This is a genomic window from Streptomyces sp. NPDC020490, from assembly GCF_044335305.1.
Taxonomy (GTDB): domain Bacteria; phylum Actinomycetota; class Actinomycetes; order Streptomycetales; family Streptomycetaceae; genus Streptomyces.
In genome coordinates, this window is sequence record NZ_JBIRUY010000024.1 from 1 (window position 1) to 55007 (window position 55007).

At 71.7% G+C, this 55007-nt stretch carries 56 protein-coding genes and 1 rRNA gene; 34 read left to right on the top strand and 23 right to left on the bottom strand.

Annotated elements, in window-relative coordinates; translation table 11 throughout:
* Together rrf and ACH4ZX_RS23880 are read left to right on the top strand one after the other, a co-directional pair.
* Positions 1-88: ribosomal RNA gene (gene rrf / locus ACH4ZX_RS23875) — 5S ribosomal RNA — on the top strand; the annotation flags it as partial.
* Between the two features lie 68 nt (positions 89-156).
* A complete protein-coding gene (locus ACH4ZX_RS23880; RefSeq protein WP_398276166.1) occupies positions 157-699 on the top strand; it encodes a GNAT family N-acetyltransferase in 543 nt (180 codons plus the stop codon).
* Between the two features lie 7 nt (positions 700-706).
* Here the strand turns inward: ACH4ZX_RS23880 and ACH4ZX_RS23885 are convergent, their stop codons facing one another.
* The 7 genes from ACH4ZX_RS23885 to ACH4ZX_RS23915 all read right to left on the bottom strand — a co-directional run bounded on the left by ACH4ZX_RS23885 (position 707) and on the right by ACH4ZX_RS23915 (position 9537).
* On the bottom strand, positions 707-2233 hold the full coding sequence (locus ACH4ZX_RS23885) for a TraM recognition domain-containing protein (protein WP_398276506.1): 1527 nt from the start codon (positions 2231-2233) through the stop codon (positions 707-709).
* Between the two features lie 12 nt (positions 2234-2245).
* On the bottom strand, positions 2246-3661 hold the full coding sequence (locus ACH4ZX_RS23890; protein WP_398276169.1) for an ATP-binding protein: 1416 nt from the start codon (positions 3659-3661) through the stop codon (positions 2246-2248).
* A gap of 12 nt (positions 3662-3673) precedes the next feature.
* The gene (locus ACH4ZX_RS23895) at positions 3674-5233 is read right to left on the bottom strand and encodes an SCO6880 family protein (RefSeq protein WP_398276172.1); all 1560 of its coding nucleotides are present in this window, start codon (positions 5231-5233) and stop codon (positions 3674-3676) included.
* A complete protein-coding gene (locus ACH4ZX_RS23900) occupies positions 5230-6567 on the bottom strand; it encodes a hypothetical protein (protein WP_398276175.1) in 1338 nt (445 codons plus the stop codon). The genes ACH4ZX_RS23895 and ACH4ZX_RS23900 overlap by 4 nt, the downstream gene beginning before the upstream one ends.
* Positions 6557-7384: a hypothetical protein gene (locus ACH4ZX_RS23905; protein ID WP_398276178.1), complete on the bottom strand. Its 828-nt coding sequence runs from the start codon at positions 7382-7384 to the stop codon at positions 6557-6559. Before ACH4ZX_RS23905 ends, ACH4ZX_RS23900 begins: the two co-directional genes overlap by 11 nt.
* Before the next feature lie 203 nt (positions 7385-7587).
* Complete coding sequence (locus tag ACH4ZX_RS23910) at positions 7588-7896, bottom strand: hypothetical protein (RefSeq protein WP_014673544.1); 309 nt, start codon at positions 7894-7896, stop codon at positions 7588-7590.
* A gap of 330 nt (positions 7897-8226) precedes the next feature.
* A complete protein-coding gene (locus tag ACH4ZX_RS23915) occupies positions 8227-9537 on the bottom strand; it encodes a peptidase S8 (RefSeq protein ID WP_398276181.1) in 1311 nt (436 codons plus the stop codon).
* A 551-nt stretch (positions 9538-10088) separates the two neighbouring features.
* Here ACH4ZX_RS23915 and ACH4ZX_RS23920 point away from each other — a divergent pair.
* From ACH4ZX_RS23920 to ACH4ZX_RS23930, 3 genes are all read left to right on the top strand, one after another.
* Complete coding sequence (locus ACH4ZX_RS23920) at positions 10089-10847, top strand: trypsin-like serine peptidase (RefSeq protein WP_398276184.1); 759 nt, start codon at positions 10089-10091, stop codon at positions 10845-10847.
* A 270-nt stretch (positions 10848-11117) separates the two neighbouring features.
* A complete protein-coding gene (locus tag ACH4ZX_RS23925) occupies positions 11118-12062 on the top strand; it encodes an NlpC/P60 family protein (protein ID WP_398276509.1) in 945 nt (314 codons plus the stop codon).
* Between the two features lie 192 nt (positions 12063-12254).
* The gene (locus tag ACH4ZX_RS23930) at positions 12255-12962 is read left to right on the top strand and encodes a phosphatase PAP2 family protein (RefSeq protein ID WP_398276187.1); all 708 of its coding nucleotides are present in this window, start codon (positions 12255-12257) and stop codon (positions 12960-12962) included.
* A gap of 241 nt (positions 12963-13203) precedes the next feature.
* Here the strand turns inward: ACH4ZX_RS23930 and ACH4ZX_RS23935 are convergent, their stop codons facing one another.
* A complete protein-coding gene (locus ACH4ZX_RS23935) occupies positions 13204-14766 on the bottom strand; it encodes an FAD-binding oxidoreductase (protein WP_398276190.1) in 1563 nt (520 codons plus the stop codon).
* Positions 14767-15191: 425 nt separating this feature from the next.
* Between ACH4ZX_RS23935 and pstS the strand changes: the two genes are divergently transcribed.
* The 4 genes from pstS (at position 15192) to pstB (ending at position 19338) form a co-directional block, all read left to right on the top strand.
* Positions 15192-16322 (top strand): phosphate ABC transporter substrate-binding protein PstS, encoded by a 1131-nt coding sequence (pstS, locus tag ACH4ZX_RS23940; RefSeq protein WP_360753776.1) that lies wholly within the window; start codon positions 15192-15194, stop codon positions 16320-16322.
* Positions 16323-16452: 130 nt separating this feature from the next.
* Entirely contained in the window at positions 16453-17460 is a 1008-nt protein-coding gene (gene pstC, locus ACH4ZX_RS23945) for a phosphate ABC transporter permease subunit PstC (RefSeq protein ID WP_398276193.1), read from the top strand.
* Complete coding sequence (gene pstA, locus ACH4ZX_RS23950; RefSeq protein WP_398276196.1) at positions 17457-18518, top strand: phosphate ABC transporter permease PstA; 1062 nt, start codon at positions 17457-17459, stop codon at positions 18516-18518. The genes pstC and pstA overlap by 4 nt, the downstream gene beginning before the upstream one ends.
* A gap of 43 nt (positions 18519-18561) precedes the next feature.
* Positions 18562-19338 carry a phosphate ABC transporter ATP-binding protein PstB gene (pstB, locus tag ACH4ZX_RS23955; RefSeq protein WP_398276199.1) on the top strand — a complete coding sequence of 259 codons (777 nt, stop codon included), beginning with the start codon at positions 18562-18564 and terminating at the stop codon, positions 19336-19338.
* A 153-nt stretch (positions 19339-19491) separates the two neighbouring features.
* On the opposite strand, the gene ACH4ZX_RS23960 is transcribed toward pstB, so the two are convergent.
* Positions 19492-20490, bottom strand: a complete 999-nt coding sequence (locus tag ACH4ZX_RS23960; protein ID WP_398276202.1) for an anion permease — start codon at positions 20488-20490, stop codon at positions 19492-19494.
* A 7-nt stretch (positions 20491-20497) separates the two neighbouring features.
* Positions 20498-21118, bottom strand: a complete 621-nt coding sequence (locus ACH4ZX_RS23965) for a DUF47 family protein (RefSeq protein ID WP_324784452.1) — start codon at positions 21116-21118, stop codon at positions 20498-20500.
* A gap of 191 nt (positions 21119-21309) precedes the next feature.
* Between ACH4ZX_RS23965 and ACH4ZX_RS23970 the strand changes: the two genes are divergently transcribed.
* Entirely contained in the window at positions 21310-21648 is a 339-nt protein-coding gene (locus tag ACH4ZX_RS23970) for a metal-sensitive transcriptional regulator (RefSeq protein WP_360753762.1), read from the top strand.
* A 21-nt stretch (positions 21649-21669) separates the two neighbouring features.
* On the opposite strand, the gene ACH4ZX_RS23975 is transcribed toward ACH4ZX_RS23970, so the two are convergent.
* Entirely contained in the window at positions 21670-21852 is a 183-nt protein-coding gene (locus ACH4ZX_RS23975) for a hypothetical protein (protein WP_324784450.1), read from the bottom strand.
* A gap of 94 nt (positions 21853-21946) precedes the next feature.
* The gene (locus ACH4ZX_RS23980) at positions 21947-22789 is read right to left on the bottom strand and encodes a hypothetical protein (RefSeq protein ID WP_398276207.1); all 843 of its coding nucleotides are present in this window, start codon (positions 22787-22789) and stop codon (positions 21947-21949) included.
* A 120-nt stretch (positions 22790-22909) separates the two neighbouring features.
* On the opposite strand from ACH4ZX_RS23980, the gene ACH4ZX_RS23985 reads away from it, so the two are divergent.
* The 7 genes from ACH4ZX_RS23985 (at position 22910) to ACH4ZX_RS24015 (ending at position 28803) form a co-directional block, all read left to right on the top strand.
* On the top strand, positions 22910-23065 hold the full coding sequence (locus ACH4ZX_RS23985) for a hypothetical protein (RefSeq protein ID WP_398276210.1): 156 nt from the start codon (positions 22910-22912) through the stop codon (positions 23063-23065).
* 317 nt (positions 23066-23382) lie between these two features.
* Positions 23383-25005, top strand: coding sequence for an ATP-binding protein (locus ACH4ZX_RS23990; protein WP_398276213.1), 1623 nt, complete (start codon positions 23383-23385; stop codon positions 25003-25005).
* Positions 25002-25409 carry a roadblock/LC7 domain-containing protein gene (locus ACH4ZX_RS23995; RefSeq protein ID WP_324784447.1) on the top strand — a complete coding sequence of 136 codons (408 nt, stop codon included), beginning with the start codon at positions 25002-25004 and terminating at the stop codon, positions 25407-25409. The genes ACH4ZX_RS23990 and ACH4ZX_RS23995 overlap by 4 nt, the downstream gene beginning before the upstream one ends.
* Complete coding sequence (locus ACH4ZX_RS24000; RefSeq protein WP_324784446.1) at positions 25406-25753, top strand: DUF742 domain-containing protein; 348 nt, start codon at positions 25406-25408, stop codon at positions 25751-25753. The genes ACH4ZX_RS23995 and ACH4ZX_RS24000 overlap by 4 nt, the downstream gene beginning before the upstream one ends.
* The gene (locus tag ACH4ZX_RS24005; RefSeq protein ID WP_398276217.1) at positions 25734-26360 is read left to right on the top strand and encodes a GTP-binding protein; all 627 of its coding nucleotides are present in this window, start codon (positions 25734-25736) and stop codon (positions 26358-26360) included. Before ACH4ZX_RS24000 ends, ACH4ZX_RS24005 begins: the two co-directional genes overlap by 20 nt.
* Positions 26357-27574 carry a cytochrome P450 gene (locus tag ACH4ZX_RS24010; protein ID WP_398276220.1) on the top strand — a complete coding sequence of 406 codons (1218 nt, stop codon included), beginning with the start codon at positions 26357-26359 and terminating at the stop codon, positions 27572-27574. The genes ACH4ZX_RS24005 and ACH4ZX_RS24010 overlap by 4 nt, the downstream gene beginning before the upstream one ends.
* Positions 27575-27576: 2 nt before the next feature.
* On the top strand, positions 27577-28803 hold the full coding sequence (locus ACH4ZX_RS24015; protein ID WP_398276223.1) for a cytochrome P450: 1227 nt from the start codon (positions 27577-27579) through the stop codon (positions 28801-28803).
* A 13-nt stretch (positions 28804-28816) separates the two neighbouring features.
* Here ACH4ZX_RS24015 and ACH4ZX_RS24020 read toward each other — a convergent pair whose 3' ends face one another.
* From ACH4ZX_RS24020 to ACH4ZX_RS24030, 3 genes are read right to left on the bottom strand one after another with little or no spacing between them, the layout of a single operon-like run.
* Complete coding sequence (locus tag ACH4ZX_RS24020) at positions 28817-29254, bottom strand: NUDIX hydrolase (protein WP_398276512.1); 438 nt, start codon at positions 29252-29254, stop codon at positions 28817-28819.
* A 38-nt stretch (positions 29255-29292) separates the two neighbouring features.
* Positions 29293-30342 carry a CHAD domain-containing protein gene (locus tag ACH4ZX_RS24025; RefSeq protein WP_398276226.1) on the bottom strand — a complete coding sequence of 350 codons (1050 nt, stop codon included), beginning with the start codon at positions 30340-30342 and terminating at the stop codon, positions 29293-29295.
* Positions 30323-32554 carry an RNA degradosome polyphosphate kinase gene (locus ACH4ZX_RS24030; RefSeq protein WP_398276229.1) on the bottom strand — a complete coding sequence of 744 codons (2232 nt, stop codon included), beginning with the start codon at positions 32552-32554 and terminating at the stop codon, positions 30323-30325. The genes ACH4ZX_RS24025 and ACH4ZX_RS24030 overlap by 20 nt, the downstream gene beginning before the upstream one ends.
* 420 nt (positions 32555-32974) lie before the next feature.
* On the opposite strand from ACH4ZX_RS24030, the gene ACH4ZX_RS24035 reads away from it, so the two are divergent.
* Positions 32975-34174, top strand: a complete 1200-nt coding sequence (locus tag ACH4ZX_RS24035) for an RNA-guided endonuclease InsQ/TnpB family protein (protein ID WP_398276232.1) — start codon at positions 32975-32977, stop codon at positions 34172-34174.
* A 34-nt stretch (positions 34175-34208) separates the two neighbouring features.
* On the opposite strand, the gene mshD is transcribed toward ACH4ZX_RS24035, so the two are convergent.
* Entirely contained in the window at positions 34209-35135 is a 927-nt protein-coding gene (gene mshD / locus ACH4ZX_RS24040; protein ID WP_398276235.1) for a mycothiol synthase, read from the bottom strand.
* Positions 35136-35316: 181 nt separating this feature from the next.
* On the opposite strand from mshD, the gene ACH4ZX_RS24045 reads away from it, so the two are divergent.
* The 5 genes from ACH4ZX_RS24045 (at position 35317) to ACH4ZX_RS24065 (ending at position 40404) form a co-directional block, all read left to right on the top strand.
* Positions 35317-37116, top strand: a complete 1800-nt coding sequence (locus ACH4ZX_RS24045; RefSeq protein WP_398276238.1) for a bifunctional metallophosphatase/5'-nucleotidase — start codon at positions 35317-35319, stop codon at positions 37114-37116.
* Positions 37117-37591: 475 nt separating this feature from the next.
* Positions 37592-37717 (top strand): hypothetical protein, encoded by a 126-nt coding sequence (locus tag ACH4ZX_RS24050; protein WP_398276241.1) that lies wholly within the window; start codon positions 37592-37594, stop codon positions 37715-37717.
* A gap of 107 nt (positions 37718-37824) precedes the next feature.
* The gene (locus ACH4ZX_RS24055) at positions 37825-39618 is read left to right on the top strand and encodes an ABC transporter ATP-binding protein (protein WP_398276244.1); all 1794 of its coding nucleotides are present in this window, start codon (positions 37825-37827) and stop codon (positions 39616-39618) included.
* A gap of 103 nt (positions 39619-39721) precedes the next feature.
* Positions 39722-40009, top strand: a complete 288-nt coding sequence (locus ACH4ZX_RS24060) for a hypothetical protein (protein ID WP_398276247.1) — start codon at positions 39722-39724, stop codon at positions 40007-40009.
* Complete coding sequence (locus ACH4ZX_RS24065) at positions 40006-40404, top strand: hypothetical protein (protein ID WP_398276250.1); 399 nt, start codon at positions 40006-40008, stop codon at positions 40402-40404. The genes ACH4ZX_RS24060 and ACH4ZX_RS24065 overlap by 4 nt, the downstream gene beginning before the upstream one ends.
* A gap of 81 nt (positions 40405-40485) precedes the next feature.
* On the opposite strand, the gene ACH4ZX_RS24070 is transcribed toward ACH4ZX_RS24065, so the two are convergent.
* The 6 genes from ACH4ZX_RS24070 to ACH4ZX_RS24095 form a co-directional block, all read right to left on the bottom strand.
* Positions 40486-41931, bottom strand: coding sequence for an ATP-binding protein (locus tag ACH4ZX_RS24070; protein WP_398276253.1), 1446 nt, complete (start codon positions 41929-41931; stop codon positions 40486-40488).
* Positions 41928-42665 carry a response regulator transcription factor gene (locus tag ACH4ZX_RS24075; protein WP_398276256.1) on the bottom strand — a complete coding sequence of 246 codons (738 nt, stop codon included), beginning with the start codon at positions 42663-42665 and terminating at the stop codon, positions 41928-41930. The genes ACH4ZX_RS24070 and ACH4ZX_RS24075 overlap by 4 nt, the downstream gene beginning before the upstream one ends.
* A 120-nt stretch (positions 42666-42785) precedes the next feature.
* Complete coding sequence (locus tag ACH4ZX_RS24080) at positions 42786-42968, bottom strand: hypothetical protein (protein ID WP_398276259.1); 183 nt, start codon at positions 42966-42968, stop codon at positions 42786-42788.
* A gap of 45 nt (positions 42969-43013) precedes the next feature.
* Entirely contained in the window at positions 43014-44192 is a 1179-nt protein-coding gene (locus ACH4ZX_RS24085) for a S1C family serine protease (protein WP_398276262.1), read from the bottom strand.
* Positions 44193-44321: 129 nt separating this feature from the next.
* Positions 44322-45344, bottom strand: coding sequence for a LacI family DNA-binding transcriptional regulator (locus ACH4ZX_RS24090; RefSeq protein ID WP_398276265.1), 1023 nt, complete (start codon positions 45342-45344; stop codon positions 44322-44324).
* Between the two features lie 116 nt (positions 45345-45460).
* Positions 45461-46240 (bottom strand): winged-helix domain-containing protein, encoded by a 780-nt coding sequence (locus ACH4ZX_RS24095; protein ID WP_398276268.1) that lies wholly within the window; start codon positions 46238-46240, stop codon positions 45461-45463.
* A 179-nt stretch (positions 46241-46419) separates the two neighbouring features.
* Here ACH4ZX_RS24095 and ACH4ZX_RS24100 point away from each other — a divergent pair, with 179 nt between their 5' ends.
* The 8 genes from ACH4ZX_RS24100 to ACH4ZX_RS24135 all read left to right on the top strand — a co-directional run bounded on the left by ACH4ZX_RS24100 (position 46420) and on the right by ACH4ZX_RS24135 (position 51741).
* Complete coding sequence (locus tag ACH4ZX_RS24100) at positions 46420-47256, top strand: alpha/beta hydrolase (protein WP_398276271.1); 837 nt, start codon at positions 46420-46422, stop codon at positions 47254-47256.
* 36 nt (positions 47257-47292) lie between these two features.
* On the top strand, positions 47293-47547 hold the full coding sequence (locus tag ACH4ZX_RS24105; protein WP_324784429.1) for a MoaD/ThiS family protein: 255 nt from the start codon (positions 47293-47295) through the stop codon (positions 47545-47547).
* 2 nt (positions 47548-47549) lie between these two features.
* Positions 47550-48848: a hypothetical protein gene (locus ACH4ZX_RS24110; protein WP_398276274.1), complete on the top strand. Its 1299-nt coding sequence runs from the start codon at positions 47550-47552 to the stop codon at positions 48846-48848.
* A 149-nt stretch (positions 48849-48997) separates the two neighbouring features.
* A complete protein-coding gene (locus ACH4ZX_RS24115; RefSeq protein ID WP_398276277.1) occupies positions 48998-49738 on the top strand; it encodes a DUF2993 domain-containing protein in 741 nt (246 codons plus the stop codon).
* A gap of 223 nt (positions 49739-49961) precedes the next feature.
* Positions 49962-50042 carry a putative leader peptide gene (locus ACH4ZX_RS24120; protein ID WP_350310325.1) on the top strand — a complete coding sequence of 27 codons (81 nt, stop codon included), beginning with the start codon at positions 49962-49964 and terminating at the stop codon, positions 50040-50042.
* A 159-nt stretch (positions 50043-50201) separates the two neighbouring features.
* Complete coding sequence (locus ACH4ZX_RS24125; protein ID WP_398276280.1) at positions 50202-51047, top strand: sulfurtransferase; 846 nt, start codon at positions 50202-50204, stop codon at positions 51045-51047.
* A gap of 48 nt (positions 51048-51095) precedes the next feature.
* Complete coding sequence (locus ACH4ZX_RS24130; RefSeq protein WP_004986406.1) at positions 51096-51383, top strand: DUF1416 domain-containing protein; 288 nt, start codon at positions 51096-51098, stop codon at positions 51381-51383.
* 97 nt (positions 51384-51480) lie between these two features.
* Positions 51481-51741: a DUF3099 domain-containing protein gene (locus tag ACH4ZX_RS24135; RefSeq protein WP_360753708.1), complete on the top strand. Its 261-nt coding sequence runs from the start codon at positions 51481-51483 to the stop codon at positions 51739-51741.
* A gap of 40 nt (positions 51742-51781) precedes the next feature.
* On the opposite strand, the gene ACH4ZX_RS24140 is transcribed toward ACH4ZX_RS24135, so the two are convergent.
* On the bottom strand, positions 51782-52144 hold the full coding sequence (locus tag ACH4ZX_RS24140; protein WP_351893824.1) for a DsrE family protein: 363 nt from the start codon (positions 52142-52144) through the stop codon (positions 51782-51784).
* A gap of 101 nt (positions 52145-52245) precedes the next feature.
* Here ACH4ZX_RS24140 and ACH4ZX_RS24145 point away from each other — a divergent pair, with 101 nt between their 5' ends.
* Genes ACH4ZX_RS24145 through ACH4ZX_RS24155 form a run of 3 tightly spaced genes read left to right on the top strand, consistent with a single transcriptional unit; the run spans position 52246 to position 54988 of the window.
* Positions 52246-53034: a hypothetical protein gene (locus ACH4ZX_RS24145; RefSeq protein ID WP_398276283.1), complete on the top strand. Its 789-nt coding sequence runs from the start codon at positions 52246-52248 to the stop codon at positions 53032-53034.
* A complete protein-coding gene (locus ACH4ZX_RS24150) occupies positions 53031-54011 on the top strand; it encodes a hypothetical protein (protein WP_398276286.1) in 981 nt (326 codons plus the stop codon). Before ACH4ZX_RS24145 ends, ACH4ZX_RS24150 begins: the two co-directional genes overlap by 4 nt.
* Positions 54008-54988, top strand: coding sequence for a hypothetical protein (locus tag ACH4ZX_RS24155; RefSeq protein WP_398276289.1), 981 nt, complete (start codon positions 54008-54010; stop codon positions 54986-54988). The genes ACH4ZX_RS24150 and ACH4ZX_RS24155 overlap by 4 nt, the downstream gene beginning before the upstream one ends.
* Positions 54989-55007 lie beyond the last annotated feature (19 nt).

The following is a 55007-nucleotide window of genomic DNA, read 5'->3' on the forward strand; positions in this document are numbered from 1 at the left end:
CGGTTACATTCCGAACCCGGAAGCTAAGCCTTACAGCGCCGATGGTACTGCAGGGGGGACCCTGTGGGAGAGTAGGACGCCGCCGAACAATTCTTGAAAAAGGCCCACGCCAAATATGGCGTGGGCCTTTTTGCGTTCCTGGTTACAGTGATCCGTATGAACTGTCTGATCCGCTCCATACGGTCCGACGAGTGGCCGGAGGCCAAGGCGCTGCGGCTGACCGCGCTCCAGGACCCGGTCGCGCACCTGGCCTTCCTGGAGACGTACGAGGAAGCTCTGGCCAGGCCGGACTCCTACTGGCAGGAGCGGGCCGCCGGCGCCGCACACGACGCGACCGGGGCGCAGCAGATCATCGCCCAGGGGCCGGACGGCGACTGGGTCGGCACGCTGACGGTGCTGGTCGAGGAGCCGGGCACGACGGACTGGGCCGGGTTCCCCGTGGAGCGGAGGCAGGGACACATCGTCGGGGTGTACGTGCTGCCGGAATACCGGGGGATCGGGCTGACCGAGGTGCTGTTCGAGGACGCGCTGGAGTGGGCGTGGCACGCCGGCGTCGAACGGGTGCGGCTGATCGTGCACGAGGACAACACACGAGCCCAGCGGTTCTACGGCAAGGTCGGGTTCAAGCCGAGCGGGCGGGTCGTGCCGCTGGGGAAGGCGCCCGGCGAGTCGGAGTTCGAGTTCGTCCTGGAGCGCTAGCGAAGGGTCACACCGGGAGTTCGTCGTGCGGCCAGCGGCTGCGGCCCTGTTCGCGGGAGCGGAGCAGGGCCAGGGTGGGCAGGCCGGCGTCGGCTCCGGTGGACAGGAGGTCCGGGAGCTGGGGAAGCGGGGCCACCGCGGCGACGTCGTCGAGGACGAGCGTCAGTGGTGGGTCGAGGCGACCGGAGGATGACCGTTCGGCCATGCGCCGGCCGCCCTCGACCACGCTGGAGACGAGGGCCGTCAGGAGCGGCATCGCGCCTGGGTTGGTCCTGGGGTCCTCGACGGATTCCCCCACGACATAGAGCGTGCCCCCTTCGTGGACGAAGGAATCCAAGGCGAGGGCATCCGCTCGGTTGGGAGTGCACGCCTCGCGGATGTTGACGGTGAAGAGGGACGACAGGGCACGGCTGGTCAGTTCCTGGGCCATGTCGCGTCGTTCGGGGTGCGCGGTGAGCGCCGCCTCGAGTTCGCCGGCGGAGCCGGGGGCCGCCTTCGGGTTCGTGCGGAGGATGCGGACCGCGTCCTGGATCTGGGTGCCCTGGGACCAGCGGTGGACGTGGCGGATGGTGCGGCCGTCGACGGCGGCGGCGTGGACGTAGCTGCGCAGAAGGGTCTCCGCGGTGGCCGCCACGGCCTGGTCGAGCTTGGCCGTGGGACGGACCGGGGCCAGCATCGCCGCCGCCCGTGCCGCGGCCGTCTGCTTGTCCTCGCAGCCCGCCGTGGGGGACCAGTGGAGGCGGGCCGGGGTGTCGCAGCGGTGGGCGGGGTCGTAGAGGTGGACAGGGCCCAGTTTGGCGCGGGCGTCCTTGGTGTCCGACCAGACCGCGGGGTTGGAGGTGACCACGAGGGCGGGGCCCTCCGCGTCGCGTACCGCCTGCGCCGCGGTCGCCCGGCGGGCCTCCCTCGTCGCCACGACGGCCCTGTCCCATCCGCCGGTGCCTTCGCCGCCGAACAGGGGCGTGGCGGGCAGCGGCGTGGCGGGCACGGTCGCGGGGGTCGCCGGGTGGAGGAGTTCAGCGGGGGCCGGGGCCGGGGCCGTACGGGGTGTGGGGACCTCGTGGCGCGGCGGCTGGGTGCCGTCGTACGGCCCCGTGGGCTCCTCCTGGGCCTCCGGGGGCCGCTGGGCGGCCGTCGTGGCCCTCCCGGGCGCCGCCGTGCGCTGTGCGCGCCGCTTCAGGCGGCCGGCCCGCCAGCGGGCCAGCGTGCCCATCGTGAACACGGTCAGCACGAACAGCACCATCAACTGGCCGATGAACAGGCCCCAGAAGAGCCCGTACCCGGAGAGTTGCCCGACCGGGGTGTCCGGCCAGGCGCCGGGCATGTCGTGCGGCGCACCGATGAGGTGACGCATGGCGAGGGGGGTGCGGGTGAAGCGGACGCCGTCCGGCCAGGCGCCGTTCGCCAGCAGACCGGCGAGCCCGGTGGCGGTCCACACCAGCAGGGTCATGCCGAGGAGGAAGGCGAGCAGGCCGATCAGCAGTCCGTCCGGGATGCCTCCCTGACCGTCCCGCCGGCCCTCTTCGGGTCTCACCACTGCCTCTCCTCACGCCACCGTGGACTCGGACGAGCCGTCGAGGTGATGTTCCACGAAGGCCGCCGCCCGCTCCTCCGCCTCCAGTTCGACGGCGTGCAGGGCGTCGTCCGCCAGGTGGTCGCTCGACGACTCGGTCATCGCGCGGTCGGTGAACACCAGCGGGCGTTCGGTCTCGGTGATCAGGTGTTTGACGACCTGGACGTTGCCGTTGACGTCCCACACGGCGATGCCTGGGGTGAGGGTGGGGATGATCTCCACCGCCCAGCGGGGCAGGCCGAGCACCCGGCCGGTCGCCCGTGCCTCGTCCGCCTTCTGCGCGTAGATCGTCCTGGTCGACGCCATCTTCAGGATCGCGGCCGCTTCCTTCGCGGCCGCTCCGTCGACGACGTCGGACAGGTGGTGGACGACCGCCACGAAGGACAGGCCCAGGCGGCGGCCGAACTTCAGCAGCCGCTGGAACAGCTGTGCCACGAAGGGGCTGTTGATGATGTGCCAGGCCTCCTCGACCAGGAAGATGCGCTTCTTCCGGTCGGGGCGGATCCAGGTGTGCTCCAGCCACACGCCGACGATCGCCATGAGGATCGGCATGGCGATGGAGTTGCGGTCGATGTGGGACAGGTCGAAGACGATCAGCGGGGCGTCGAGGTCGATGCCGACCGTCGTCGGCCCGTCGAACATGCCCCGCAGGTCGCCGTCGACGAGGCGGTCGAGGACCAGCGCCACGTCCAGGCCCCATGCCCGTACGTCGTCTATGTCGACGTTCATCGCCTCGGCGGACTCCGGTTCGGGGTGCCGCAGCTGCTCGACGATGTCCGTCAGGACGGGCTGGCGGTCGGTGATCGACTCGTTGACGTAGGCGTGCGCGACCTTCAGCGCGAAGCCGGAGCGCTCGTCGAGGCCGTGGCCCATCGCGACCTCGATGATGGTGCGCAGCAGCGCCAGCTGCCCGGTCGTCGTGATCGCCGGGTCCAGGGGGTTGAGCCGGATGCCCATGTCCAGGGCGGCCGTCGGGTCGAGCCGGATGGGGGTTATCCCCAGCTCCTCGGCGATGAGGTTCCACTCGCCGACCCCGTCCTCGCCCTGGGCGTCGAGGACGACGACCTGGCGGTCGCGGAACCGCAGCTGGCGCAGGACGTAGGTCTTCTCCAGCGCCGACTTGCCGTTGCCGGACTCGCCGAGGACGAGCCAGTGCGGGGCCGGGAGCTGCTGGCCGTACAGCTGGAAGGGGTCGTAGATGTAGCCCTTGCCGGAGTACACCTCGCGGCCGATGATCACGCCGGAGTCGCCGAGGCCGGGCGCGGCGGTCGGCAGGTAGACCGCCTGGGCCTGGCCCGTGGAGGTGCGTACCGGCAGGCGGGTCGTCTCGACCTTCCCGAAGAGGAAGGCCGTGAAGGCGTCGGTGAGGACGGACAGCGGATCCCGCATCTTCAGCAGCCCCTACCTTCGAATGCCGGTGGCGAACGGGAGCGTGTTCACGAAGGCGCGGTGGTGCTCGCGGTCGCACCACTCCAGCTTCAGGTACGACTTTCCGGCCGAGGCCCGGATGGTCCGCTTGTCGCGGGCCAGGGCCTCGGGGGAGCGGGAGGAGACGGTGATGTAGCCGACGAGGTTGACGCCGGCCGCGCCGCTGGCGAGGTCCTCGCCGCGCTGGTCCAGGCGGGTGTGGGCGGCCACGTCGCGCGGGTCCACGGTCCGGTTCATCTTGGCGGCACGGGACGCCTCGGCCTCGTCGTTGGTCTTCTCGGTCAGCATGCGTTCGATGGCCACCTCGGTGGGCTCGAGATCCATCGTGACGGCGACCGTCCGGATGACGTCCGGGGTGTGCACCAGCAGCGGCGCGAGGAAGTTGACGCCGACCGGGGTCATGGGCCACTCCTTCACCCAGGCGGTGGCGTGGCACCAGGGGGCGCGGGTGGAGGACTCGCGGGTCTTGGCCTGGAGGTAGGTGGGCTCCATGGCGTCCAGCTCGGCCGGCCAGGCGTTGCGCTTGGTCATCGCCTGGATGTGGTCGATCGGGTGGTCCGGGTCGTACATGGAGTGGATCAGGGAGGCCAGGCGGCTCTGGCCGAGCGGCTGGCGCACCCGGATGTCGGCCTCCTGCAGGCGCGAGCAGATGTCGGTGAGCTCGCGGGCCATGACGATGGCCAGTCCGGCGTCCCGGTCGAGCTTGCGTCCGCCGTGCGGCCGTGCCGCCCGCGCCATCGCCTGCGCCTCGGCGGCGAGTTCGCGGGTGTAGTGCATGCAGGCGACCAGGTAGGCGCGGTGCTGCTCGCTGCTGGTCGACACCATCGACTGCAGCTGGTCGTACGACTGCTGCAACCAGGCCGGCGCCCTGTCGTCGCCGCGCACGGCGACGTCCTTGGCGTGGGCGTCGGGGTCGGCGGGGAGGGTGCGGGCGAGCATCTGCAGGCGGGTGACGAAGCCGTCGCCGTTGGCGACGTGCTTGAGGAGGGTGCCGAAGCGGTCGACGAGGGCTTCCTGGTCCTCGGAGTCGCGCAGGCCGACGCCCGGGCCCTCGATCTCGATGGCCGCGGTGACCGTGCGGCGGTCGGCGTGCAGGAGCACGGCGATCTCGTCGGGGCCGAAGGGGGCGGCCAGCCAGCTGATGCGGCCGATGCCGGGCGGCGGGCCGATCTCGACCTCGCGGCCGTCGATGCGGGTGCCGGCCTCCACGGCGCCGGAGCGGTAGGTGGTGCCCTGCCGCAGGGTCCGCTTGTAACTGCGGTTGATCTCGAACCACTTGTAGAACGTGCGGTGCTTGTACGGCACGTAGACCGCGGCCAGCGCGAGCAGCGGGAAGCCCGTCAGCAGCACGATGCGCAGGGGCAGGACCGGGACGAGGAGCCCGCACATCATGCCGAGGAAAGCGCCGACGATGATCAGCGCGATCTCGCCCGACTCGCGGTTGCGGCCGACGATCGCGTTCGGCCGGGCGCGGCCGATGAGATACGTACGGCGGGGCGTGACCGGATGGGACAGGTGGGACTCGGTCGTCAACGCCCTTCACCTCCCGTGCGGTTGGTACTGCTGTTGCGGGTGCTGCTGGCGTGCGGGGTGTTCACCGCGCTGCTGCTGGAGCGGGGCGCGGGTGCGGCGGAGGGGACAGATCCGCCGCCACCGGTCGGGGTGCGGGAGCTGTGCGCGGCGACTCCGCCGCTGGCCGGGTTGGCCGGGCGTGCGCCGCCGGAGGCGGACTGGCCGCCGCCTCCGCCGTCGTTGGCGCGGGTGCTGTGCGTCTTGATGCCCTGGGCGACGAGCGTCGCCGGGGAGCTGATGACCGCGGCGGCCTTGCCCTCGGCGCCCTGCATGATGCGGTTGTTGCGGGAGCCGGCGATCTCGTCCCCGAAGCCCGGGACGAAGCGGTAGATCATCGCGCTGGCGAAGATGGCCAGCAGGATGATCGCGAGGCCGGAGACGACGGCGGAGAAGGAGTCGGGGCCGTCGTCGGTGGACAGCGCGCCGGCCAGCCCCAGCACTATCACGATGACCGGCTTGACCAGGATGACGGCGATCATGATGCCCGCCCAGCGGCGGACGTGGCCCCACAGGTTCTTGTCGACCAGGCCGGCGTAGACGACGGTGCCGAGGAGGGCGCCGACGTAGAGGAGGGCGGCCCGGATGACCAGCTCCAGCCACAGGACGCCCGCGGCGAGGATGCTGACCAGTGACACGACGATCAGCATGATCGGGCCGCCGCCGATGTCGTCGCCCTTGTCCAGGGCGCCGGAGAACGTGCCGAAGAACGTGTCGGTCTGATCACCGGTGGTCTTCGCCAGCACGTCGGTGACGCCGTCGGTCGCGGAGACGACGGTGTAGAGGATCAGCGGTGTGAACGCCGACGCCAGCACGGTCAGCCAGAGGAAGCCGATCGCCTCCGAGATGGCGGTGGTGAGCGGCACGCCGCGGACCGCCCGCTTGGCCACGGCCAACAGCCACAGCAGCAGCGTCAGGATCGTCGACGCGGCGAAGACGACGGCGTACTGCTGCAGGAACTTGGCGTTGGTGAAGTCGACGTTCGCGGTGTCCTTCACGGCCCCGCTGAGCTTGTCGATGGTCCAGGAGGCGGCGTCGGCACAGCCCTTGCCGAGGGAGGAGAGGGGGTCGAGGGTGGAGGTGAGGCTGGGGGTGGTGGTGCCGGTGGAGCCTTTGTCGCCGCTGCCTCGTTCGCAGTACTTCTTGGCGGGGCCGATCAGCAGGTCGCAGGGATCGTTGCTCTGGGTCGGCTTAGGAGTGGGCGCAGCGACAGCCCGGGTAGCCAGCAGGACAGCACTGGCCTGTACAACGGCCACCACCCCTGAGATCTTGAGTACGCGACGCGGGTTACCGGGCATATGTGAACCCTCCGTACTCCTCGATGGCCTTGCTGATCTCGTCCGAACTGGCGGCCCTGTCGTCGCCGGGGACCGGTGCTGGGCCGTCTTTCTGCGTGTCCGTGGCGATCTTCCAGTCGCCGTCGACCCATTGCAGGTCGAAGGTCCACGTCTTCCATGTGGAACTCACCGGGTCGGTCGATGATTGGCCCGACATGCCGATGAGGCCCATGTACCAGACCGCGACTTGGGCATCGCTGTCGCTGTAGCGCGTGACCTTGGTTCCCACGGGGATGGTGCGGGAGACGAACGTGCTGCCTTTCGGGGCGTTGCCGTCCGCGTCGAGGCCCAGCTTGCTGAGGAAGTCCGTGGAATATGCCGAGTCCATGGCGGTCAGCAGCTTGGACGCTGCGGCGGAGGTGTAGATGGTGTCCACGATGGTGTGCCGGCTGTCTTTCGTGAACATGCCGGTTGATCCCAGTGCCACCGCGTAGTTCGCCGCCGCGCTCTGGGCGCCCTGTTGGTCGTGGGCGAAGCCTGTGGGGATGTCCGAGGTCTTGGACTGGACCGGCTTCGTGCCGGTGGCTGCCGTTGCCGCCGCCTCCGGCTTGTCCTCGGCTCCGCCGTCCGATGAGGAATCGTCGCCTCCACGGTTCGCGAAGGCGATCGCGGCGATCAGCAGGACCACCACCCCGACCACCGTGACCAGGCTCCGTGACGACCGGCCGCCGCGCCGGGCGCCCCCGTACACGTCGCCGCCGCCTCCGGGCAGCCGGGTACGGGTCTGGCCCGTGCCGCCGTAACCGCCGGAGGCCTCGTGCTCGTCTCCGAGACTCATGCCGCGTACGCCCCCTCGACGTCGTGCGCGAAGTCGTGCAGAAACACGTCGGAGTACGACGGTAGCCGTGCTGGTTGCCGCGCGGGCGCGGTGTGGTGACTCGACATCAGGGAGACGCAACCTCAGCCGGTGGGCACGACGGGTGGGTGGGGGTGCAGGTGGACCGGGCGTGCCCGGACGGGACCGGAGGAACGGGCGGGCCGTCAGACGGCCATGCCGTACACGATGGTGAACAGCGTGCCGAGCGAGCCGATGATGAAGACGCCTGTCAGGCCCGCGATGATGAGGCCCTTGCCCTGTTCCGCGCTGAAGGTGTCGCGCAGGGCGGTGGCGCCGATGCGCTGCTTGGCGGCGCCCCATACGGCGATCCCGAGGCAGAGCAGGATGGCGACCGCCATGACCACCTCGATCATCACCTTGGCCTCGTTGCCCAGGCTGCCGAAGGGGCCCCAGTCCGGAGCGATCCCGCCGATGATGGTGTTGATGTCTCCCTTGTCGGCCGCAAAGAGCATGTAAGTCACCGCCCCTGGTGGGTAGTTCCGCAGTCCCCTGCGGGTGTGCAGAGGTCAGGCCCATTGTCGCTGACAATGTCGCCGCCGCATGTCGACTTGGCGTCATTGCTTTGCGGGTTTCGTACGAAAAGCATGGTCCGGTCACTCTGTGTATCACGACCGGTCACGCCGGGCAATGAGGCCTGGGCGGAACCTTCGTGTGGTTCCGTCGTTGACCTTCCTTATGGCCAGGTGGGGTTTCTGACGGCTGGTCGGGTGAGATGTCCGGAACGATGGTCTCACGCGAAAGGGGCCCCGGCGTTGTGCCGGGGCCCCTTCGTACGGGGGCGGTCAGCCGGTGAAGGCGGACACGCCCTCGGGGGTGCCCCAGCCGGTCGGGCCGTCGTACCCCGACCGGGCCGTGCACAGGTAGGCGGTGGAGCAGCTGCCGTTGTTGCCGCTGGTGACGTCGTTCAGCGCGGAGGTGCCGGCCTTGGCGTAGGGGAAGGAAGCCGGGTAGCTGCTGCTGGACGGCGTTCCGGCCAGGGCGTAGACGCCGGCGATGATGGGCGCCGAGGCGCTCGTGCCGCCGAAGGTGTACCAGCCGGCGGTGATGCCGTAGGAGTCGTAGACCGAGACGCCGGTGGCCGGGTCGGCGACCGCCGCCACGTCCGAGATCGTGCGCCTGGTGCAGCCGGTGTCGGTCTGCCAGCTGGGCTTGGCGTCGTAGGAGGAGCAGCCGGAGCCGGTCCCCTCGGAGCTGGACGTCTTCCAGACCGTCTCCGTCCAGCCGCGGCTGGAGGACGACGTGGACAGGGCGGTGCCGCCGACGGAGGTCACGTACTTCGAGGCGGCCGGGTATTCGGCGCCGTAGCCGCTGTCGCCGGCGCTGACGGTGATGGCGACGCCGGGGTGGTTGAAGTAGGCGGAGTCGTAGGAGCTGTCGGAGGAGGACTCCGAGCCGCCGTAGCTGTTGGAGACGTACTTCGCGCCGAGGGTGACCGCGCGGTTCACGGCGGTGCCCAGGTTGGCCATGGTGGCGGAGGTGGCCTCGACGAGCAGGATGTTGCAGTTCGGGCAGACGGCGGACGCCATGTCGAGGTCGAGGGAGATCTCCTCGGCCCAGCCGGAGTCCGCGGAGGGCAGGGAGGTCGTCGAGCCGGTCTGGCTGACCTTCTTGAAGCAGCCGTTGGCGGTGGTGCAGGCGGACAGGCCGTAGTAGGACCGGTACTTCGCGAGGTCGGCCTCGGCGTTCGGGTCGTCGTAGGCGTCGACGATGGCGATGGTCTCGCCGGAGCCGTTGGAGGCGGCGGCGGAGGTCAGGCCGTAGGCGGACTGCAGGTCGCTCGGGCCGTAGCCGGACGGGGTGGAGGCGTCGGCGGCCTTGGGGGTGAGGCCGGTCCGCTTCGCCTGCTGCTTCTGGTAGGCCGTCAGGCCGCCGGTGACGCGGAAGGAGTCGCAGGCCAGTTCGCCCTGGTGCCGGGGGGTGGAACAGGGCGTCGCGGTCCAGGTCGCCTTCGACGGGGTGGCCGTCGGGGCTGCGTCGGCCTGGGCGGCGGCGCCGAAGCCGGTGAGCAGCAGGGCGGCCGTGGCCACCGCGGCCGTGCTCAGACGGCGCCAACCGCTGTGCGCGGGCCTTCTGTTGGGGGGAGTGGAACGCATCGTGCAGCCTCCTGGTGTTCCGGGTCGGAGTGAACAGGGGCGGTGCGGGTGCGAGGCCGTCGGTACGGGGTCCCCGACGGCGGGCGGCGGCCCGCCGAGAACCCTGACTTGTTGAGTACGCGACAACAAGACCGGTTGTGGAATCCTGACGTCCGCATTACTGAAGGAGTCGCGGGCTTACCCGGCGATGACGGGGTGATGGCGGCTCGATGGCCGCGGCTTGACCGGACGCACAGGTGGCCCACAGGGGGTCCGCGGGGCGGAGGCGGCGTGGATCGTCATGGGGGCGGGGGGAGGAGGCGGGGGTGCGGTCATGTGGAGGAGGGGCTGCCGGGACCGCGGGAGGGCGGCTTCCGTCAGGGGTCGGTGCCCGCGGCCTCCAGGGATGGGAAGCCCCTGTGAGCCGGGTGCCGGCCGGGTGGCCCGGCGTGAGGAGAGGCGGGCGAGGGCGGGCGCCGGTACCGTGGAGGGGGCGCCGGGTGTCCCGGCGACGCCGTTCGTGCAGGTGGTTTCGGACAGCCGGTGAGATGGAGGGACGAGAGGCAGCCGCCATGACCGTGTCGCCGGAGCGTAAGCGCGCCTCCCGTACGGCCGGCCCCGTGTGCCTGGCCGTCATGCTGCTCGTGCCGGCTCTCACCTCCGCCTCCCTCGCCGCCGCCGACGACGGCCCCGGGCCCCTCGGCGTCACCGCGGTGGTGCCCGCCACGGCGAGCAGCGCGCGGGTCGGGGCCCTGTTCGGCGCCGACGGGCACTTCTGCACCGCCTCCGTCGTGCGCAGCCCGCACCGCGACCTCATAGTCACCGCCGCGCACTGTCTGGGCGGGGGCGGCGACCTGACCTTCGTGCCCGGCTACCGGGACGGCGCGGCCCCCTACGGGGTCTGGCGCATACGCGAGCGGTTCGTGCCCGAGGGGTGGAGCGAACGGAGTGACGAGGACAGCGACGTCGGCTTCGCCGTCCTGGAGGACCAGGGGGGCCGGGGCGTCGAGGACGTCGTCGGCGGGAACCGGTTCACCACCGGGACGGCGACCGGGGCCACCCCTGTGACCGTCACCGGTTATCCCAACGCCCGCGAGGTCCCCGTCGGCTGCACCCAGCGGCCTACCCCGTACGGCAGCACCCAGCAGCGCATCGAGTGCCCCGACCTCACCGGCGGCACCAGCGGCAGCCCGTGGGTGGACGGCGACGACCGGGTCGTCGGCGTCCTCGGCGGCCACGAGCGGGGCGGGTCGACCGCCGACGTCTCCTACAGCGCGGTGCTCGGCACGGAGGCCGCCGAGCTGTACCGGGAGGCGTCCGGAGGGCTTTGAGGGTCTTACGGGGGCCTTTCAGAGCCATCCAGAGCCCTCCCGAGCCCCTGCCCCTCCCGAGCCCCTCCATAGGCCCCTCCAGAGTTCTCCCGAGCCCTCAGGGGGCCATCGTCGGCCCGCGGTTTCTCCTTCCCCGTGATCACCCCGGATCGCCGGACCCGCCCCTACACTGACGTGGGCGACGGACTCCCGGACGGTGAGGGGCGGTTGACGGTGCGTAAGGCATGGATCGTGGCGACCGTTGCGGTCGGCTCCGCGCTGTCCTTCGTGATGCTGCTCGTCGTCGGGGTGTACGTCGTCGCCGGCAACCTGACGGGCGGCGTCGGCGGCGGCACCAAGGCCCTCGCCAAGGGGGCCGTGCCCGCGGCCTACCGGGACATCGTGCAGAAGTGGGGCAACCTGTGCCCCGCCATCAACCCCGCCCTGCTCGCCGCCCAGCTCTACCAGGAGAGCGGCTTCAACCCCAACGCCAGGAGCGCCGCCGCGGCGGAGGGGATAGCGCAGTTCATCCCCGGGACCTGGGCCACGCACGGCATCGACGGCAACGGCGACGGCAAGCGGGACGTGTGGGACCCGGAGGACGCGATCCCGTCGGCGGCGTCGTACGACTGCAAACTCGCCTCGTACGTGAAGGACGTACCCGGGAACCTGACCGAAAACATGCTGGCCTCGTACAACGCCGGCGCCTACGCGGTGATCAAGTACGGGGGCGTGCCGCCGTACGCGGAGACCCGGAACTACGTCAAGACCATCACGACGCTCGAGGAGAGCTTCGCCGCGCCCGTCAGCCGGGTCGATCCGTCCGAGCAGGCGGCCGGGGCCATCGCCTTCGCGCAGAAGAAGCTCGGCACGCCCTACCTGTGGGGCGGCGAGGGAACTGCCGCCGACGGCGGGCGTTTTGACTGCTCGGGGCTGACGCAGGCGGCGTACGCGAGCGTCGGCGTCACCCTGCCGCGGGTCGCCAACGACCAGTACAACGCCGGGCCGCACCCCGCGCGTGACGAACTGCTGCCGGGGGACCTGGTGTTCTTCTCGGACGACCTCACCGACTCCCGCGCCATCCGGCACGTGGGAATCTATGTGGGCGGCGGATATATGATCGACGCCCCGCGCACGGGCGCGGTGATCCGGTTCGATCCCATCGACACCCCGGACTACTTCGGGGCCACCCGGGTCACCGAGGATGGCGCGAAAGCGCTGCCCACCACGGTGTGAACCGAGCGTGAACCCACCCCCTGAGCTGCGGCGATGAGTCTCTCTTCGATAACGTCTGCGTGATCATTCGGTGGAGGGTGGAACGTATCGACGGGGGCCGTGCGTTCCTGTTGGCGTAGCCGGACCACGGGGGTGGCAGGAGCGGCGTGCGCAAGGGCGCGCCGGGAGAGACGACGAAGGGGCCGCAGCACCATGGCTGGACTCGCCGAATCCGGGTCGAACCCCGACGTCGAGCTGCTCTACGACATCAACGGGCTGGCCAAGGACGCCCCGCACTGGTTCGACCGCCTCATGGAGTACGTCGGGGAGTACGGGCTGCTGCTCGCCATGGTGCTCCTGGTGCTGTGGTGCTGGTGGTCGGTGCGCCGGCGGGGCGCCGAGGACGCGGCGTCGTCCGTGGCCGCACTGGTGTGGGCGCCGCTGGCGGCCGGGATCGCGGTCCTGGTGAACGTGCCGATAAGGGGCTTCGTCGAGCGGCCCCGGCCCTTCCTGCAGCACCAGGGGCTGGACGTCCTGGTCTCCGGCAAGACCGACTACTCCTTCGTCAGCGACCACGCGACGATCACCATGGCCATGGGCGTCGGACTCTTCGTCGCCAACCGGAAGTTCGGGCTCGTCGGGATAGGGCTGGCGCTGCTGGAAGGGTTCTGCCGGGTCTACATGGGCGTGCACTACCCGACGGACGTCGTGGGCGGGTTCGCGCTCGGCACGGCGGTGGCCCTGCTGCTGCTGCCGCTGGCGATGGCCCTGCTGACGCCGTTGATGAAGGCGGTGGAGCGGTCGCCGCGCGCCGGGCTGCTGATCCGGGCCCGGGGCGGCTCCCGCATGGGCCGGGACGCGGTGCTCGCCGGGACCCGCGAGGGAGCCGTGGGCTCCGAGGAACGGGACCTGGCCGCGTAGCGACCGGTACGGCCTCCGCGATCCTCCACGGCCTCCGCGATCCTCCACGGCCGGCACGACCGCCACGGCCGGCACGACCTCCACGGCCGGCACGACCTCCACGGCCGGCACGACCTCCACGGCCGGCACGACCTCCACGGCCGGCACGACCGCCGCGGCCGGCACGACCGGCACGGCCGTCTGCGGGCGGGCCCGTGTAGCGCTGCCGACAGGCGGGCCCCCGCAGCGCCGGCCCAGTTGACTACAGCGCCTGCGGGTAGGTGAAGAAGCGGTTCGGGTCGTACTGCTTCTTCAGCTGGGTCAGGCGCGTGACCGCGTCCCCGTAGTACGCCTGGCGCCAGTTCGTCAGCGCCGGGTCGGTGTAGTTCTGGTACGCCGCTCCGGACGCGTACGGCTTCATCGCGTCGTGGGCCGACGCCAGCCAGGCACGCGCCGTCGTGCCCGAGCCGCTCGCCGGCCAGGACGCGATGTACTGGGCCAGCATCCGGGAGCGGCGGTGGACGAAGGCGGTCGCCGTGGGCGAGACGCGGTTGACCGCGCCGCCCAGTGCCGTCAGGGCGATGCTGCCGGAACCGCCGCGCACCGAGGTCAGCTGCGCGAGCAGGGTGCGCACGCCCGCGGAGGAGAGCGAGCGGTCGAAGAAGTCGGAACGCGCCGCGTACGTCTCCCTCTTCAGCGCGCCCCGCGGGTCGCGGCCCGGCGTCGGGCCGGGCAGGTGGCACTGGGCCTGGGTGGAGAAGGAGGAGCAGCCGGCGTACAGCTCCATGGACTCCTCGTAGCCCCGGCGGTGCAGGGAGACACCCGACGCCGGGCCGCCCACCCGGTCGGCGAGGCGGTCCACCGCGTTCTGCAGTTCGCCGTAGGTGCCGAGGGAGAAGGCGGCGACGGAGACGGCCGGGGTGCCGCCCGGGGAGTTCGCCAGGTGCAGGGAGGACCAGATCTCGTCCGGTTGGCCCGGGCCCCACTCCTGCCAGGCCGCGACCACCGCGGCCGCCTTCGCCCACGGCCAGGTCAGATAGCCCGTCACGGCCTGCGGGGCCGGGTGGGTGCGGAAGCGCAGCTCCGTCACCACGCCGAAGTTGCCGTTGCCCGCGCCGCGCAGGGCCCAGAAGAGGTCCTTGTTCTCCTGGGCGTCGGCGGTCAGCTGCCTGCCGTCCGCCGTGATCAGCGTGGCCCCGGTGAGGCTGTCGCAGGTCAGTCCGTAGGCGCGGGAGACCACGCCGTGGCCGCCGCCGAGCACCAGGCCGGAGACGCCCACGGTGGGGCACGACCCGGCGGGTATGGTCGCGCCCTTCGCGGCGAGCGCCCGGTAGACGTCGATCAGCTTGGCGCCGGCGCCGACGACCGCCTCGCCGCCGCTCGCCCGTACGCCGCTGAGCTTCGAGACGTCGACGATCAGCCTGCCGTTGCCGGAGGACCAGCCCGCGTAGGAGTGGCCGCCGTTGCGGATCGCGACGCGGACGCCGTGCGAGCGGGCGTACGCCAGTGTCGTGCGGATGTCGTCGGCGTGCGCGACGTAGGCCACCGCGGCGGGCTTCAGGCCGTCGAAGCGGGTGTTGTACAGCTGGTGCGCGGTGGTCCACCGCGCCTCTCCCGGCCGGACCAGCAGGCCGTCCAGGTCACGGGCGAGGGCCGACCAGCTCGCGGCGGTGGCCGGGGCGTGGCCGGCCGGCACCGGCAGGCCGGAGGAGGACGCCGAGACGGTGCGGGTCGAGGCGTCCGAGGGGCCGCCGCCGCTGCACCCGGCCGTCGCGACCGCCGCGAGCGCGGCCGCGCCGCCCGATATGAACGTACGCCGTTCCATGTAGCGCCTCCTGTCGGCTCTCCTGGAACGAGACGGCCCATCGGCTCCCCGGGTTCCAGCGGTCGGCGATCCGTTCGAGACGCGGTCGGCGATCCGTACGGGACGGGTCGGCGAGTCGGGTCGGTGATCCGTACGGGACGGGTCGGCGATCCGTACGAGACAGTCGCACGTGCGTGCGGGCGCGCGGTCCCCGGTCCGCCGTCACCGGAATCTGTGTGTGCCCTCCTCGTAAGCGTTCCGTGACCTAACCACACCGTCTGCAGGGGTTCACCTTGCGTTCATTTACGGCCATAGGCGCCTTCACCTGATCTGCCTAATTTCGGCCTTACGCGATGCGGGGCGTCCGTCGCAGGACGCGTCCGCATCACCCAGTCTTCGCACGCCGCCGGGTTCAGGTCGGCGGCTCCTGGAAGGAACTCCCTCAAGTGAAGCTTCAGCGCATGAACCGGCGGGCCCTCGCTCTCGGTGCTCTCGCCGTCTCCGGCGCCCTGGCCCTCACGGCGTGCGGCTCGGACGACACCGGTGGCGGCAAGGACGGCGGCAAGAGCGCCTCCTCGACCGCGGGCGCCTCCTCGATCAAGTGCGACGACGCCAAGGGGCAGCTGCTGTCCGACGGCTCCTCTGCGCAGAAGAACGCGATCGACGCCTGGGTGAAGAACTTCTCGCAGGCGTGTGGCGTGCAGATCAACTACAAGGCGGGCGGCTCCGGCGCCGGCGTCACCGCCTTCACGCAGGGTCAGATCGCCTGGGCCGGTTCCGACTCCGCGCTGAAGCCCGAAGAGGTCGCCGCCTCCAAGAAGGTCTGCTCCGGCGGCCAGGGCATCGACCTGCCGATGGTCGGCGGCCCGATCGCGGTCGGCTACAACCTGTCCGGCGTGGACAACCTGGTGCTGGACGCCCCGACCCTCGCCAAGATCTTCGACAGCAAGATCACCAAGTGGAACGACGCGGCGATCAAGAAGCTGAACCCCGACGCGAAGCTTCCCGACCTCAAGATCCAGGCGTTCCACCGCTCGGACGAGTCCGGCACCACGGACAACTTCACCAAGTACCTGATCGCCGCCGCTCCGGACAACTGGAAGTACGAGGGCGGCAAGGCCTGGCAGGCCAAGGGCGGCCAGTCCGCCGCGCAGTCCTCCGGCGTGGCCCAGCAGGTCAAGCAGACCAACGGCGCCATCGGCTACTTCGAGCTGTCCTACGTCGGTGACGGCGTCAAGGCCGTCAGCATCGACACCGGCGCCAGCGCCCCGGTCGCGCCCAGCAGCGACAGCGCCACCAAGGCGATCGCGGACGCCAAGGTCGTCGGCACCGGCAAGGACCTCTCGCTGCAGCTGAACTACGCGACCAAGGCCGAGGGCGCCTACCCGATCACCCTGGTCACCTACGAGATCGTCTGCGACAAGGGCACCAAGGCCGACGCTCTGCCGAACGTCAAGTCCTTCCTGCGCTACATCGCCTCCGAGGACGGCCAGGGCATGCTGACCGACCTCAAGTACGCCCCCATCCCCGCCGACATCATCACCAAGGTCCGCACCACCATCGAGGGCCTGAGCTGATCCGAGTGCGGTCCGGCCCGGTCACCCGGGCCGGACCGCACCGTCCGGTGCACCGCCGCCAGGAGCCGCACACCGAGTACGGCTCCGCAGAGCCGCACATCGCGTGCGGGTCCGCAGACCGGAGAACCCGATGGACATAACCACACAGAACACCCAGGCTCCTCCTTCCGTATCCCCGCCGGCCGACGCTGAGCACAAGCGCGCGGCCCGCGGCGCCACCCGGCCCGGCGACCGGATCTTCCTCGGTCTGTCCCGTGGGTCGGGCATCCTGCTGCTGGTGATCATGGCCGCGATCGCGGTCTTCCTCACCTACCGGGCCACCCTCGCGATCAGCAAGGACGAGGGCAACTTCCTCACCACCTTCGAGTGGAACACCAACCTGATCCCGCCGAAGTTCGGCATCGCCGTGCTGGCGTTCGGCACGGTGGTCTCCTCGGTCATCGCGATGGCGCTCGCCGTGCCGATCGCGGTCGCCATCGCGCTGTTCCTCACGCACTACGCCCCGCGCCGGCTGCGCGGCCCGATCGCCTATGTGATCGACCTGCTCGCCGCCGTGCCGTCCATCGTCTACGGCCTGTGGGGCGCGCTGATCCTCGTCCCGCACATGAACGGCCTCTTCGGCTGGCTGAACGACTTCTTCGGCTGGACCGGGATCTTCTCCTGGGACGGCGGTGCCCCCCGCTCGATGCTCACCGTGGGCATCCTGCTCGCGATCATGATCCTGCCGATCATCACCAACGTGAGCCGCGAGGTCTTCCGCCAGGTCCCGCAGATGCACGAGGAGGCGGCCCTCGCCCTCGGCGCCACGCGCTGGGAGGTGGTCCGCATGGCCGTGCTGCCGTTCGGCCGCTCCGGTGTGATCTCCGCCTCGATGCTCGGCCTCGGCCGCGCGCTCGGCGAGACGATGGCCGTCGCCACCGTGCTCTCCCCGGACTTCCTGATCCACGGCAGCCTGCTCAACCCGGGCGGCGGCACCTTCGCCCAGAACATCGCCTCCAAGTTCGGTGAGGCGACGGAGCAGGGCCGGGACGCGCTCATCGCCTCCGGTCTGGTCCTGTTCGTCATCACCCTGCTGGTCAACGGCGCGGCCCGCATGATCATCGCCCGCCGCAAGGAGTACTCGGGGGCCAACGCATGAGCCACGCCGCCATCGCCGACAAGCGCCCCAGCACCCTGCGCGGCGCCCACCTGCCGAAGTGGTTCCCGTGGGCGGTCGCCGCCGGGTCGGCCGCCGTCGGCATCGGCATCAGCGCCGCCGCCGGACTGCACAGCAGCATCCAGTGGGCCCTGATCGCCGCGATCCTCTTCGTCCTCGGCACGTACGGCATCGCCGCCCGCGTCGAGGGCCGCCGCCAGGCCAAGGACCGCATCGCGACCGCCCTGGTCTGGGTGGCCTTCCTGCTCGCCGTGATACCGCTGGTCTCCCTGGTGTGGACGACCCTCTCCCGCGGTGTGAAGGTCCTCGACGTCTACTTCCTGACCCACTCCATGGGCGTCGTCACCGACGCCGAGCCCGGCGGCGGCATCTACCACGCCATCGTCGGCAGCCTGGAGCAGGTCGGCCTCGCCACCCTGATGGCCGCGCCGATCGGCATCCTCACCGCGATCTACCTGGTCGAGTACGGGCGCGGCAACCTCGCCCGCGCCGTCACCTTCTTCGTCGACGTGATGACCGGCATCCCGTCGATCGTCGCCGGTCTGTTCATCCTCAGCCTCATGCTGATCTTCGACATGCAGCCGTTCGGCTTCGCCGGCTCGCTGGCGCTGGCCATCCTGATGATGCCGGTGGTCGTGCGCTCCACCGAGGAGATGCTCAAGCTCGTCCCGAACGAGCTGCGCGAGGCGTCCCTCGCGCTCGGCATCCCGAAGTGGCGCACCATCCTGAAGGTGGTCCTGCCGACCTCGATCGGCGGCATCACGACCGGCGTCATGCTGGCGATCGCCCGTATCGCGGGCGAGACCGCGCCGGTGCTGCTGCTGGTGTGGGGCAACTCGTTCATCAACACGAACCCCTTCGAGGGCGCGCAGCAGGCGCTGCCGCTCTACATCTACCAGCAGTACGCCAACAGCTCGGGTTCGACGGCGGCGTACGACAGGGCGTGGGCGGCCTCGCTCACGCTGATCGCCTTCGTGATGATCCTCAACCTGGTGGCCCGCGGCATCGCCCGCTGGAAGGCCCCGAAGACCGGTCGCTGACGCGGCCAACCGGCGACTGAAGACTGATGGAAGTGAAGTAGTCATGGCCAAACGAATCGACGTGAGCGGGCTCACCGCCTACTACGGCTCCCACAAGGCGATCGAGGACATCTCGATGACGGTCGAACCGCGTTCGGTGACGGCCTTCATCGGCCCCTCCGGCTGCGGCAAGTCGACGTTCCTGCGCACCCTCAACCGGATGCACGAGGTCACCGCCGGCGGCCGCGTCGAGGGCAAGGTGATGCTGGACGACGAGGACCTGTACGGCGCCGGCGTCGACCCGGTGTCGGTGCGCCGCGAGATCGGCATGGTGTTCCAGCGCCCGAACCCGTTCCCCACGATGTCGATCTTCGACAACGTGGCCGCGGGCCTGCGCCTGAACGGCAGCCACAAGAAGAGCGAGCTGAACGACGTCGTCGAGAAGTCGCTCAAGGGCGCCAACCTCTGGAACGAGGTCAAGGACCGCCTCAACAAGCCCGGGTCGGGCCTGTCCGGCGGTCAGCAGCAGCGGCTGTGCATCGCCCGCGCGATCGCGGTCGAGCCGAAGGTGCTGCTGATGGACGAGCCCTGCTCGGCCCTCGACCCGATCTCCACCCTCGCCATCGAGGACCTGATCGGCGAGCTGAAGGAGCGCTTCACGATCGTCATCGTGACGCACAACATGCAGCAGGCGGCGCGGGTCTCGGACCGTACGGCCTTCTTCAACCTCTCGGCCGTCGGCCAGCCCGGCCGGCTCATCGAGATCGACGACACCGAGCGCATCTTCTCCAACCCGTCCGTCCAGGCGACCGAGGACTACATCTCCGGCCGCTTCGGCTAGACCGGCCCGGGAGGCCGCCACCGAGGCCGCCACCGAGACGCCTCGCGGTGCTGCATGGCGGTGCCACCGTGAGGACGATGAAGGGCCCGCCCCCGGCAGGGGGCGGGCCCGCGTCGTAGGTGCGGTGCCGGCCTAAGAGGGCGACGGTGCCGGTCACAGGACGGCGAGGTCGATGAGTGCGAAGGCGCCCGCCGCCACCAGCGCGGCCGCCGGCATGGTGATGAACCAGCCCATGACGATGTTCTTGGCGACGCCCCAGCGCACGGCGTTCACCCGCTTCGTCGCGCCGACGCCCATGATGGCCGAGGTGATCACGTGGGTCGTCGAGATCGGGGCCTTGAACAGGAACGCGGTGGTGAACATGATCGACGCGCCGGTGGTCTCCGCGGCGAAGCCCTGCGGCGGGTCCAGTTCGATGATCTTCCGGCCCAGGGTGCGCATGATGCGCCAGCCGCCCGCGTAGGTGCCCAGGGACAGCATCAGGGCGCAGACGATCTTCACCCACACCGGGATCGGGTCGCCGAACGTCTCGTGGCCGGAAATGACCAGTGCCATCACCACGACGCCCATGGTCTTCTGCGCGTCCTGCAGACCGTGACCGAGCGCCATGCCGGCCGCCGAGACGGTCTGCGCTATGCGGAAGCCGCGCTTGGCCTTGTGCGGGTTGGTCCGGCGGAAGATCCACATGATCGTCGTCATGACCAGGTAGCCGACGACCAGGCCGACCACCGGGGACAGGAACATCGGGATGACGACCTTGTCCAGGACGCCGTTCCAGTGCACGGTCGTGCTGCCCGCGAGCGCCGCGCCCACCATGCCGCCGAACAGCGCGTGGGACGAGGAGGAGGGCAGGCCGAAGTACCAGGTGATCAGGTTCCAGGTGATCGCGCCGACGAGCGCGGCGAACAGGATGCCCATCCCCTTGGAGCCTTCGGGCGTCGCGATCAGCCCCTCGCTGACGGTCTTGGCGACCCCGCTGCCGAGGAAGGCGCCGGCCAGGTTCATCACCGCGGCCATGGCGAGGGCGGCCCGCGGGGTCAGCGCCCGCGTCGACACGGACGTCGCGATCGCGTTCGCCGAGTCGTGGAAGCCGTTGGTGTACGTGAAGAAGAGCGCGACCGCGATGGTCACGACCAGGGCGAGGGTGTCCATGAGGGGCTCAGGACTCCTTGACGGCGATGGTCTCCACCGTGTTCGCCACGTGCTCGAACGCGTCGGCGGCCTCTTCCAGCACGTCGACGATCTGCTTGAGCTTCAGCACCTCGATGGCCTCGTACTTGCCGTTGAAGAGGTGGGCCAGCAGCTTGCGGTGAATCTGGTCGGCCTGGTTCTCGAGGCGGTTGACCTCGATCCAGTACTCGGTCAGGTTGTCCATCGTGCGCAGGTTCGGCATGGCCTCGGCGGTGAGCTCCGCCGCCCGCGCCAGCACCTCGATCTGCTGCTCGACGCCCTTCGGCAGTTCCTCGATGTTGTAGAGGACGACCAGGTCGACGGCCTCCTCCATGAAGTCCATGATGTCGTCGAGGGAGGAGGCGAGGGAGTAGATGTCCTCGCGGTCGAAGGGCGTGATGAAGGAGGAGTTCAACTGGTGGAAGATCGCGTGGGTGGCGTCGTCACCGGCGTGTTCCGCGGCCCGCATACGCTCTGCGATCTCGGCCCGGGCGGAGGTGTCCGCCCCGAGCAGTTCCATCAGGAGCTTCGAGCCCGTGACGATGTTGTCCGCGGAAGCGGCGAACATGTCGTAGAAGCTCGTCTCCCTGGGGGTCAGACGAAAGCGCACAAGGGGTCCTCGGGGTGCATCGGTTTCGGTCAGGCTGATGCTAAGTGCATCATCCGGCCACGACTACGGGCCGTCCCCAGTGTCGCCCATCGGACATAGTGATCAGCAAGGGGGCGGACCAAGACCCGCTTACCCGCGAAATTCGGTATCATATACCCGCCAGGGGTATATCCGTCGAACGGGAGGACGCGATGACGACCACTGAGGCCGGCGCGGCGGCGCCTTCCGGCGACGGCGGGCACCCGGTCACGCACGGTTACCACAAGCAGAAGGACGAGCACCTCAAGCGCCTGCGCCGCATCGAGGGGCAGATCCGCGGCCTGCAGCGGATGGTCGACGAGGACGTCTACTGCATCGACATACTGACCCAGGTCTCCGCCTCCACCAAGGCGTTGCAGTCCTTCGCCCTGCAACTGCTGGAGGAGCACCTGCGCCACTGCGTCGCGGACGCGGCCCTGCGGGGCGGTGACGAGATCGACGCGAAGGTGGAGGAGGCGACGAAGGCGATCACCCGGCTGCTGCGCACCTGAGCGGACCGGCCGGGACGCGCGTCACCCGCCGCAGGCGGCGTCGCGCTCCTCGGTGACCCGCAGCACCTCGTCGATGCTCTCCAGGCTGAGCCGGTCCTCGCCCGTGGCGGAGGCCGCGATGATCAGCTCGCCGCACAGCTCGATCTCGGCGAGGGCCACGTGGTCCTGAACCGCCCCACCGCCGACCGGAGCCACGTGCGTCACCTCTTCTCTGCCGTCACCGGCTTCCTAGAGTAGGGAGCGGCCTACACACCGCGCATGGCACGGACGGGCTAGTTCTCACGTCCCTCGCGCGCCCTCACGCGGGACCCCGCTCCTCGGCGATCTTGCCGGCGTAGATGTCCCGGGACTCCGGCAGACGCACCTCGGCCGGGGCCCCGAAGCCGTACAGCAGCGTCGTCGAGGACACCACGACGGTGCCCCGCCGCTGCGCGTTGACGAAGCTGAACCGGTGCCGGACCTTGCGGACGCGGCCCTCGTCGTCGAGGTAGACGTCGAACGGCACCTCGGCGGTGGCGAACCCCTTCGCGGCCGCCGCGAGCGCGGCGCGCACCCCGCGCGGGGCGCCCTTCGCCGCTGCGGCGAGGTCGGCGGTGCCCCGGTAGTGCCGCACCGCGATCCCGGCGACCTCGGTGCGGCCCAGGTACGCCGCCGTGCGCGTCCCGCGCAGCAGCGCCGCCGCGGCGTACGGGTCGGTGGCGCCGCCGGTCACCAGATTCCCGTCGGAGAGCGTCGCGGTGTCCACCCGTACCCATTTGTCGGCGGGCACGCCGGCGCCCCGGTTCTTCATGAACAGCGCGCCGGGCGCGAGGAGTTCGGTGATCGGCCGGTGCGGGGTGGCGCCGGCCGGGTCCGCCGGCAGCTGCAGCGTCAGCCGGCCGAGCCGCCTGCGGAAGTCGTACACGCCCTCGCCGCGGATGGTGACGCGGGTGCCGCCGGTGGCCATCTCCATCGACGTACGGGCCTTCGAACTGCCCGCGTCCACCAGGGTGTCGGCGGAGCGCCGCACGACTGCGGCCGGGTCGGCCGCGGCCGCGCCGTCCGCGGCGGCGCCGGTGCCCGCGCAGCCGCTCGCCCCCACGCACGCCCAGACCACGAGCCCGGCCGCCGCGACCGTCCGCCTGTGCTGCAGCTCCCCCATCGCCTGCCTACCCCCAGCCGGTGCGTGCGTCTCGGGCCTCCTGTCGTCCGGTTAACGACGAGTAGGGAAGCCCGTCACGCGTGCGGTGGCCGTTCACCTCGGCTGGGTAACGTTGTCGGTGTGGCGCAGCAGGAACATCGCACGACGACCGTCGACCAGGGCCGTTTCTGTGTCGCCCGGTGCAGCTGCGGCTGGCGCGGCCCGGCCCGCAGAGCCCGCAGCCTGGCCCGCACGGACGCCCAAGGGCACGCGGAGACGGCGGGCGACTCGTCCTAGCGAAGGCCGCAGCGGTGTCCAGGGGTTGGCGCCGCGGGGACCGGCGGAATCCGGCGGGCGCCTTTCGTCCGGTCCGCGAGACGTTTGGCCCGGCAGGGCGCCGCCGTTCTGTCTCCGTGCTCCGCGACGGGGCCTTCCGCCGGCCACCTGCCGCCGCCGAATCCCCGGGCGGAATTACTCGGGCATAACCCTCACCTTTTGATCACGGACTCTCGTATAGTGACGCCCGGTTAACCCCTGCCTACAGTTTCTCTCCAATTCCCTTTCATGGACGATACGAGGGCCGCGCCCGCAGCGGCCGCCCGAGGACCTGATTGATGACCGCGCCCGCCGCCCCCAGCGCCCCGTCCCCCCGGCGCACCGTCCTTCCCGTCACCCTGCTCACCGCGGCCGTGGCCGCCGCTGCCGTCGGCTGGGCCGTCTCCGCGGCGCCCTCCTCCGTGCGGGTGCCCCTCGGCTGGTGCTCGGCGGTCGCCGCGGTGGTGCTGTGCGCGGCGGTGGCCGTCGCCGCGCGTGAGCGGCAGGCGGCCCGGGCGGCCCGTGCCCGGCTGCGGGCGATGGACTCCGAACGGGACCGCGCCGCCCAGGAGCAGGAACGTCTCGCCGCCCGGTGGCGCCAGGAACAGCAACGGCTCGTCGACGCGACGGCCGCCGAACGTGCCCGTCTGCGGGAGGAGTTCGCCCGGGAGCGGGCGCACCTGGCGCAGCAGAACGACGCCGAGCGCGCCCGGCTGGCGGAGGAGGCGCGCCGGCTCTCCGCACGGCTGGACCGTGCCGTCGCCGAGCGTGCCGCGGCGATCTCCGCGACCGCCAACACGGCGGCCCGGATGCAGGCGCTGGCCACCGGCATGCTCGCCGACCTGCGCGCCATGGAGGAGCGGCACAGCGACGAGGACGTGCTGACCGACCTGCTGCACCTGGACCACCGCACCGCGCAGGCGGGCCGGCTCGCCGACTCGATCGCCGTGCTCACGGGCGCGCGTACCGGCCGGCGCTGGGCGCGACCCATCCGCATGGAGTCCATCCTGCGCGGCGCGATGGGCCGGATCAGCGGCTACCAGCGCATCCGGCTGCACTCCGCGAGCGACGCGGCGGTCGCCGGTCACGCGGCGGAGGGCGTCATGCACGCCCTGGCCGAACTGCTGGACAACGCCGCCAACTTCTCGCCGCCGAACGCCGAGGTCCACGTCTACGTCGAGGAGGTCCCGGCGGGCGTCATCGTCTCCGTCGAGGACAGCGGGCTCGTCATGAGCGACGTCCAGCTGCGCAGGGCGGAGCACGCCGTGTCCGGCGACTCGGCCGACCTCGGCGGACTCACGGGCACCCGTCTGGGCCTCGCGGTCGTCGGCCGCCTGTCGCGCAAGTACGGCCTCAAGGTGTCCTTCCGGCCGTCCGCCCGTGGCGGCACCGGTGTGCTGATGCTCGTTCCGCAGGAGATCCTCACCAACGCCGCCGTCGAGCCGCGGCCCGCCCCGGCGGAGCGCCCGGCCGCCGTGCCCCCGCGCACCGCGCGGCAGCCGCTCGCCCACTCCGCCGCCGCCGACGCCCCGGCCACGGCCCCGGCCCGCACCCCCGCCGCTTCCGTCTCCGCTCCCGTCTCCGCTCCGGTCCACGAGACCCCGGACCCGACGGGGGACGAGCCCCCCGTGGAGCTGCCCAAGCGGCGCCGCGGGCGCACCCTCGCCGCCGCCGAACGCGCGCGGTCGGCGTCCCGCTCCGTCGAACGGCCCGCGGGCGCCGCCGAGGACATCAGGACCAGGGCCGCCCGGTTCGGCGACTTCCGCCAGGCCGTACGCGCGGCCGGTCCGGAGGCCACCGCCGGCCCGAACGCGGGCCGGCCGCACCCCGACGCCCCGGCCATGCCGTCCGCATCCGCCGAGACGGCGTCCGACAGACCGTTCCACTCGCATGCGCACCCGGAAGGCGACACCACCTCATGACCGGCACGACCACCGCGGACGAGAAGCTCACATGGCTCATCGAGGGGCTCCTGGAACGCACCCCCGGCGCACGGCACGCGCTCGTGCTGTCCCGTGACGGGCTGAAGCTGTGCCGCACCCCGGAGCTGACGGTCGACCAGGCCGACCAGCTCGCCGCCATCGCGGCCGGGATCCAGTCCCTCTCGCACGGCGCCTCGGTCGAGTTCGGCGACGGCAGCGGAGGCGTGCGCACGTCGATGACCGAGTTCTACGGCGGGACGCTCTTCATCGTCGAGGCCGGTGAAGGCGCGCACCTCGCGGTGGTCACCACCGAGGAGGCCGACCCCGGACTGGTCGGGCACAACATGAGCGAGCTGGTGGAACAACTCGGTGAGCACCTGACGGCTCAGCCCCGAAGCTCATGAGCCGGCCCGGCAGGGACGACGCCCCCGACCGGCTGTACACCATCACCCAGGGACGCAGCCGGTCCGGGCCGGACAGTCCGTTCGACCTGGTCACCCTGGTGGTGGCCGAGTGCGATCCCACCCCCGGGATGCAGTCGGAGCACGCGGCGATCCTTCGGATGGCGCAGGCCCCCACCGCCGTGGTGGAGATCTCCGCGGAGCTCAGGCTCCCGGTGAGCATCACCAAGATCCTGTTGTCCGACCTTCTCGCCGCAGGCCGTGTCAGCGCTCGCCATCCCCGCAGGTCGGTCCTGCCCGACCCCGACATTCTGGAACAGGTGCTCGTTGGACTCCGCAATCTCTGACGCGCGCACCCCCTTGGGTGCCACCGCCGACAACGGCCTCAAGATCGTGGTTGTCGGCGGCTTCGGCGTCGGTAAGACGACCATGGTCCGCTCGGTCAGCGAGATCCGTCCCCTCAACACCGAGGAGACGATGACCCGTGCGGGTGAGGCGGTGGACGACACCAGCGGGGTGCACGCGAAGACTTCGACCACCGTCGCCTTCGACTTCGGCCGCATCAGCCTGGACGCGCGCAACGTGCTGTACCTGTTCGGCGCGCCGGGCCAGGAGCGCTTCTGGTTCCTGTGGGACCGGCTGTTCTCCGGCACCCTCGGCGCGGTCGTGCTGGTCGACACCCGCCGGATCGACGACTCCTGGTACGCGATCGACCGCCTCGAGGCGCACGGCACGCCGTTCATCGTGGCCTGCAACGACTTCGGCGGCCCCGCCCACCGGCACGAGGCCGTCCGGGACGCGCTCGACCTCGACCCGCACGTGCCGCTGGTCGACTGCGACGCCCGCTCCCGCGAGTCCAGCAAACAGGTCCTCATCACCCTGGTCCAGCACATCAAGAACCAGTACGCCGGGCAGACGATCCGGCCTGTCGCGTCCCCCCGGGAGTTCGCTTGACCACCGACGCCATACCCCTCACCGGTTCCCGCTTCCTGTCCGAACCCGCGAGGCTCTACCGGGAGATGAGGCGCGATCACGGTTCCGTCACCCGGGTGCTGCTGGACGGCGGGGTGCCGGCGTGGCTGGTGCTCGGCTACCGCGAACTGCACCAGGTGACCGGCGACCCGGTCCTCTTCAGCCGCGACTCCGACCTGTGGAACCAGTGGGACGTCATCCCCGGTGACTGGCCCCTGCTGCCGATGATCGGCCGCAAGCAGCCGTCCATCCTCTACACGGTCGGTGAGCGCCACCGTCAGCGCTCCGGCATGATCAGCGACGCGCTGGAGGCGATCGACCCGTTCGAACTGCGCCGTCACGCCGAGCGGTTCGCCGACGAGCTGATCGACGCCGTGTGCACCCGGGGCGAGGCGGACCTGATCGGCCAGTACGCGATGCTGCTGCCGGTGCGGGTCTTGGCGCGGCTGTACGGCTTCTCCGACGAGGAGGGGCCGGGGCTGGTCACCGCGCTCAACGACATGGTCGACGGCCAGGAGCGCGCCCTGGCCGGCCAGAGCCATCTGGTGACGTCGATGACGAGGCTGGTGGCCGAGCGGAGCGCCGCGCCGGGCGACGACGTCGTCTCGCGGATGCTGGCGGACCGCGGCGGCTTCACCGAGGAGGAGATCATGCAGGACCTCATGGTGATGCTGGCCGCCGGTCACCAGCCGACCGCCGACTGGATCGGCAACTCGCTGCGCCTGATGCTCACCGACGACCGGTTCGCGGCGTCCCTGTTCGGCGGCCGCCACAGTGTCGCCGAGGCGATGAACGAGGTGCTCTGGGAGGACACGCCGACCCAGAACGTGGCCGGCCGGTGGGCGTCCCGCGACACCCATCTCGGCGGGCGCCACATCCGGGCCGGCGACCTGCTGCTGCTCGGTCTGCAGGCCGCCAACTCGGACCCGCAGGTGCGCACCGACGGCGCCTCGCTCACCGGTGGCAACAACGCGCACTTCTCCTTCGGGCACGGCGAGCACCGCTGCCCGTTCCCGGCTCAGGAGATCGCCGAGGTGATCGCGCGGACCAGCATCGAGGTCGTCCTGGACCGCCTGCCCGACATGGATCTGTCGGTGCCGGCCGACGCGCTGACGCGCCGTCCCTCGCCCTGGCTGCGCGGGCTTACGGAACTGCCCGTGCGGTTCACACCCACCCCTGCTCTCGGAGGCAACTGACCGTGACTTCCCTCACCGAAGAAGTACGCATCGCGCTGGATCCTTTAGTCGGCGACCTGGACGGCGAGAGCGCGAGGCTGCGTGCGGCGGGACCGCTGGCGGCGGTCGAGCTGCCCGGCGGTGTCCCCGTGTGGGCGGTCACCCACCACGCCGAGGCCAAGGCGCTGCTGACGGACTCCCGGCTGGTCAAGGACATCAACGTGTGGGGCGCCTGGCAGCGCGGGGAGATCCCGCCGGACTGGCCGCTGATCGGGCTGGCGAACCCGGGCCGCTCGATGCTGACCGTGGACGGCGCCGACCACCGCCGGATGCGGACGCTGGTGGCCCAGGCCCTGAGCGCGCGCCGGGTGGAGGCCATGCGGGCCCGGGTCACGCAGCTCACCGAGGAGCTGCTGGACGGGATCCCCGCGGACGCCGACGTCGTCGATCTGAAGGCGGTGTTCGCCTACCCGCTGCCGATGCTCGTCGTGGCGGACCTCATGGGCATCGACAAGGCCGTGCTTCCCCGGCTCAAGGTGCTGTTCGAGAAGTTCTTCTCCACCCAGACGCCGCCGCAGGAGGTCGTCGCCACCCTCACCGAGCTGGCCGGCATCATGGGCGAGACCGTCGCGGCGAAGCGGGCGCGGCCCGGCGACGACCTGACCAGCGCGCTCGTCCTCGCCTCCGAGGACGGCGACCGGCTCACCGACGAGGAGATCGTCTCCACGCTGCAGCTCATGGTCGCCGCGGGGCACGAGACCACCATCTCCCTCATCGTCAACGCCGTGGTGAACCTCTCCACCCATCCCGAACAGCGGGCCCTGGTCCTCTCCGGCGAGGTGGACTGGTCGGCGGTGGTCGAGGAGACGCTGCGCTGGTCGACCCCGACCTCGCACGTCCTGATCCGTTTCGCGACCGAGGACGTGCCCGTCGGCGACAAGGTGATCCCCGCGGGGGACGCCTTGATCGTGTCCTACGGCGCGCTGGGCCGTGACGAGCGGGCACACGGTCCGACGGCCGGTGAGTTCGACGTCACCCGGGAGACGGGGACCCGGCACATCTCCTTCGGCCACGGTCCGCACGTGTGCCCCGGCGCGGCCCTGTCCCGGCTGGAGGCGGGCGTGGCGCTGCCCGCGCTGTACGCCCGGTTCCCGCGGCTGGACCTCGCGGTGCCCGCGTCGGCGCTGCGCAACAAGCCGGTGGTGACGCAGAACGACCTCTTCGAGCTGCCGGTCAGGCTGCACGGCTGACCACCGCGCCGTATCAGCTCTCCCCGTGCCGCCCGGGGCCGATGGCCGCGAGCGCCGGAGGTATCAGTTCCCTGTCCCGCTGGTACGTCAGGCGCTCGCGTGCCCGGTCCGGTGACAGCCAGGCGAGTTCGCTCACCTCGTCGTTGGGACTGAAGGCTCCGCCGGTCGACTCCGCGGCCCAGTACACGACCTGCTTCTCCCGGCCCGTGTGATCCACGTAGCGGAGGGCCGGCAGGCCGGGGCCGAGCCGGCAGGTGTGGCCGGTCTCCTCCCGGACTTCGCGCAGGGCGGCCGCGTGGGCCGCCTCGCCCTTCTTGAGCTTCCCCTTGGGCCAGGACCAGTCGGACCACTTGGGTCTGAAGACCAGGGCGAGTTCGACGCCGCCCGCGGGGGAGCGGCGCCACAGGACGCAGCCGGCCGCGAGGACCGGGGTGCCGGGGGTGGGGGCCACCGGGGGTTCACCGCCTTCTTCGGCGTGCTGCGACGGGTTCACGGCGTGCTCACCGCCTGCTTCTGCCAGGACTGCTGGAACGCGAACCGGGCCGCCTCCACCTCGTGCCGCTGGTCGGCGTGCAGCACGCCGAGCGCGTACGCCGTCGCCGGGGCGATGCGCGGGGTGCGGGCCGCCGACGCCGCCGCGGCGGCTGCCTCGGAGGCGTCGCGGTGCCGGTTGAGCGCCTGGCCCGCGGCCAGCAGCCGCACGTCCACGGGGGCGTCCTCGCCGCACAGGACCTCGCGGGCGTAGCGGTGCAGGCGCAGCAGCAGGCGGACCTGGTGCCAGGGCCCGTCCTGCGGGTGCGGGGCCGGGTCCGGGGACAGGCCGTGCACCAGGGCCTCCGCGTTGTACGGGCTGCCCGCGGTGACGAGGGGCAGCGCGGTGACGGCGTCGGCGAGGCGTTCCTCGGCGGCGGCGGCCAGCGGGCCCAGGCCGGTGCCGGCCGCGGCGGGCGTCAGCGGGACCTCGCTGGCCAGTACGGCCACCTTGTCGGCGACCGCGTGGAAGCGGGAGGAGCCGAGGGCCTGCAGGGCGGTGGAGTGGGCCCGGGTCCGGGCGAGGGTCAGCTGGCGTTCGAGCAGGGCGCCCGCCTTGGCGGCGCCCACGGTCAGGTTGCCGCGGCCGGTGTCGGCGCGGGCGGCCCCGGGACCCGCCTGCTGGGCCGGGAACACCGCCGCGCCGGACAGCCTGTGCAGCGCGAGCAGCAGCCGCTCCAGCCGGGCCGCGTAGGCGTGCTCCATCGACAACGTGCCTGACAGCCAGGCGAGTTCGGGACGCAGTCCCTCGGACCAGTCGGCCTCCAGCAGGGGGCGGAAGGTGTGCAGGCTGCCGCTGATGCGGCGGACCGAGCGGCGCAGGGCGCGCGCCGCGTCGGCGGACTCCGCGGTGCCGTTCCCTCCGCCGCCCCCGGCGCCGGTCTCCCGGTGCAGCCTGAGGGCGCGGAGGAACTCGGTGGCCTGGGCCCGCAGATAACCCGCGAGGGTCTCTCCGGTGGCGGAGGGCCCGGCCACGGGGTCCGTCGGGTCAAGGTGTTGCTGTGCCACGCCGGCGCCTCCGGGCGTCTATGAGCATCTCCTGGACGTTGCGCAGGGGTTGGCCTTCCGCGTCGGTGGCGTGCCGGGTCCATTCGCCGTCCGGGCCGAGGTGCCAGGAGGCGGTGGTGTCGGACATGCCGGTCTCCAACAGCCGGTTCAGGGCTGCGCGGTGGGCCGGGTCGGTGACCCTGACCAGGGCCTCGATACGGCGGTCGAGGTTGCGGTGCATCATGTCGGCGCTGCCGATCCACACCTCGGGCTCGCCGCCGTTGCCGAAGGCGAACACGCGGGAGTGCTCGAGGAAGCGGCCGAGCACCGAGCGGACCCGGACGTTCTCCGACAGGCCGGTGACCCCGGGGCGGATGGCGCAGATGCCGCGCACCCAGATGTCGACCGGCACGCCCGCCTGGGACGCGCGGTAGCAGGCGTCGATGAGCGCCTCGTCGACGAGCGAGTTGACCTTGATGCGGACGAAGGCGGGGCGTCCGGCACGGTGGTGCTGGATCTCCTTGTTGACCCGCGATATCAGGCCGTCGCGCAGGGACTTGGGGGCCACCAGCAGCCGCCGGTAGGTCTCGCGGCGCGAGTAGCCGGAGAGCCGGTTGAACAGGTCCGACAGGTCGGCGCCGACCTGCGGGTCGGCCGTCAGCAGGCCGAGGTCCTCGTACAGGCGGGCCGTCTTCGGGTGGTAGTTGCCGGTGCCGACGTGGCTGTAGCGGCGCAGCGTCTCGCCTTCCTGGCGGACCACCAGCGACAGCTTGCAGTGCGTCTTCAGGCCGACGAGGCCGTACACGACGTGGCAGCCGGCCTCCTCCAGCTTGCGCGCCCACTTGATGTTGGCGTGCTCGTCGAAGCGGGCCTTGATCTCGACCAGGACGAGGACCTGCTTGCCGGACTCGGCGGCGTCGATGAGCGCGTCGACGATCGGGGAGTCGCCCGAGGTCCGGTACAGGGTCTGCTTGATGGCGAGGACGTCCGGGTCGTTGGCCGCCTGCTCCAGGAACGCCTGCACCGACGTGGAGAAGGAGTCGTACGGGTGGTGCAGCAGTACGTCCCGGCTGCGCAGGGCGGCGAAGATGTCGGGCGCGGACGCCGACTCGACCTCGGCGAGGTCGCGGTGGACGCCGGCGACGAACTTCGGGTACTTCAGCTCGGGCCGGTCCAGGCCGTGTATGCGGAAGAGGCCGGTGAGGTCCAGGGGGCCGGGCAGCGGGTAGACCTCGGCCTCGGAGATCTTCAGCTCGCGCACCAGCAGGTCGAGCACCTCGCGGTCGATGGACTCCTCGACCTCCAGCCGCACCGGAGGCCCGAAGCGGCGCCGCATGAGCTCCTTCTCCAGGGCCTGGAGCAGGTTCTCGGCGTCGTCCTCCTCGACTTCGAGGTCCTCGTTGCGGGTGAGCCGGAAGGCGTGGTGCTCCAGCACCTCCATGCCCGGGAACAGCTCCTCCAGGTGGGCGGCGATGACGTCCTCGAGGGGGACGTAGCGGCCGGGGGAGCTCTCCAGGAAGCGGGACAGCAGCGGCGGCACCTTGACGCGGGCGAAGTGCCGGTGGCCGGTGACCGGGTTGCGCACCACGACGGCCAGGTTCAGGGACAGGCCGGAGATGTACGGGAAGGGGTGCGCCGGGTCGACCGCGAGCGGGGTGAGGACCGGGAAGATCTGGTGCCGGAACAGCGTGAACAGCCGCGCCTGCTCCTTCTCGGTCAGCTCGCTCCAGCGGACCAGGTGGATGCCCTCCTCCGCGAGGGCGGGGGCGACGTCCTCGTGGTAGCAGGCGGCGTGCCGGGCCATGAGCTCGCGGGAGCGGGCCCAGATCATCTCCAGCACTCCGCGGGGCTGCAGGCCGGAGGCGGAGCGGGTGGCGACGCCCGTGGCGATGCGGCGCTTGAGTCCGGCCACCCGGACCATGAAGAACTCGTCCAGGTTGCTGGCGAAGATCGCGAGGAAGTTCGCGCGTTCGAGCAGGGGCGTGTTCGGGTCCTCGGCGAGTTCCAGGACCCGTTCGTTGAAGGCGAGCCAGCTGCGCTCCCGGTCGAGGAAGCGGCCCTGCGGCAGCTGGGGGCCCTCGTGCGGCGCCTCCTCGTAGGAGTCGAGGTCGGCGTCGATGTCGGGTTCCAGGTCGGAGACGGTCGCGGACACCGTGTGCGGGCGGTGCGCGGCGATGGAGCCCACGGAGGGCTGGGGGTGCTGTACCTGTGCCTGGGCGTTTGGCTGGCTCATGAACCCATTCTTCCGCGCCGGAGGTGTCACGGGCGCGTCGGAAGCGGCGGGCGGGAGCTTGGCTTCGAAGAAGTGGGCGTCCCCGTTCCCCGCGGCCCCCTCGGGGGGTGGCGAAGGGTCTGGCGCGGCGGGCGTCATTGGCCGAGCGTCGCAAGCCTGTCTGAACCGATGGTTACGGGGACATGGCGTTCGGGATATCGGGGGGCGGCTCCCGGCCGCCGCCCCCCCCGGCGGGGTGTGGGTCAGGCCGTGCGGCGGCGCGGCAGGCGGAAGGCGGACGCGGTGGCGAGGGCGGTGATCGTGAGGAGGATGCCGGTCTCCACCAGGTTCATGGGCCAGTAGTGCGAGGCGGGGTGGTAGGTGGCGTGAGGGCCGGAGGCGTCAGCGTTCGTTGCCGGTCGCAGGGCGTTGCGTGGGACCTTGACGGGTAGCTGGGGGCGGGCCGGACACGTTACGCCCCGGACCGCCGCCCGCACTGCCCTGCTCGCCGAGTGGGACCGCTGCCGGTGGGTCTGGAACGAGTGCGTGGCCAGGTCCCGCGCCGTGCACGCCCGCAACCGGGAGCGCCCCGAGGACAGGCTGACGTGCGGCCCGGCCCAGCTCGACAAGATGCTGACCGAGGCCCGCGCCCGCACGCCGTGGCTGCGGGAAGGCGCGTCGGTCCCGCAGCAGCAGACCGTCCGGGACTTCGCCGAGGCCCGCTCCAAGGCGCTCAAGGACATCGAGAAGCGGCTGCCGATACAACAGCGCGCCGGCCTGCCCAAGGCGAAGAAGAAGCGGGAAGCGTCGCCCACGCTGAACTGCACCACGCGCGGCTTCCGGTTGAAGGACGGCCGTCTGCACCTGGCGGGCGGCATCGTCCTGACGGTGGTGTGGTCGCGCGACCTGCCGTCCGTACCCTCGTCGGTGCGCGTGTACCGGGACAGCCTCGGCCACTGGTACGCCTCGTTCGTCGTCGCCACCGAAGTCCGACCGCTGCCCGCCACGGGCGCCGTGCTCGGCGTGGACTGGGGCGTCAAGGAGACCGCCACCACCACATCCGACGCCCACGATCTGCCCCACGCCCAGCACGGCAAGGCCGCGGCGCAGAAGCAGGCCCGCTGTCAGCGGATGATGGCCCGCCGTAAGCCCGCCCGCGGCCAGGCCGCGTCCAAGGGCTACCGCGAGGCACGGCGGCAGACGGCGAAGCTGCACAAGAAGGTGGCCCGGCAGCGGCAGGACACCGCCCGCAAGTGGGCCAAGCGTGTCGTTCGCGACCACGACGCGATCGCCGTCGAGGACTTTCGCCCGAAATTCCTCAGCCGGACGACCATGGCCCGGAAAGCCGCCGACGCGGCGATCGGCGCGACCAGGCAGGCCCTGATCGAGATGGGCCGCAAGCACAGGCGGGACGTCCGCCTCGTCCACCCCGCGCACACCACCATGGACTGCGCGTCGTGCGGAGCGAGAACCAAGCACGCACTTCCTCTTTCGGAACGCACCTCCACCTGCACCGCATGCGGAGCCGTCTCCCCCAGGGACAAGAACTCCGCACGCGTGGTGCTCGTCCGGGCTGGTCTCGACCCGGCTGGTGCCGAGGGCGTAAGACCTCCGGGAGCGCCGCTCCCGGAGGCGGCCTGAGCCAGGAATCCCTCCCTCCAGGGAGGGGAGGATGTCAAGTCTCCGTGCGGTACATCAGGTCCGTCTCGTGGGTCACGAACCCCAGCCCCTCGTACACGGCGACGGCCGCCTTGTTGTCGGCGTCGACGTACAGCATCGCCGTGGGCAGTTCCTGGGCCCGCAGGTGGCGCAGGCCGATCGTCGTCAGGGCCTTGCCCAGGCCGCCGCCCTGGGACCCGGGCCGCACCCCGAGCACGTACACCTCTCCCAGCTGCTCGGTGGCGTGGACCTTCGTCCAGTGGAAGCCGACGAGTTCGTCGCCGCGGAAGGCGAGGAAGAAGCCGGCCGGGTCGAACCACGGCTCGGCCTTGCGGTCGTCGAGGTCGCGCTGGGTCAGGGAGCCCTGCTCGGGATGGTGGGCGAACGCGGCGGCGTTCACCGCGAGCCAGGCCGCGTCGTCCCGGCCGGGCACGAAGGTCCGCACGGTCACGCCCTCGGGCAGTACCGGCTCGGGCAGTTCCAGGTCCGTCAACGGGCGCCGCATCTGCCGCAGTTCGCGGAACAGCGTGAGCCCCAGCACCTGCGCCAGGTGCCGGGCCGCGGTGTGGCCGCCGTGCGCCCACACCCGCAGCCGCTTGCCGGAGGCGGCGAGCAGCGCCGATCCCAGCGCCCGCCCGTGCCCCTGCCCCCGGTGCGCGGGGTGCACGACCAGCTCGGCGGCCGGCGCCTCCACCGGGTCGGTGTCCTCCAGCTGGGCGTAGCCGACGAGTTCGTCGCCGACCGTGAGCAGCAGATGGGACACGCCCTGGCGCTCGCCGCCCCGCAGCTGCAACCGGCCCTGTTCGGACACCGCCTGGTGCCCGTCGTGCCGGGCGGCCTCCGCCAGCAGCCCGAGCACGGCCTCGGTCCGGTCCGGGGTGAGCGCGGTCATGGTCTCGATCGAACGGGTGCCGTCCGGGCGCGCGGTGTCGTCGCTGGTCATGCGTACGAGGGTAAGGGGAGGACCCGGCGGAGCGGAGGTACGCGCACAACGGAACGCAAAGGCAAAGCGCGGGGCAAAGGGAAACCAGGATGTAACCAGGAACCCCCTGTCGCGCTACGCGCGTTGACTCTAGGCTGCGCCCCGACGGGGTCACCACCTCAGCAGAACGACAGGGGGGCGTATGCCAGCCAACTCCCAGCCGTACCAGCGCCGCAGACGGACGTACCGTCTGCTGGCCGCAGCCGCGGGTCTCGCGACCGCCGGCGCGCTGGTCGCCGCGCTTCCGGCCGAGGCGCACGACACGAAGCACGGCGGCCATCACCCGAGCCGCTACCAGGACGTGCAGCTGCTGTCCTTCAACGACCTGCACGGCAACCTGGAGCCGCCGTCCGGTTCCTCCGGCCGGGTGACCGAACTGCAGCCGGACGGCACGACGAAGACGATCGACGCGGGCGGCGTGGAGTACCTGGCCACGCACCTGCGCCAGGCCCGGGAGGGCAAGCCCTACTCCATCACCGCGGCCGGCGGCGACATGGTCGGCGCGTCCCCGCTGATCTCGGGCCTGTTCCACGACGAGCCCACCATCGAGGCGCTCAACAAGCTGGACCTGGACGTCACGTCCGTCGGCAACCACGAATTCGACGAGGGTCCCAAGGAACTGGCGCGCCTTCAGAACGGCGGCTGCCACCCCACCGACGGCTGCTACACGGACCAGGAGTTCGAGGGCGCCGACTTCCCGTACCTGGCCGCCAACGTCCTGAACGAGAAGACCCACCGGCCGATCCTGAAGCCGTACTGGGTCTGGAAGAAGAAGGACGTCAAGATCGGCTTCATCGGCGTGACCCTGGAGGGCACTCCGGGCATCGTCTCCGCGGACGGCGTCAAGGGCCTGCAGTTCAAGGACGAGGTCGAGACGATCAACAAGTACGCGCGCGTGCTCCAGGCGCAGGGCGTGCAGTCGATCGTCGCGCTGATCCACGAGGGCGGCGCGCCGGCCTCGTCGTCGTACAACTACGACTGCGACTCCCCGGGCGCCGGTGACGGCATCTCCGGGCCGATCGTCGACATCGCCAAGAACATCACGCCGGCGGTGGACGCGCTGGTGACGGGCCACACCCACACCTCGTACGTCTGCACGATCGACGACCCGGCGGGCAACCCCCGCATGGTCACCTCGGCCTCGTCCTTCGGGCGGCTCTACACGGACACCACGCTCACCTACGACCGCTACACCGGCGACATCGCCCGCACGGCGGTCACGTCGGCGAACCACGTGGTCAGCCGGGACGTGCCCAAGGCGGCCGACATGACCGAGCTGATCGGCAAGTGGAACACCCTCGCCGCCCCGATCGGCAACCGCCCCATCGGCTACATCTCCGCCGACATCCCCAACACCGGCACCGAGTCCCCGATGGGCGACCTGATCGCCGACGCCCAGCTCGCCTACGGCAAGCAGCTCGACCCGGAGACGGACCTCGCGCTGATGAACCCGGGCGGCGTCCGGGCCGGGCTCACCTACGCGGCCAAGGCCGCCGAGGGCGACGGCGTGGTGACCTACGCCGAGGGCTTCACGGTGCAGCCGTTCGCCAACACCGTGAACCTCCAGGACTTCACCGGCGCGCAGCTGATCCAGGTGCTCAAGGAGCAGGTCAGCGGCTCGAACACGGCGTCCCCGAAGATCCTCCAGCCCTCGTCGGGCCTGACGTACACGCTGGACCTGACGAAGACCGGGGCCGACCGTGTGGTCACCGACTCGATCCGCCTGAACGGCGCCGCGATCGACCCCGCGGCCACCTACCGCGTCGCCACCAACAGCTTCCTCGCGGGCGGCGGCGACGGCTTCACCACGCTGGGCCTGGGCACGAACGACCTGGTCGGCACCGACGACCTGGCGGCCCTGGCGCAGTACCTGACGGCCAACTCCTCGGCGGCGAACCCGATCGCCCCGCCGGCCGCGAACCGCATCACGATCACCAAGTAGCCCGCTCCCGAGCGGCACCGCCCCGAACCCCGTCCCGGCACCGCTGGGGCGGGGTTCGGCGTTTCCGCCCGTCACCGGGAGGCCGGTCGTCGCCATAAGGCCTGTGTGAATTCGCGATCGGTTCCGCGCTCTGCCTGAGAGTTTCATTTCTGAGGCAGCTCCTATCGAAACACATTGACCTCTAAGGCGAATTGGCTTTTCCGGCTGCGGAAGTGACGTAGTGTTTTCCGTGTCGAAGCGAACGATGCGAAAGCAAAGGAGAGATTCGATGGGCTTCCACAAGATCGCCCCGGTGAAGCGGACCCGCAAGCCGGTTGCCCCGGCTCCCAAGGTGAAGGCGCCGAAGCGGGTCGCGCCGAAGCGCCGTCCGGTCGCCCACAAGGGCTGACCGTCAGTTCACTGACGTAAATCACAGGCAATTGCAGCAGATCGGGAGACGAACTGTTGCAGAACCGCAGCACGGAGGGAAACAGACATGAGCTTCCACAAGATCGTCCCCATGAAGAAGGCCGCCAAGCCCGCCCCCGCACCGAAGAGGAAGGCCCCGAAGAAGGCCGCGCCGGCCGCGCCGAAGCGCCGCCCGGTCGCCCACCAGGGCTGACGCACGCCACGAGGCGGGGCCACCGGCAGCGAGCACCGCTCGCCCGGCGGCCCCGCCTCGGCCATGCCCGGCAGCAGGGCCGGGGGACCGAAGAGGAGACGCTGACCATGAGGGACGTCCGTGCGGCCTTCCGCCGCTTCTGGCCGCTGACCCGCGGCGACCGCGGGTGGCCGGCGGTGATCGTCGGCTGCGTGGTGGCGAGCGCGCTGGCCGAGACCGCCTCGATCCTGCTGTTCGCGCGGCTCACCGACACCGCCCTGCAGGCCGGTTCGCTCTCCGCCTTCTGGGGCCCGGCCGCGGCCTGGCTGGGCGCCGCCGTGCTCGGCGCGTTCGTCGGCTACCTCGGCAACTCGCTGGCCGCCTGGACCGCCGAGAGATTCGTCCTGCGCCTGCGGGCGAAGGTCTTCCGGCACGTTCAGGACCTGCCCCCGCACTTCTTCCAGCAGCACCGGCACGGCGACCTGGTGGAGCGGCTGACCGGCGACGTCGAGGCCATCGAGCAACTGGTCGTCTCGGGAGTCGTCGGCACGGTCTCCGCCGCCTTCTCCGCCGTCTTCTACGCCTGCGCCGCCCTGTACCTGCGCTGGGACCTGGCCCTGGCCACCTTCGTCCTGGCGCCCCTGTTCCTGCTCGCCGCCCGCCGCTTCTCCGGCCGGATCAGGGCCGCCTCCCAGGACGAGCGCGTCGCCGACGGCGCCATCACCTCCGTGGTGGAGGAGTCCCTCGGCAACATCGTCCTCACCCAGGCCTACAACCGCCGCCGCGACGAGGAACGGCGACTGGACCGGGAGGCCCGCGCCTGGATGCGGGCGAGCGTGCGCGGGGCCCGGCTGAGCGAGATGTACGAGCAGTTCGTCGAGGTCGTCGAGACGCTGTGCGTGCTGGCGGTGATCGGCCTCGGGGTGTGGGAGATCTCCGCTGACCGGCTGACGCTGGGCCGGCTGCTGGCCTTCGCCGCCTTCATCGGCTACCTCTACCCGCCGGTCCGCAGCCTCGGCCGGCTCGGCCTCACCCTCACCGCCGCCACCGCGGGCGCCCAGCGCCTGAACGAGATCCTGGACGCCCGTCCGGCCGTCACCGACCCGGCCGCACCCGTCGCACGGTGGCCCGTGCACGGCCGGGTCGAGCTCCACCACGTCTCCTTCCGCTACCCGCACTCCCGCCGCGCCTCGCTGCGCGACGTGAGCCTCACCGCCGGACCCGGCGAACTCGTCATCGTCACCGGCCCGAGCGGCGCCGGGAAGTCGACCCTGGCCAAGCTGCTGACCCGCTTCTACGACCCCGCGCAGGGCGTGATCACCCTGGACGGCGTCCCGCTGCCCGACCTGGGCCTGGAGTTCCTGCGCGAGAACGTGGCGCTGCTGCCCCAGGAGACGCTGATCCTCAACGGCACCATCCGCGAGAACATCGCCTGCGGCCGCCCCGGCGCGAGCGACCGGGAGATCGAGCGCGCGGCCATGGACGCGGCGGCGCACCCCTTCGTCACCGCCCTGCCCGACGGCTACGACACCCCCATCGCGCCCGGCACGGCCGCCCTCTCCGGCGGGCAGCTCCAGCGCATCGCCATCGCCCGCGCGATGCTGCGCGGCGCGCCCGTCCTCGTCCTGGACGAACCGACGGCCGGCCTGGACGCGGTGGCCGCCCGCCAGGTGGTGCAGCCGCTGCGCAGGCTGATGGCGGGCCGCACCACGATCATGATCACGCACGATCTGAGCCTGGCGCCGGACGCCGACCGGATCCTGGTCGTCGACCGCGGCCGGCTGGTGGAGGCGGGCACCCACGAGGAACTCCTCGCGCGGCGGGGCGCCTACGCGGCGCTCGCCGAGCCGCTGCCGGACGCCGTGGCCGCCGCGTCCGCCGTGCCGCCGGCCGCGGACGACACCATGATCCTCCGCTGGTAGCACACGGGCCGCAGCCCGGTCCCCGCACGGGGGTGGGGACACGGTCGGGTGAATCGGCGGAGGAGGCGGTTCGGCAATGCTGTGGCATGACTATGGTGGGACTATGGCTGACACCACGACCATTCAGGTGTCCCGGCAGGCCCGGGACCATCTCGCGCAGGTGGCCAAGGAGCGGGGGATGACCTTGGGCCGGCTCGTCGAGGACTTGGCGGCTCAACAGCTCACGGCCGAACAGATCGCCGAGCGCGTCGCCGCTACGCGACAGGTGCTGCGCGAGCGCATGGGCTGCACGCTCACGGATGAGGAGCTCGATCGGGGGCCGGACGTTCTGGCCAACGTGTACGCGATGGCCGCCGAGAAGATGCACGCCCTGCGGGACAGCGCCGCGTGATCGTTCTTGACACCAGCGCAGTGGTCGCGCTCGCACGGGGGCACCGGGCACTCCATCATCTCGCCGACAACATGGCACATACGCCAGGAGACTGGCTGCACGTCCCGGCGTTGTGCTTGATGTACGCGGAGTCGCAGGAGAAGGGCATCGCAAGCGATGTTCTCGCGTTGCCCGGCGTCCTGGTCGATCCCCTCACCCAGACGGCGGCGGCCACGGCCGGAGCGATGCACAGGGACGGCTGGGGCGGCCCGGATGTCTGCCACACCCTGTACGTCGCGACACCGCACCAGGAGACGGGCGGCATGTCGATCATCCTGACCGGCCGGGAGAACGACTACCCGCCGGGCATCCTCACCGTCGACATCGACTCCCCTGGCATGCTCGGCTTCCACTGAACCGCGGACCGGGCGGGTCACCGCGCGATGTCGCCCCACCAGCCCTCGCTTCCGCGCGTCGGCCCACGCGCGGAGTGGACCCTAGGCGGCCTCGGGCGGAGCCGTCGGCGCGCCCGGCAGCCGCACCGTCGCCACCGTGCCGCCGCCGTCCGCGCGGGCCAGGGTGACCTCGCCGCCCGCCTGGTGGACCGTGCGGGCGACGATCGACAGGCCGAGGCCCGAGCCGGGCAGCGCGCGGGCGCTCGGGGAGCGCCAGAAGCGGTCGAAGACGTGCGGGAGTTCGTCCTCCGGGATGCCGGGACCGTGGTCGCGGACGGTCAGCACGCCGTCGCCGAGCCGCACGTCGACCGTGCCGCCCTCGGGGCTGAACTTCACCGCGTTGTCGAGGACGTTGACGACCGCCCGCTCCAGGGCGGACGGCTCCGCCCGGACGTACCAGGGCTGGAGGTCGGCGGTGATGGACAGCTCGGGCCCACGCAGCCGGGCCCGGCGCAGCGCCGCCTCGACGGTGTCCTGCAGCGAGACGACCTGCACCCGCTCCCCCCGCTGCCCTTCCGACCGCGACAGTTCCTGCAAGTCGCCGATCAGGGAAGCCAGTTCGGTCATCTGCGCCTTCACCGAGGCGAGCAGCGCCTTGCGGTCCGCCTCCGGGAGGGGCCGGCCCGTCTCCTCGCTGCGGGTGAGCAGCTCGATGTTGGTGCGCAGCGAGGTGAGCGGGGTGCGCAGTTCGTGGCCGGCGTCCGCGATGAGCTGCTGCTGGAGGTCGCGGGAGCTGGCCAGCGAGGAGGTCATGGAGTTGAACGAGCGGGACAGCCGGGCGATCTCGTCCTCGCTGTCGTCCTCCACCGGGATGCGGACCGTCAGGTCCTCGGTGCGGGCGACGTGTTCGACGGCCTCGGTGAGCCTGTCGACGGGCCGCAGCCCCGCCCGCGCGACCGCGAGCCCGGCCGCCCCGGCGCCGAGCACGCCGACGCCGGAGACGAGCAGGAGGATCAGGGCGAGGTCGTTGAGGGTGTTCCGGGTGCTCTTGAGGGGGACGGCGACGACGAACCCGACGCTGGGCCCCGTCTCCCCGTCGGCGGTCCTGGTGGCGCCCAGCGGGCGGACCATCACGCGCACCGCGTTGCCGTCCTCGTCGGTGCCGTCGCGGAAGTAGACCCGGCCGATGTCCGCGTTCTTGATCTGCTCCTTGTCGGCCTGGGTGACCTTGACGGCCCCGGTGGAGTCGTCGGTGACGCAGACCTTCCCGCTCTCCGTGACCACCTGGGAGTAGTTGCTGCGGAAGAAGCCGTTGCCCTGCGGGGTGGTGGAGCAGTTGTTGAGGGCCAGCTCGGCCTGCGTGATCTGCTGCGGCCCCCGCATGCCCCGCTGAAGGTCCTGGTTGAGCTGCTCGTACAGCTTGCCCTGCACGATGAACCAGCAGGTCACCGACACCGCCGCCACCGCGAACGCCACCGCCGCCGCGACCAGCAGCGCCAGCCGGGAGCGGATCGGCAGGGACCGGAACCGGCGTACCACCTTGCTCACTCCGCCCCGCCCTGCCGCAGCACGTACCCCACCCCGCGCACCGTGTGGACGAGCCGCGGCTCGCCGCCCGCCTCGGTCTTGCGGCGCAGGTACATGACGTAGACGTCCAGCGAGTTGGAGCTCGGCTCGAAGTCGAAGCCCCACACCGCCTTCAGGATCTGCTCGCGGGTGAGCACCTGGCGCGGGTGCGCCATGAACATCTCCAGCAGGGTGAACTCGGTGCGGGTCAGCTCCACCGGCCGCCCGCCCCGGGTGACCTCCCGGGTGGCGAGATCCATCCGCAGGTCGGCGAAGGCCAGCGCCTCGTCGTCCTGGCCGCCGCCGGCAGCCGCGGCGGCGGCGTAGGAGCTGCGCCGCAGCAGGGCGCGGACGCGGGCGAACAGCTCGTCCAGCTCGAACGGCTTGACCAGGTAGTCGTCGGCCCCGGCGTCCAGCCCGGTCACCCGGTCGCCCACGGTGTCCCGGGCGGTCAGCATCAGGATCGGCGTGGTGTCGCCCGCGCCGCGGATGCGCCGGGCGGCGGTGAGGCCGTCCATGCGGGGCATCTGGATGTCCAGCACGATCAGGTCGGGCCGGCAGGCCGTGGCCTTCTCCAGCGCGTCGGCGCCGTCCACGGCGACCTCGGTGCCGTACCCCTCGAAGGCGAGGCTGCGCTGGAGTGCTTCGCGCACCGCCGGCTCGTCGTCGACGATCAGGATGCGCTGGGGGTCACGGTCGCCATCGGCGGGGCTCATGGGCTCGGATTCCTCGGGTGCGGTGGAGCGACGGGGTCTGGACGCCTTCAGCGTCGCATGCTTCCCGGCCGGCGCGGAAAGGGCGGAGCGCAGGTGGAGCGCGGTGGAGCGCGGCCGGGATCAGCCGCGGGCGCCGCTGCGGCGACGGCCGCGCACGGCGCCGGCGCGGCGGCCGGCGGCGGGCACGGCGGCCACCTCGGGCGCCCGGACCGCCGGCGCGTGGAGGTCGTATGCCACCTCGAGGGCCAGGGTGAAGTCGGCGGCGCCGGTGCCGGCGCCCGGGTGCGGAACCTGCTTGATCATGACGTGCTCCCTCACTACGGACGGTGTCAGCCGCTGCGAGCGGTGTCAGTCGGAGCCGCCGGCCCGCAGCGTGGCCAGGTCGGACTTGACGGTGTTGACCGGGATGGCGAAGCCGAGGCCGACGCTGCCGACGCTTGACGAGGACGACTCGGAACCGGCCGAGTACATCGCGGAGTTGATGCCGACGATGGTGCCGTTCATGTCGATCAGGGCGCCGCCGGAGTTGCCGGGGTTCAGCGAGGCGTCCGTCTGGATCGCCTTGTACGTCGTCGTGGACGAGCCGGTGTCGCCGTTGAACTGCCGACCCCCGAACTCGAACGGCCACTGCCCGTTGCCGCCGCCCTGGCTCTGGCCCTCGTCGGTGGAGACGGTCACGTCACGGTTCAGGGCCGAGACGATGCCGCTGGTGACGGTGCCGGTCAGGCCCTCGGGGGAGCCGATCGCCACGACCGTGTCGCCGACGCTGACGCCGCTCGAGTCGCCCAGGGTGGCCGCCTTGAGGCCGGAGGCGCCCTGCAGTTTGATCAGGGCGAGGTCCTTCTTGCTGTCGGTGCCGACGACCCGCGCGGTGTAGGACGTGCCGTCGCTGGTCTTGACCTTGATCGAGGAGGCGCCGGAGACGACGTGGTTGTTGGTGAGGATCTCGCCGTCGCCGGTGATGATCACGCCGGAGCCGGTCGACTGCCCGGAGCCCGAGGTGGCGTTGATCTCGACGATGCTCGGGCTGACCGCGGCGGCGATCGCGGCGATGTCGCCCTTCTTGGCGGCGGGCACCACGCTGGTGCTGGTGGTGGCGGCGACGGTGTCGTTGCCGGTCAGTTCCTGGATCCCGTAGGCGGTGCCGCCGCCGATGGCCGCGGCGACGATCGCCACGGCGGCCAGCAGGGCGACCGGCCCCCGGGTCCGCCGCCTCTTCGGCTCGGGCTCGGGCGCGGCGGGCGCGGCGGGCGAGGCAGGTGCCGGGTGCGCCGCGTGTGCCGCGTGTGCCGCGTGCGCCGCGTGCGCGCCCGGTCCGGCCGGGGGAGCGGCGAGCAGGGCGGTGCCGCCCCCGGTGCCACCGCCGCCGGTGCCGTCGCCGCCGTACGAGCCGCCGGCCGGCGACTGCGCCGGCGGGGGCGGCCACTCGGGGTTCACGGGCGAGGAGGCGTGCTGCTGGGGGTACGCGTGCCGTTCGCCCTGGTACGGGTCGTCGTACTCGCCGCTGCGGCGGATGCTCTCGGTCATGGAACGAGCTTGGCGCTCCACCATGAGAGCTCCCTGAGCGTCCGCTGAGAAGCCCGGCAGAACCTCGTAGGCCCGATATAAAGACGCTTCTCGCGGCCTCGCGGACTCCCTCAGGAGGGTCTCAGAAAGTCACGCGCAGCCGCAGGACCGCCGCACGACCAGCCGCGACGGGAACACCTTCAGCCGCTCGCGCCGCGACCCCGCGACCCGCAGCCCGTCGTCCAGCACCAGGTCCACGGCGGCCCGGGCCATCGCCGAGCGGTCCGACGCGACCGTGGTCAGGGGCGGGTCGGCGAGCGCCGCCTCCTTGATGTCGTCGAAGCCGGCCACCGCCAGCTCGCCCGGCACGTCGATGCGCAGCTCGCGCGCCGCGCGCAGCACGCCGATCGCCTGGTCGTCGGTGGAGCAGAAGACCGCGGGCGGGCGCCGGGGCCCGGAGAGGATGTCCAGGGCGATCCGGTAGGCGTCGTAGCGGTTGTACGGCGCCTCGAACAGGCGGCCCTCGGTCTCCACGCCCGCCTCCTGCATCGCGCGCCGCCAGCCCTCGACGTGGTCGGAGACGGGGTCGCCGACCGCGGGCGTCTCGGCCGTGCCGCCGACGCACGCCACGTAGTCGTAGCCGTGTTCCAGCAGGTGGCTCACGGCGAGCTGGGCGCCGCCCAGGTCGTCGGTCACGACGGCGACGTCGTCGATGGCCTCGGGCCGCTCGTGCAGCAGGACCACCCGGGCGTCCCACGCCTCGATCTCGGCGGCGGCCAGGTCGTTGAGCGCGTGGCTGACCAGGATCAGGCCGGAGACCCGCATCCCGAGGAACGCCCGCAGGTAGTGGACCTCGCGCTCGCTGACGTAGTCGGTGTTGCCGACGAGGACCATCTTCCCGCGCTCGGAGGCGGCCTGCTCGACCGCGTGCGCCATCTCCCCGAAGAAGGGCTGGCGCGCGTCCGGGATGATCAGCCCTATGAGGTCGGTGCGCCGGGACGCCATCGCCTGGGCGACCCGGTCGGGCCGGTAGCCCAGCTCCTTGATCGCGGCGAGGACGCGCTCGCGCGTGGCCGGGGCGACCGGCCGGGGTCCGTTGTTGATGACATAGCTGACGACGGCAGTGGACGTCCCTGCCAGCCGTGCTACGTCGTCCCGAGTCACCTTGGCCACTCGCGGAGTCTACGCGGAGAGACCGGGACCGGGCAGGGCGAGAAGGCGCTGGGCCGGGCTGCCCCGGGCCCGTTCGGCGCTTCCGGTGCGGGAGCGCTCCCCTGCCCGGGCGTCCGCTATGCCTCCGCCCGGACCTCGACGGCGTCCAGGGCCGCAGTCTCGTCCGTTTTCTCTGCTTTTGAGCGCTCCGCCCGGGCCTTGCTCTCCTCGCCGGCCCGGTCCCCCTTCTCCGGGGTAACGAATCGATAACCGACGTTCCGGACGGTCCCGATCAGCGACTCGTGCTCGGGTCCGAGCTTGGCGCGCAGGCGCCGTACGTGCACGTCGACCGTGCGGGTGCCGCCGAAGTAGTCGTAGCCCCACACCTCCTGCAGGAGCTGGGCGCGGGTGAAGACGCGGCCCGGGTGCTGGGCGAGGTACTTCAGGAGCTCGAACTCCTTGAAGGTCAGGTCCAGGACCCGGCCCTTGAGCTTGGCGGAGTAGGTCGCCTCGTCGACCGACAGGTCGCCGTTGCGGATCTCCATGGGCGAGTCGTCGTTGACGATCTGCTGGCGGCCCATGGCCAGCCGGAGCCGGGCCTCGACCTCGGCCGGCCCGGCGGTGTCCAGCAGGACGTCGTCGATGCCCCAGTCGGCGGTGACGGCGGCGAGGCCGCCCTCGGTGACCACCAGGACGAGCGGACAGCCCGGCCCGGTGGAGCGCAGCAGCTGGCACAGGCTGCGCACCTGGGGGAGGTCGCGGCGGCCGTCGACGAGGATGACGTCGGCGCCCGGGGTGTCGACGAGCGCGGGTCCCTCCGCCGGAGCGACGCGCACGTTGTGCAGCAGCAGGCCGAGGGCGGGGAGCACCTCCGTCGACGGCTGGAGGGCATTGGTCAGGAGCAGCAGAGAACTCATACGTCTGGTTCCTCCTCGGTCCCTGCGAGGACGTTTGCGGTGCGGAACTGCTCTGCGATCCCGGGGGCCCGTACACCGCGGTCACCTGGGGTTTCCCGCTTCGTATACAACGCTTCCGAAAGCACAAAAGGACCCGGGGGCTACGCTGCCCGAGTCCTCTGTCCAGCAGAATAGCCCACATGAACACCGGTCCGGCAGGTCATGTGGCGCGATCCACCCTTCGTCCGCACTCCGAGACGGGCAGACGGGAACCTTTGCGTACGTTTCTGCGCACGGTCGACGGGGTTGCCGTCGATTCCGTATACGATCCGGCGGCCGTCGTATACGACGCCTCCCGGCCGTCCGCCGGTGACCTGGTGTTCGTGGTGGCGCACGGCTTCACCGGCGGTGTGGACCGGCCGCACGTGCGGCGGGTGGCCGCGGCCCTGGCCCGCCACGGCGCCGTCGTCACCTTCTCCTTCCGCGGCCACGGCGCCTCGGGCGGCCGTTCCACGGTCGGCGACCGCGAGGTGCTCGACCTGGCGGCGGCGGTGGAATGGGCCCGCGAGCTCGGGCACACGCGCGTGGTGACCGTCGGCTTCTCCATGGGCGGCTCGGTGGTGCTGCGGCACGCGGCCCTGCACGGGGGGACCGACGCCGTGGTCTCCGTCAGCGCGCCCGCCCGCTGGTACTACCGGGGCACGGCCCCGATGCGCCGCCTGCACTGGCTGGTGACGCGCCCCGCGGGCCGGCTGGTGGGCCGCTACGGCCTGCGCACCCGCATCCACCACCGTCAGTGGGACCCGGTACCGCTGTCCCCGGTGGAGGCGGCGGCGAAGATCGCCCCGACGCCGCTGCTGATCGTGCACGGCGACCGGGACGGCTACTTCCCCCTCGACCACCCGCGCATGCTGGCCGCGGCCGCCGGCGACCACGCCGAACTCTGGGTGGAGCACGGCATGGGCCACGCCGAGAACGCGGCCGGCGACGAACTGCTGTCCCGCATCGGGGACTGGGCGGTGGCCCGGGCGGGCTAGCCTGAGGTGTCCACAACCGAACTGATTGAGGAACGGATGCCAAAGGTCACGGTGCGCTACTGGGCCGCCGCGAAGGCCGCGGCCGGGGTCGCCGAGGAGCCGTACGACGCGGACACGCTGGCCGAGGCGCTCGACGCCGTGCGCGGGCGACACCCCGGCGAACTCACCCGCGTGCTCCAGCGATGCTCGTTCCTCGTCGACGGTGATCCCGTGGGCACCCGCGGACATGAGACGGTACGGCTGGCCGACGGCGGCACGGTCGAGGTGCTCCCGCCGTTCGCAGGAGGGTGACGATGACCGACCAGCAGCCGTACGACCCCGGGTACCAGGGGTACGACCCGTACCAGCAGTCTCCGCAGCCGCAGCCGCAGGCGTGGCCCGCGCAGCAGGCGTACCAGGACCAGCGGGGCCCGGCCGGGTACGAGGACCCGGACGCCCTGCAGTACACGCAGCAGTGGCAGGGGCAGACCTGGGAGACGCAGTTGCAGCCGCCCGTCGCCGCGGTGGACGCGGCCGAGACGGCGTACCTGCCCCCGCAGGCGCCCGCCGGGTACCCGCCGCACCACCCGGCGCCCCACGACCAGGCCGCCACCGGGTACGGGCATCCGCCGCACCAGGACCCGGCCCAGGCCCACGCCCACGCCCACGCCCAGGCTCACGCCCCGGCCGCGGCCCCGGCGTGGGACCGGCAGCCGCAGCCGCAGCCGCAGCGGCAGCCGCAACCCCAGCCGCAGGCCGTCCAGCCCGCCGGCCACGCCGCCCACGCCGGCCCCGCCGCGCCCGAGCCGGAGGACGGCCCCGCCTACGGTCCCGCCACCCTCGCCGGCAACTCCCGCATCACGGACGCCCAGCGCGCCCGCCTGGAGGGCCGGTCCCCGGTCATCGAGCCCGGCGGGCAGCCGGCCGCGCTGACCGCGCTGCTGGGGCTGCTGCTGTCGGGAACGGCGGCGCTCGGCTCGTACGCCCTCCTCGTCCCGCTCGTCGCCCTGCAGGCCGTCACCGCGGCGGGCTGGTTCCGGCTCAACGGCATGTGGCCGGCCCGGCAGGGCATCGCGCTGGCGTTCCTCGGCGCGCTCGTCGCGGACGCGGCGCTGCTCGCGGCGGGCCGCGAGCACGGCCCGGCCGCGATACTCGGCACCATCGGCGTGTGGGTGCTGCTCTCCCTGGTGCTGCAACTGCGCTCGCACGCGGACCCCGACGAGCGGATGTACGGCCTGATGGCGACCGTCGTCTCGGCGGCGCTGTCCGTCCTCGCGGCCGGTTACCTCGCGGCCGGTGCGGACGCGGTGTCCGTCGGCGCGGTCGCGGTCGCGGTGGCCCTCCTGGCCCGCGCCCTGCCCCTGCCCACGCCGGCGTCGGTGGCCGTCTCGCTGCTGGCGGCGGCGGGCGCGGGCATCGCGGCCGGCGCGATCACGGACCTCGGCGCGAAGGGCGCGCTGCTGGGCGCGGGCGCCGCGGCGTGCGCGCTGATCGGGCACCGGGTGGCGAGCTACGACTACCCGTCGCGCTTCGTCCACTTCACCGCAGGCGTCGCCCTGCCGCTGACGGCGGCGGCGCCGGTGGTGTGGGTGCTCGGGCGGGCGCTGGGGTAAGCGGCGTCCCCTGTGCACCCTCCTGTCACAGGTGATCCACAATTCGCGGGCGCGCGCCCGTCCCAGGGTTAGTCTCGCGCCAGACGGCCACCCGGGTCGTCGGTGACCGGCCTTCGTGGATGACGGCCGAAGTGGGGGAAACATTCGGTATGCGCGCCCTGCGAATACTTCTGATCGTCGTCGTGATCCTGGGCGGCCTGTTCGTGCTCGTGGACCGGGTGGCGGTGTACTTCGCCGAGAACGAGGCGGCGGACAAGCTCAGGACCACCCAGAACCTGGCCTCCACCCCGGACGTGTCCATCAACGGCTTCCCGTTCCTCACCCAGGTGGCGTCCGGGGAGCTGGACGACGTCGAGATCGGCATCAAGGACTACCAGGCGGACACCGGCAGCACCGCCGCCGGCGCCCCGAAGACGATCCGCGTCGACGACATCGACGCCCACATGAAGGGCGTGGAGTTCTCCGGCGACTACAGCTCCGCCACCGCGGCCACCGCCACCGGCACCGCCCTGGTCTCCTACGACGAGCTGCTGAAGGCGGCCAAGTCCGGGCCGACGCAGATCATCCCCGGCATCACCGCCGAGGTCGTCGGGCTGTCCGACGGCGGCAACGGCAAGATCAAGGTCGAGGTGAAGGTGCGGGCGGCCGGCGCGGAGCAGACGTACCCGGTGCTCAGCTCGGTGACCGTGGAGGGCTCCACGGTCAGGGTGCACGCCGACTCGCTGCCCAAGCTGGTGGTGCAGCTCGCCGAGTCCCGGATCCGCGCGATAACCGACTTCCAGCAGACGATCGACCAGCTGCCCGGCGACGTCAGGCTCGACAAGGTCGAGGCGGCGAAGAACGGCGTGGAGATCACCGTGAAGGGTTCGGACGTCAAGCTCGCGGGGTAGGGACGAGAGGCCTCGCGGGGCCGGACGAGAGCCGGTGTGGACCCCCGGCGTCCGAAGGGCGAGACGCCGTCGTCCGCGGCGCGGCCGGGGCGGCGGACACACCGGGTCCGAGGCCGTACGGCGGACATCCGGGCAGCGATCCGATCCCACATGCCGGACGATCGCGTCTCACCATACGACACGCCGGTGACATCTCCCGCTGTCCGTCCCTACGATCGGCACCATGAAGCGACAGGCGGATCTCACGAAGCGGCGGGCAGTAGACCTGTGCCGCGTCGCCGCCATGCTCTGTCGCACCTTCTGAGCGGAGAGCGCAGACCTCCGCATTCCCCCGCCCTGTGTCCAGGGCATCCGTGCGCCGCCGTCGCCTGGAAGCGGACGCGCGCGCACCTCTCGCACTCGTCATCGCACGTAATTGCACCGGCACTCGCACGCCCCGCCGCAACTGCCCCGGAGGAGACACATGAGCCGCAGCGACGTCCTGGTAGACGCCGACTGGCTGCAGGACCACCTGGACGACCCGACGATCGCCATCGTCGAGGTCGACGAGGACACGTCCGCCTACGAGAAGAACCACATCAAGAACGCGATCCGCATCGACTGGACCAAGGACCTCCAGGACCCGGTCCGCCGTGACTTCGTCGACCAGGAGGGCTTCGAGAAGCTCCTGTCGGAGAAGGGCATCGCCAACGACCACACGGTCATCCTCTACGGCGGCAACAACAACTGGTTCGCGTCGTACGCCTACTGGTACTTCAAGCTGTACGGCCACGAGAACGTCAAGCTCCTCGACGGCGGCCGCAAGAAGTGGGAGCTGGACGCCCGCGAGCTGGTCGACGGCTCCGAGGTGCCCGAGCGCGCGAAGACCGAGTACAAGGCCCAGGCGCAGGACACCTCCATCCGCGCGTTCCGCGACGACGTGGTGGCCGCGATCGGCGCGCAGAACCTGGTCGACGTGCGCTCGCCCGACGAGTTCTCCGGCAAGCTGCTCGCCCCGGCCCACCTGCCGCAGGAGCAGTCGCAGCGCCCGGGCCACGTCCCGAGCGCCCGCAACATCCCGTGGTCGAAGAACGCCAACGACGACGGCACGTTCAAGTCGGACGAGGAGCTGAAGGCCCTCTACACCGACGAGAACGTGGACCTCGCCAAGGACACGATCGCCTACTGCCGCATCGGCGAGCGCTCGGCCCTGACCTGGTTCGTCCTGCACGAGCTGCTCGGCGTCCAGAACGTCAAGAACTACGACGGCTCCTGGACCGAGTACGGCTCCCTCGTCGGCGTGCCGATCGAGCTCGGCGCCGCCAAGTAGGACCGCCCCCTTTCAACCGCCCCCCTTTCAAGACCTCTGGAGAAGCACATGTGTGGAGCGAAGGCCGGCGGCCCCGACGCCTCGACGATCAAGCCCGGTGAGACCACCATCCAGGGCCAGGTGACCCGCGACGGCGAGCCCGTGACGGGCTACGTCCGCCTCCTGGACTCGACCGGCGAGTTCACCGCGGAGGTCCCCACCTCCGCCACCGGACAGTTCCGCTTCTACGCGGCCGAGGGCACCTGGACCGTCCGTGCCCTGGTGCCCGGCGGCACCGCCGACCGCACGGTCGTCGCCCAGCAGGGCGGCCTCGCGGAGGTCGCGATCGCGGTCTGACGCCGCGCGCCGGAGCTGGGGCCGCACCCCTCGGGTTGGACGCCTGGGTGCGGCCCTTCGGCGTGTCCGGATCCGTGTCCGGACCTACCCTGGAGTCATGTACGCGCGCCGACGGCACGTCTACTTCGCGATGATGGGCGTCTGCATCGCGCTGTTCGTCCTGGCCTGGGGCGTCGTCCGCATCTGGTCCGTCCCGGCGGCCGTGGCGATGTGCGTGGTGGCGATGGTCATCCCCCCGGTCGCCGCGATGGTCGCCAACCGCCGCGGCCCCGAGGACCGCTGGTGGGACGACCCGTCCGGCGACCCCACGTCGGACGAGTGGTGGGACGAACTGGACGGCAAGAAGCGCCCGCGGTGACGGCGGGCCCGGCGTCTCGGCGTCTCACCGTCTCACCGTCTCAGTAGACGAGCGCCTGCGTCTCGTCCGCCAGCGCCTCCTGGACGAAGACCTGGGCGCCCGCGATGCGCACACCCTCGATGACGTCCTGCTCCGTGATGTCGCGGCGGGCCGCGCACTGCGTGCACAGGGTGACCTTGCCGCCGGCGAGCAGGGAGTCGAGCAGGTCGGGCAGCGGGGCGGCGTGCGGCAGCTCGAACTCGGCGGCCCGGCCCGGCAGGGCGAACCACGCCGATTCGCCGGTCAGCCACAGGGAGACGTCGACGCCGCTGGCCACGGCCACCGCCGCCACCGTGAACGCCTGCGAGCAGCGTTCGGGGGCGTCGGCCCCCGCCGTCACCTTGATCACGAGTTTCTTCGCCATGGCCGAATCGTAATCAACACCTCCACAACTCCGGCCGCGGGTCGGGAGTCTCCTGTGCGCACGCATGTGGCATGCGCGCTTCACGTTTCTGTGGGGGAGTCTTGGAAGTACCCGAAGAGGGACCCGACGCGCCGGCCGTCCCGGTCGCGTCCGTCGTGCCCGACGACGCGGACCCGGGTGCGCCCCGCCGCCGTCGCCGTACGGTCCTGCTGATCGTCGGCGCCGCCCTGCTCGGCGTCGTCGCCGGCGCCTGCACCGGCTATCTGATCCAGGCCGACCGCGAGCCCACCGCGCTGCCGTCCCTGTCGCAGCCGGAACTCGCGCAGGCCGGCGGGCCCGGCCCCGAGCCGCTGCCGGCCTCGCTGGACCGCCGCCTGAAGACCGAGGGCGACCTGCGCAAGCTGCTGCTGAAGAAGCCGCGCGGCGCCAAGGACTCCGAGTGGCTGTCCCAGTCCCACGGCTGGATGGACACGGCCGACTACGCCGAGGAATTCCAGCAGCCGGCCGCCGAGTTCGGCAAGCTCGTCGGCGACGAGTTCCGCCGCGCCGCCGTCACCGGCTGGCGGAGCGGCTACCAGGCCGTCGAGATCCGGCTGATCCAGTTCCGGCAGGAGGAGACCCCCGCGGCCTTCGACTCCGTCGAGAACCATCAGTTCTGGGCGGTGAACAAGGACGACACCGACAACAGCCGGCCGGTGCCCGGCACGGGCAGCGGCATGGCGTACGCCCACCCCCGGCCCGAAACCCAGGTGGGCTCCGTGCCGCTGTACATGGCGGAGGCGCACGCCGTCCGCGGTGACGTCGCCATGGAGATCTGGATGTACGACACCCGGCCGATCCCCAAGGCGAAGATCGTGGACCTGGCCGAGCGGCAGATGGAGCGGCTGTGAGCGACAACCAGTACCGGCCGGACGACGGAGCGAGCCCGGCCGAGCCGGCCCCGGCCGCGGCCCCGGCCGCGGGCACCGGACCCGATTCCGTCCCGCCCGCGCCCGAGTCCGCGCCCGAGTCCGCGCCTGCGCCCGAGTCCGCCCCGGTCGAGTCCGCGTCGGCGGGGGACGCCCCGGCCGGGGACGTTCCGGTCCAGGGCGGCGTGCTGCCCGGCCCGCTCGCCGGGAAGGGCCGTCGGCGTGGCCGGATCGCCGCTGTCGCCGGGTCCGTCCTGCTGGTCGCGGCGGTCGTCGCGGGCGTCGGGTACACCGTCGTCACCGTCGAGAACGCCGACCGGGACGCGGGCGCCCCCGTGTGGAAGCTCCCGAGGACGAAGCCCGCGGACACCGAGGCGGCGGACGCCAAGGGGCTCGCCGGGATGCTCGTGCCCTACGGCGCGGACGGCTGGAGCCGCGGCCCCGACATCGGCGAGTTCGGCTCCGACACGCAGCTCGGAGGCGCCCGGGCCACGGCCCTGCGCAAGGAGTGGGTGAGCGGACTGCCGCGCTCACAGCGCCGGGAGCTGGAGCGGCGGATCGACAAGCAGCGCATCCAGGGCATGGCGATGCGCAGCTACGTCAGCACCGACGAGAAGTCCTCCGTCTACACCAGCCGGGCGTCCACGGTGAGCATCCAGCTCGTGCAGATGGACAACAAGGCGGCCCTGCGCGACGTCGCGGAGTTCCAGAACGGGCTCCTCGACGCCCTCGGCGTCTTCCGGGACGGCCCGCGCGTCGAGGGCCACAAGAACGCCCGCTGCTTCCTGCCGCCCGTGGACAAGGACGAGACGCTGGACACGATGTACTGCTCGGCCTACCAGGGAGACGTCCTGGTCACCCTCAGCGCCGACGGCGCCAAACCCCTGGAGGTCCGCGGGGTCGCGAGGCTGCTGAAGGAACAGCTGGACCGCATCGCCGAGCCGGGGAAGGCCGTATGACCGAGCAGACGGAGCACACGGAGCACACGGAGCACACGGAAGTGACCGAGCAGCCGGACCCCACCGAGCCGCCGGACCCCACCGAGCAGGCAGAGCAGGCAGAGCAGGCAGAGCAGGCAGAGCAGGCAGAGCAGGCAGAGCAGGCAGAGCAGGCCGGCCCGCAGCCGTCCCTCACCGCGCCGCCGGCGCCGCCCGTGCCGCCCGCGCCCCGCAGGGACCGCCGCGTGCTGCGGGCCGTTCTGCGCTGGACCGCCGCCGTCGCCGTGTTCGCGGTGGCCGGGGCCGGAACGGCGTACGGGATCACGGCGATGGACCGGACGGACGTACCGGGACTGGCGACCGCGTCCGACGGGCGCTGGGACTACCCGACGCTGACCAGGCCGCCGCTGCCGTCCGGCAGCCCGGGACCGCTCGCCCCGTCGAACAAGGCCGGCGCCCACTACGCCGACCTGCGCGCCCTCGTGCTGCCCGCGCCGAAGGGGGCGACCGAGGACCCGAAGCTGCGCGGCAAGGACGGCTGGCTGGCGACCGGCGACTTCCTCGCGGAGTACGCCGAGAAGGACGACCGCGACGCGCTGCGCTGGAAGCTCGTCGACCACGCCCTGCGGCACATCGCGGCCCGCGGCTGGACCACCCCGGACGGCACCAGCACCCGGATCTACCTGCTCCATTTCGGCACCGCAGCCGTCGTGGACGACCTGCTCGACGACGGCGTCGCTCCCACCGGCGCCCCCGCCTTCCGGGTGCGCGGAGCGGACGCGTCCGCCTTCGACGAGGACTTCCCGGGAGCGGCCCAGGTGGACGGCGTCGAGCGCAGGTCCTACGTCGAGCAGGCGCCCTACGGCGGCGAGCAGGTCCGGCAGGCCTACCTGGCCGCCGGGGACGTCCTCGCGGTGATCGTGCAGTCCAGGAAGGGCGGCGCGAGGGCGGTGCCGTTCCAGCAGACCGTCACCCTGCAGAGCCAGCTGCTCGGCTGAGCCCCGCAACGGCGTACCT

Coding starts and splice junctions, on each gene's coding strand:
- ACH4ZX_RS23880 (WP_398276166.1), top strand. CDS start 157: ATGAACTGTCTGATCCGCTCCATACGGTCCGACGAGTGGCCGGAGGCC.
- ACH4ZX_RS23890 (WP_398276169.1), bottom strand. CDS start 3,661: ATGCGGGATCCGCTGTCCGTCCTCACCGACGCCTTCACGGCCTTCCTC.
- ACH4ZX_RS23900 (WP_398276175.1), bottom strand. CDS start 6,567: ATGCCCGGTAACCCGCGTCGCGTACTCAAGATCTCAGGGGTGGTGGCC.
- ACH4ZX_RS23905 (WP_398276178.1), bottom strand. CDS start 7,384: ATGAGTCTCGGAGACGAGCACGAGGCCTCCGGCGGTTACGGCGGCACG.
- ACH4ZX_RS23910 (WP_014673544.1), bottom strand. CDS start 7,896: ATGCTCTTTGCGGCCGACAAGGGAGACATCAACACCATCATCGGCGGG.
- ACH4ZX_RS23915 (WP_398276181.1), bottom strand. CDS start 9,537: ATGCGTTCCACTCCCCCCAACAGAAGGCCCGCGCACAGCGGTTGGCGC.
- ACH4ZX_RS23920 (WP_398276184.1), top strand. CDS start 10,089: ATGACCGTGTCGCCGGAGCGTAAGCGCGCCTCCCGTACGGCCGGCCCC.
- ACH4ZX_RS23925 (WP_398276509.1), top strand. CDS start 11,118: ATGCTGCTCGTCGTCGGGGTGTACGTCGTCGCCGGCAACCTGACGGGC.
- ACH4ZX_RS23930 (WP_398276187.1), top strand. CDS start 12,255: ATGGCTGGACTCGCCGAATCCGGGTCGAACCCCGACGTCGAGCTGCTC.
- ACH4ZX_RS23935 (WP_398276190.1), bottom strand. CDS start 14,766: ATGGAACGGCGTACGTTCATATCGGGCGGCGCGGCCGCGCTCGCGGCG.
- pstC (WP_398276193.1), top strand. CDS start 16,453: ATGGACATAACCACACAGAACACCCAGGCTCCTCCTTCCGTATCCCCG.
- pstA (WP_398276196.1), top strand. CDS start 17,457: ATGAGCCACGCCGCCATCGCCGACAAGCGCCCCAGCACCCTGCGCGGC.
- pstB (WP_398276199.1), top strand. CDS start 18,562: ATGGCCAAACGAATCGACGTGAGCGGGCTCACCGCCTACTACGGCTCC.
- ACH4ZX_RS23960 (WP_398276202.1), bottom strand. CDS start 20,490: ATGGACACCCTCGCCCTGGTCGTGACCATCGCGGTCGCGCTCTTCTTC.
- ACH4ZX_RS23970 (WP_360753762.1), top strand. CDS start 21,310: ATGACGACCACTGAGGCCGGCGCGGCGGCGCCTTCCGGCGACGGCGGG.
- ACH4ZX_RS23980 (WP_398276207.1), bottom strand. CDS start 22,789: ATGGGGGAGCTGCAGCACAGGCGGACGGTCGCGGCGGCCGGGCTCGTG.
- ACH4ZX_RS23990 (WP_398276213.1), top strand. CDS start 23,383: ATGACCGCGCCCGCCGCCCCCAGCGCCCCGTCCCCCCGGCGCACCGTC.
- ACH4ZX_RS23995 (WP_324784447.1), top strand. CDS start 25,002: ATGACCGGCACGACCACCGCGGACGAGAAGCTCACATGGCTCATCGAG.
- ACH4ZX_RS24000 (WP_324784446.1), top strand. CDS start 25,406: ATGAGCCGGCCCGGCAGGGACGACGCCCCCGACCGGCTGTACACCATC.
- ACH4ZX_RS24030 (WP_398276229.1), bottom strand. CDS start 32,554: ATGAGCCAGCCAAACGCCCAGGCACAGGTACAGCACCCCCAGCCCTCC.
- mshD (WP_398276235.1), bottom strand. CDS start 35,135: ATGACCAGCGACGACACCGCGCGCCCGGACGGCACCCGTTCGATCGAG.
- ACH4ZX_RS24045 (WP_398276238.1), top strand. CDS start 35,317: ATGCCAGCCAACTCCCAGCCGTACCAGCGCCGCAGACGGACGTACCGT.
- ACH4ZX_RS24050 (WP_398276241.1), top strand. CDS start 37,592: ATGAGCTTCCACAAGATCGTCCCCATGAAGAAGGCCGCCAAGCCCGCC.
- ACH4ZX_RS24055 (WP_398276244.1), top strand. CDS start 37,825: ATGAGGGACGTCCGTGCGGCCTTCCGCCGCTTCTGGCCGCTGACCCGC.
- ACH4ZX_RS24060 (WP_398276247.1), top strand. CDS start 39,722: ATGGCTGACACCACGACCATTCAGGTGTCCCGGCAGGCCCGGGACCAT.
- ACH4ZX_RS24075 (WP_398276256.1), bottom strand. CDS start 42,665: ATGAGCCCCGCCGATGGCGACCGTGACCCCCAGCGCATCCTGATCGTC.
- ACH4ZX_RS24080 (WP_398276259.1), bottom strand. CDS start 42,968: ATGATCAAGCAGGTTCCGCACCCGGGCGCCGGCACCGGCGCCGCCGAC.
- ACH4ZX_RS24085 (WP_398276262.1), bottom strand. CDS start 44,192: ATGACCGAGAGCATCCGCCGCAGCGGCGAGTACGACGACCCGTACCAG.
- ACH4ZX_RS24095 (WP_398276268.1), bottom strand. CDS start 46,240: ATGAGTTCTCTGCTGCTCCTGACCAATGCCCTCCAGCCGTCGACGGAG.
- ACH4ZX_RS24100 (WP_398276271.1), top strand. CDS start 46,420: ATGAACACCGGTCCGGCAGGTCATGTGGCGCGATCCACCCTTCGTCCG.
- ACH4ZX_RS24105 (WP_324784429.1), top strand. CDS start 47,293: ATGCCAAAGGTCACGGTGCGCTACTGGGCCGCCGCGAAGGCCGCGGCC.
- ACH4ZX_RS24110 (WP_398276274.1), top strand. CDS start 47,550: ATGACCGACCAGCAGCCGTACGACCCCGGGTACCAGGGGTACGACCCG.
- ACH4ZX_RS24115 (WP_398276277.1), top strand. CDS start 48,998: ATGCGCGCCCTGCGAATACTTCTGATCGTCGTCGTGATCCTGGGCGGC.
- ACH4ZX_RS24120 (WP_350310325.1), top strand. CDS start 49,962: ATGAAGCGACAGGCGGATCTCACGAAGCGGCGGGCAGTAGACCTGTGC.
- ACH4ZX_RS24125 (WP_398276280.1), top strand. CDS start 50,202: ATGAGCCGCAGCGACGTCCTGGTAGACGCCGACTGGCTGCAGGACCAC.
- ACH4ZX_RS24130 (WP_004986406.1), top strand. CDS start 51,096: ATGTGTGGAGCGAAGGCCGGCGGCCCCGACGCCTCGACGATCAAGCCC.
- ACH4ZX_RS24135 (WP_360753708.1), top strand. CDS start 51,481: ATGTACGCGCGCCGACGGCACGTCTACTTCGCGATGATGGGCGTCTGC.
- ACH4ZX_RS24140 (WP_351893824.1), bottom strand. CDS start 52,144: ATGGCGAAGAAACTCGTGATCAAGGTGACGGCGGGGGCCGACGCCCCC.
- ACH4ZX_RS24155 (WP_398276289.1), top strand. CDS start 54,008: ATGACCGAGCAGACGGAGCACACGGAGCACACGGAGCACACGGAAGTG.